Raw genomic sequence first — 42,880 nt, 5'->3', positions numbered from 1 at the left:
CGGCCTCATTTCTCGCTGCCGTCCAGATCAGATGCATCGCTCTCTGGGCTAAAATCTTGTGACGACACTATCTAACATACTCTTCCTCCTGAAATAAACTTACAATTCTAAAACATCATTTCACAACGTTATCTAAACGAGAAAGATAAATATTAAATAGCCAATCACCATTGATTGAAATCAAAAAACAAGAGACTTTAATCTTATAGGATTCTCCCGAACTTAATTATTTCATTATTTTATTTTTTGAGGATATTTCACATTGACCAGAATGCCGAACTCGCGTCGTCTCCATTCTGCGCCACTCACTGAAAGAAAATGGTATCAGCTTTCTATTGAAGAGGTGCTGGCAAAAAAGGATAGCCAGAAGAGTGGGTTAGAACAGGAAGAAGCCAAAAAACGACTCACTCAATATGGTGCTAACAGGCTGCCGGAAAAAGCGGGGAAACCTCTTTGGCTACGCTTCCTGGCACATTTCCATGATGTTCTGATTTATGTCTTAATTGCCGCAGCTGTGCTGACGTCGGTAATGGGGCATTGGGTCGATACCGCGGTTATTCTTGGCGTTGCCGTAATTAATGCCCTGATCGGCCATATTCAGGAAAATAATGCGGAGAAATCGCTGAAGAGTATCCGCAATATGATTGCCAGCGATACTGTTGTTATTCGTAATGGTAAGCACGAAACTATTCCCACGGCTGACCTTGTTCCGGGTGATATTGTTGTCCTGCGCGCAGGTGACCGTATTCCCGCCGATTTACGTGTGCTTGAAGCACATAATTTGCGTGTTGAGGAAGCGATCCTCACCGGCGAATCCACCGTTGTCGATAAAATAACGGATACGCTGGAGGGCGAACTTTCCCTTGGCGACGCAAGAATCTGCTCTTCTCCGGCACGACGATCAGTGCGGGTGCCGGGTTGGGGATTGTCGTCGCGACAGGTGCGGACACGGAGCTTGGCCACATCAACGAAATGATGTCGTCCATCAGCAAGCATCAGACACCGCTGCTGGTCCAAATGGACAAGCTGGGTAAGGCCATTTTTGCCCTCATTATCGCCATGATGGCCAGCCTGTTTGTCTTTAGCCTGTGGCTGCGGGACATGCCCCTCGGCGAGCTGCTGCTGTCCCTGATAAGCCTGGCGGTTGCGGCGGTTCCTGAAGGGTTGCCAGCAATCATCTCCATTATTCTTTCCCTGGGCGTTCAGGCGATGGCGCGCCAGCGTGCCATTATCCGTAAGCTGCCTACGGTAGAAACGCTCGGGGCTATGTCGGTTATCTGCTCGGATAAAACCGGCACCCTGACCATGAACGAAATGACGGTGAAAGCCATTATCACCGCCGACTGCTGCTATCGCGTTGACGGTTCCAGCTACGAACCGGTTGGCGATATTCATCTGGAAGGCAGCGATGTCCCTGTCAGCCCACAACCGGGCAGCGTGCTGACCCGTTACCTGCGCACCATTGATCTTTGTAATGACAGTCAGCTTCTGCGCGACGAACAAGGACACTGGGGCATTACCGGTGGCCCGACCGAAGGGGCGTTAAAAGTTCTGGCAGCAAAAGCCAGCCTGCCCGCTGTCGATACTGAGCTGCACAGTAAAATCCCGTTCGATTCGCAGTACAAATACATGGCAACGCACTTCTCTGTCGCCGGGGAAGAGCAGATTCTGGTAACGGGCGCGCCGGACGTGCTGTTCGCACTTTGCCAGCATCAGCAAGAAACCGCCGGTATCCGTGCCTTTGAGCGCGACTACTGGGAGCGTGAGATGGCGCGTTACGCCCGCGAAGGGTTGCGTATGGTCGCGGCCGCGTGGAAGCCCGCATCAGGCGGAACACTCACCCACGACAGTCTGAATGACGGGCTGATCTTCCTGGGCATTGCGGGGATGATGGATCCCCCGCGCCCGGAAGCGATCGACGCCATTCATACCTGCCAGCGCGCAGGGATCCGCGTGAAGATGATCACCGGCGATCACCCGGAAACCGCAATGAGCATTGGCGGCATGCTGGGGATCCGCAACAGCAGCCACGCCGTCACCGGCTATGAGCTGGAGAAAATGGATGACGCCGCGCTGGCCGAAGCTGCCGTTCAGTACGATATATTCGCCCGTACCAGCCCGGAACATAAGCTGCGCCTGGTGAAAGCCCTGCAGGAGAAAGGGGAAATTGTCGGCATGACGGGCGACGGTGTTAACGACGCCCCGGCGCTTAAGCAGGCGGATGTCGGCATTGCGATGGGGATTAAGGGTACGGAGGTGACCAAAGAAGCGGCCGATATGGTCCTCACCGACGACAACTTTGCCACCATTGCCGGTGCGGTACGTGAAGGTCGCCGCGTCTACGACAACCTGAAAAAGACCATTCTGTTCATCATGCCGACCAACCTGGCGCAGGGGCTGTTGATTATCATTGCCCTGCTGGCGGGCAACGTCATTCCGCTGACGCCGGTGCTGATTCTGTGGATGAACATGGCAACCTCCGCCACGCTGTCGTTCGGCCTGGCGTTTGAAGCGGGTGAGCGCAACATCATGCGTCGTCCACCGCGGCAGACCAGTGAAAACGTGATGGACAGGTTTGCCATCTGGCGCGTGGGTTTTGTCGGTACGCTGATTGCCTGCTGCGCCTTTGCGCTCGAAGCCTGGCTGCAGCCGCGTGGACACAGCGCCGAGTTTATCCGTACCGTGTTGCTGCAGACGCTGGTCACCACACAGTGGGTTTACATGCTGAACTGCCGAGTCTCCGACGGTTTCTCGCTGACCCGTGGTCTGCTGAAAAACAAAGGGATCTGGATGGTCAGCGGTATCCTGCTGGTGCTGCAGTTGGCCATCATCTACCTGCCGTTTATGCAGATGCTGTTTGGCACGGAAGCACTGCCGCTGCACTACTGGGCGTTCACTTTCGCCATCGGCGCAGGCTTGTTCTGTATCGTCGAGCTGGAGAAATTGCTCACGCGACGCTTTCGTCGATAGCCCATAATAAAAAACCCCGCATGGCGGGGTTTTTTTTCGCTACGATTCCCGTAAAGGATCGTACTGAGAAGGCCGATGGCCTGTAATCAGAACGGAATATCGTCGTCGAAGTCCATCGGCGGTTCGTTAGACGGTGCCGGAGCTGCCTGCTGCGGACGAGACTGCGCGCCGCCGCTGAACTGGTTGCCGCCCTGCGGCTGCTGAGGCTGACCCCAACCGCCCTGCTGGCCCTGGCCGCCGCCCATGTTGCCGCCTGCCGGAGCGCCTCCGCCCTGACGGCCACCCAGCATCTGCATGGTGCCGCCAACGTTAACCACGACTTCAGTCGTGTATTTCTCTGAACCGGACTGATCGGTCCATTTGCGGGTACGCAGCTGACCTTCGATATACACCTGAGAACCTTTACGCAGGTATTCACCGGCCACTTCCGCCAGTTTGCCGAACAGCACAACGCGGTGCCATTCAGTCTGCTCTTTCATTTCGCCGGTCGCTTTGTCGCGCCAGGATTCGGAGGTCGCCAGCGTAATGTTGGCAACTGCACCACCACTCGGCATGTAGCGTACTTCCGGGTCCTGCCCCAGATTACCGACGAGAATCACCTTGTTTACGCCTCTGCTGGCCATGATCGAGTCTCCTGAATACGTTTCTAAATAGTGTAAGCACGCTAGTGTACCATTTCCACGTGGTCTTTCGAAAGTTTCGAAGCATCTTCCAGAGTTCTCGCGAACTATACATTGTTGCACAATTTGCCTGGTATCGCATTCCAATACTGTATATTCAAACAGGTTAAATTGTGTCATAATTAGCCGTTTCTGACCGCCGGTTGTCCTTCAAACAGACCAGGCATGTCGAGTTATTACCGGGAAAGGTGAATGGATAAGATCGAAGTACGGGGCGCGCGCACCCATAATCTCAAAAACATCAACCTCGTCATCCCACGCGACAAACTGATTGTCGTGACCGGGCTGTCAGGTTCGGGTAAATCATCACTGGCTTTCGACACCCTGTATGCCGAAGGGCAGCGTCGCTACGTTGAATCACTTTCCGCTTATGCCCGTCAGTTCCTCTCACTGATGGAAAAGCCAGACGTTGACCATATTGAAGGGCTCTCTCCTGCTATTTCTATCGAGCAGAAGTCAACCTCGCATAACCCGCGTTCCACCGTCGGGACGATTACCGAAATTCATGACTACCTGCGTCTGCTGTTTGCCCGCGTAGGTGAGCCGCGCTGTCCGGATCATGACGTTCCACTGGCGGCGCAAACCGTCAGCCAGATGGTCGACAACGTGCTGGCACAGCCGGAAGGCAAACGCCTGATGTTACTGGCACCGGTCATTAAAGAACGTAAAGGCGAACACACTAAAACGCTGGAAAACCTTGCCAGTCAGGGTTATATACGCGCACGTATTGATGGCGAAGTCTGCGACCTTTCCGATCCGCCGAAGCTGGAACTGCAAAAGAAACACACCATTGAAGTCGTGATCGATCGCTTCAAAGTGCGCGATGATCTGGCGCAGCGCCTGGCGGAGTCGTTCGAAACCGCGCTGGAGCTTTCCGGTGGCACGGCGGTGGTCGCCGATATGGATGACCCGAAAGCGGAAGAGCTGCTCTTCTCCGCCAACTTCGCCTGCCCGATTTGCGGCTACAGTATGCGCGAGCTGGAACCACGCCTGTTCTCGTTCAACAACCCGGCGGGTGCCTGCCCAACCTGTGATGGCCTGGGCGTACAGCAGTATTTCGATCCCGATCGTGTGATTCAGAACCCGGAGCTGTCGCTGGCGGGCGGTGCGATTCGCGGCTGGGATCGTCGTAACTTCTACTATTTCCAGATGCTGAAATCCCTGGCGGACCACTACAAATTCGATGTGGAAGCGCCATGGGCCAGCCTCAGCCCGACCGTGCACAAAGTGGTGCTGTACGGTTCCGGCAAAGAAAACATTGAGTTCAAGTACATGAACGACCGTGGCGATACGTCCGTACGTCGCCACCCGTTTGAAGGCGTGCTGCACAATATGGAACGTCGCTATAAAGAGACGGAATCCAGCGCGGTACGTGAAGAGCTGGCGAAATTTATCAGCAACCGTCCGTGCACAACCTGCGACGGTACGCGCCTGCGCCGTGAAGCCCGCCATGTCTTTGTTGAAAATACGCCGCTGCCGACCATCTCTGATATGAGCATCGGCCACGCGATGGACTTCTTTAACAATCTGAAGCTGTCCGGTCAGCGCGCCCAAATCGCCGAAAAAGTGCTGAAAGAGATTGGCGATCGCCTGAAATTCCTCGTTAACGTCGGCCTGAATTACCTGACACTGTCCCGCTCGGCAGAAACCCTCTCCGGCGGCGAGGCGCAGCGTATCCGTCTGGCAAGCCAGATTGGTGCCGGTCTGGTGGGCGTGATGTACGTACTGGATGAGCCGTCCATTGGCCTGCATCAGCGTGATAACGAACGCCTGCTTGGCACGTTGATTCACCTGCGTAACCTCGGTAACACGGTTATTGTGGTCGAACACGATGAAGACGCGATTCGCGCTGCGGATCACGTGATTGATATCGGCCCTGGCGCAGGGGTACACGGTGGCCAGGTGGTAGCGGAAGGCCCGCTCGACGCCATTATGGCGGTACCGGAATCGCTCACCGGACAGTACATGAGCGGCAAACGCAAAATTGCGGTGCCGAAAAATCGCGTTAAAGCCGATCCGGAAAAAGTGCTCAAACTGACCGGAGCGCGCGGCAACAACCTGAAAGACGTGACGCTGACGCTGCCGGTTGGGCTGTTCACCTGTATCACCGGCGTGTCCGGTTCCGGTAAATCGACGCTGATTAACGATACGCTGTTCCCGATTGCCCAGCGCCAGTTGAACGGCGCCACCATCGCCGAACCCGCACCGTATCGCGACGTTCAGGGCCTGGAGCATTTCGATAAAGTTATCGATATCGACCAGAGTCCGATTGGCCGTACGCCACGTTCCAACCCGGCAACCTATACCGGCGTCTTTACGCCAGTTCGTGAACTGTTCGCCGGTGTGCCGGAATCCCGTTCACGCGGCTACACCCCAGGGCGTTTCAGCTTTAACGTTCGCGGCGGGCGCTGTGAAGCCTGTCAGGGCGATGGCGTCATCAAAGTTGAGATGCACTTCCTGCCGGATATCTACGTGCCGTGCGACCAGTGCAAAGGCAAACGCTATAACCGCGAAACGCTGGAAATTAAGTACAAAGGCAAGAGCATCCACGAAGTGCTGGATATGACGATTGAAGAAGCCCGTGAGTTCTTCGATGCCGTCCCGGCGCTGGCGCGTAAGCTGCAAACCCTGATGGATGTCGGCCTGACCTACATTCGCCTGGGCCAGTCTGCGACCACGCTCTCCGGCGGCGAAGCGCAGCGCGTGAAGCTGGCGCGCGAGCTGTCAAAACGCGGCACCGGCCAGACGCTGTACATCCTCGACGAACCCACTACCGGCCTGCACTTCGCCGATATTCAACAACTGCTGGAGGTTCTGCATCAGTTGCGCGACCAGGGCAACACCATCGTGGTGATTGAGCATAATCTGGACGTGATCAAAACCGCGGACTGGATTGTTGATCTCGGTCCGGAAGGCGGCAGCGGCGGCGGGGAGATTCTCGTTTCCGGCACGCCAGAAACCGTCGCCGAGTGTGAAGCCTCACACACGGCGCGGTTCCTGAAACCGATGCTGAAATAGTCTTCCGGGCAGGATTATGCCCGGGAAGATGCGGAGTAAAGCTGTTGCCTGACCGGTTCAGGCAACAGCTCTATCGCCTGTTTGTATGAGGCATCCACGAGGTAGTAAATCTGCGAATCCGGTAGCGAGCCGTCGAGATAGACGGTGCTCCAGTGCGCTTTGTTCAGATGTTGACTTGGACGCACGTCGCTATGCTGCTGACGCAGTAGATCAGCCAGTTCCGGACTGGTTTTCAGAGACGCGGCCGGGCGTCCTTCCACCTCTTTCACCATCGCAAACAGCACGTCAGAAACCTTTATCTGCGTGGCCTTCCAGTCGCTGTGTACGCTCTGCTCGGCCCCCGACTTCGCCATGCAATACTGCAATAACTCCGAAATTGTCATCTTTATTCCCCTTGTAGCGTCGCAATGATTTTTCGCGAACCGCCGTGGATACGATGCTCTCCCAGCCAAATCCCCTGCCACGTCCCAAGCTGAAGACGCCCGCTGGCGACAGGGAGTAATAACGACACACCCAGCATGGACGACTTAATATGCGAAGGCATATCGTCTGCGCCTTCGTAGTCATGCTTGTAGTGGGCGTTATCCGGTACCGCTTGCAGAAAATGCTGCTCCATATCGTGACGGACGGTAGGGTCGCAATTTTCATTCAGGGTGAGAGAAGCGGAAGTATGCTGGAGAAGCAGATGCAACAATCCCGTTCTGATGCGGGACAGATCGCGGATCTGCCCCAACACCTCATCAGTGACCAGATGAAAACCCCGGGATTTTGCCCCGAGGACGAGAGTCTGTTGATACCACATCTGCTGCTTCCTTTTAAAAGACGAATCTTTTTAAGTGTGCAGCAAGTCGGCGAAAGGTAAAACCCGGCAGAACAGATTTGCTTAAAAAAACAGCAACACAATCTTAATACTCGGAATTGACGATCACCTCTTCACCAAACGCACCCGCTTGTGGCAGAGGACGGTAGGTTGAATTCGAGGCGCGCAGAATGCGCACCGGACGGGCTTCACTTGCTTTGGCCGCCGTGATGTCTTCATCCGAATCGCCGTAGAAGATCTTGATTTGCTTGTCGCTCAGCCACTGCGTTTTGCTGTTCTGTCCGTCTTTGACCCCGGCAAAGATCACCAGATTCATATTCGCCGCCGGAATCAAAAAATCTTCCTGCAGGGTTTTTGTGACGCTTTCCGTCGCCGTCTGGCTGCGTCCGGTGATGAAGTAAATACTGTCGCCGCGCTTCACGTGCATCGCGATCAACGCCCGCGCGACCTCCTTGGGAATGCTGAACTCATCCCAGCCGTTGTTCATTTTTTCCCAGAATTCCGGGTTCTTGAGATAGGCTTCGCTGTCCGGGGAGTACATTTTTTTGCCACGCCAGAAACCGGGGCTGGAAAACAGGACCGTATCGTCAATATCAAAGCCGACGGCCATCGGCGGGCGATCCACAAGACTGTTTTCAATCTGCGCAACGGAAACCCAGTGAACGGGGGCCTGTTCTGCCAGTTTGGCAACGTTGGTACCTGTGCTGTCCGGCGTCGGCGTCGAAGCCTGGGTAAAGAACGCGCCGGTGAGCGAAAACGATAAGCAGAGGGCTAATGTGAACTTTCGCATATTTATCCCTAAATTTTCAGTTCGTTATGATTAGATATTGTGCAAATGGTCAAAAAGCTATCTGACCATACCCTCTGAGGCGGGGGAAAGGAAGGCGTTTCTGCGGTTTCATCATAGAAAACAGGAATATCCGCAGCAGAATCGCGGTATTTTCCTCCCTTGCGGGAGGAAAATATGCGGCGATTACATCACTGCGGCGAATGCCTGGGCAACACGGTGCACATTGCGGCTGTTAAGCCCGGCAACGCACATACGCCCACTGGCGATGAGGTAGACACCAAACTCTTCACGCAGACGAGCAACCTGCGCAGCACTCAGGCCGGTGTAGCTGAACATACCGCGTTGTTTAAGCAGATAGTCAAAGTTACGCCCCGGAACGGCCTCTTTCAGCACGTTTACCAGTTCCTGACGCATGGCCAGAATGCGGGTGCGCATCGTCTCAACTTCTGCCAGCCATGAGGCTTTCAGCGCCGTATCGCCCAATACTGTCGCCACAACCTGCGCACCGAAATTCGGTGGGCTGGAGTAGTTACGACGCACCGTCGCTTTCAACTGGCCCAGAACGCGGGAAGCCGTTTCCGCATCGTCACAGATGATAGAAAGTCCACCAACGCGCTCGCCATAGAGGGAGAAAATCTTGGAAAACGAGTTGCTGACCAGCGCCGGTAAACCTGCGTCGGCAATCGCGCGGATCGCATACGCATCTTCCTCCATGCCGCCGCCAAAGCCCTGATAGGCGATGTCGAGGAACGGGATCAGGTTGCGGGCTTTCAGCACTTTTACCACGTCATCCCACTGTGCGTTCGTCAGATCTGAACCGGTCGGGTTGTGGCAGCACGGGTGCAGCAGAACGATGCTCTTCTCTGGCAGCGTCTCGAGTTTTTCCAGCAGCGCGGTGAAGCGCACACCGTTGGTTTCACTGTCGAACCAGGGGTAGGTGCTGACGTTAAAACCCGCACCTTCAAAAATGGCGACATGGTTTTCCCACGTCGGATCGCTGACCCACACGCCGGAATCCGGGAAGTAGCGTTTCAGGAAGTCGGCACCGACTTTGAGCGCGCCGGAGCCGCCCAGCGTCTGGATGGTTGCCACGCGTTTTTGCACTACCACCGGGTGCTCGGCGCCAAACAGCAGCGGCACAATGGTGTTGCGATAGGTATTCAGGCCTTCCATCGGCAGATAGAGAGACGCACCGTGCGGCTGAGCGTTGAGGCGAGCCTCTGCTTCGGCCACCGCCTGTAGCTGAGGAATGATGCCATCCTCGTTGTAATACAAGCCGATGCTGAGGTTAACTTTGTCGCTGCGCGGGTCTTCTTTAAAACGCTCCATCAGGGTAAGGATGGGATCGCCAGCGTAGGCGTCAACTTTTTGAAACACGAGGTGGTTCTCCAGGTTTACAGTAGGAAGGATAAGACACAATAAACCGGAAGAGAGAGAAGGTCGAGCGGGATGTTTGTGCCGAGTCGTCTGATGCCCTCACCCCGGCCCTCTCCCACGGGGAGAGGGAGAAAAACCACTGCCCGAGGCGGGCAAAAATCGTAGCCCGGATAAGGCGTTTACGCCACATCCGGGAAATGCCAACCCAACGTTAATCGACGTATTTCAGGGCAGCACGCGACGTCAGACGGGTAATCAGCTCGTAGGCGCTGACGCCGGTGATTTCCGCGATGCGCTCGACGGGCAAACCCTCCCCCCAGAACACCACCGAATCACCGACAACGTCCTGCGCATCCGGGCCTAAATCGACGCAAATCATGTCCATCGCCACCCGGCCAACGATTGGCACTTCGCGGCCATTGACCAGCACAGGCGTGCCGGACGGCGCCGCACGCGGATAACCATCGCCATAGCCCATCGCTACCACCCCCAGGCGCGTATTACGCTCACTCACCCAGGTTCCACCATAACCGACCGCATCACCCGCTTTGTGCTCGCGCACGGCAATCAGGCTGGAGGTCAGCGTCATCGCGGGCTGGAAGCCAAAATCTTCCCCCCACGGGTGACGGTCAAGCGGCGACACGCCGTACAGAATGATGCCCGGGCGAACCCAGTCAAAATGTGCCTGCGGCCACAGCAGCGTACCGCCAGATGCGGCGATAGAACGCTGGCCAGGCTTGCCGTCGCTAAAGGTGGTGAAAATATCGAGCTGACGTTCTGTCGCACCGCACTCCGGCTCATCGGCACGAGCAAAGTGGCTGACAATGTTCACCGGCTGGCGCACATTTTTGCACTGGGTCAGCCGCTGGTAGAAGGCCTCAGCTTCCTCCGGGTGCACGCCCAGACGGTGCATGCCGGTGTCGAGTTTCATCCACACGGAAACCGGCTCGGCCAGATCGGTCGTTTCCAGCGCCGTGAGCTGTTCCACACTGTGCACCACAGCATCAAGCCGGTGAGCAGAAACCAGCGGTAACTCGTCGGCGGTAAAGACCCCTTCGAGCAGCAGGATAGGATGGGTGATACCGCCATCGCGCAGGCGAAGGGCCTCTTCGAGACGGGCGACGCCGAAAGCGTCGGCATCGGGGAGCGTTCGCGCGGTCTCAAGAAGACCGTGTCCGTAGGCGTTCGCTTTCACAATCGCAACCAGGCGACTGGCAGGGGCCAGTTCGCGCAGACGTTGAAGGTTGTGTCGCAGAGCGCGGCGGTTGACTACAACAGTTGCCGCTTGCATTTGAATTCCTTAATAAAAGAATCTCCTAAATCATTCGTGTTGCAGGAAGGCGACAAGCCTGAGAATCCCCGGGAGCTTAGTAAACTAAGTGACTGGGGTGAACAGGCGTAGTCAACGCATCTGCGGCATGAAGGATGACGGAGATTTACTCGTCGTCGTATTGTGGACCGGCATAGTTGTCGAAGCGCGACCACTGTCCGTTAAAGGTCAGACGCACCGTACCGATTGGGCCGTTACGCTGCTTACCAATAATGATTTCCGCGATCCCTTTCAGGTCACTATTCTCGTGATAAACCTCATCACGATAGATAAACATGATTAAGTCGGCGTCCTGCTCGATGGAGCCGGATTCACGCAGGTCGGAGTTGACCGGACGTTTATCCGCACGTTGTTCCAGGGAGCGGTTAAGCTGCGACAGGGCAACAACCGGCACCTGCAGCTCTTTCGCCAGCGCTTTCAGAGAACGAGAAATCTCTGCGATCTCCAGCGTACGGTTGTCGGACAGCGACGGCACGCGCATCAGTTGCAGGTAGTCGATCATGATAAGCCCGATGCCGCCGTGCTCGCGGGCAATACGGCGCGCACGGGAACGAACCTCTGTCGGCGTCAGGCCGGAAGAGTCATCGATATAGATGTTGCGTTTTTCCAGCAGGATACCCATGGTGCCGGAGATACGCGCCCAGTCCTCGTCATCAAGCTGACCGGTACGGATGCGCGTCTGATCCACACGCGACAGCGAGGCCAGAGAACGCATCATGATCTGCTCGGAGGGCATCTCAAGACTGAAAATCAGAACCGGTTTGTCCTGTAACATCGCCGCATTTTCAACGAGGTTCATCGCAAAGGTGGTTTTACCCATCGACGGACGCGCAGCGACAATGATCAGATCCGACGGCTGCAAGCCCGCGGTTTTCTTGTTGAGGTCATCGTAGCCCGTATTCACCCCGGTGACACCGTCGTGCGGCTGCTGGAACAGCAGCTCAATACGAGCAACGGTCGCCTCAAGCACATCTGCGATGTTTTTCGGGCCTTCGTCTTTATTCGCACGGCTTTCAGCGATTTTGAAAACCCGCGACTCAGCAAGGTCGAGCAGGTCTTCACTGGTGCGCCCCTGAGGGTCGAAACCGGCACTGGCGATTTCATTAGCGACGGAGATCATCTCACGCACGACCGCACGTTCACGCACGATATCCGCATAAGCGCTGATGTTCGCCGCACTTGGCGTGTTTTTGGACAGTTCAGCCAGATAAGCAAAGCCGCCGACGATATCCAGCTGCCCTTGCAGCTCCAGTGATTCCGCCAGCGTAATCAGGTCGATGGGTTTGCCCATCTCCTGCAAACGATGCATCTCCGTAAAGATATGGCGATGCGGGCGGGTGTAAAAATCCTCCGCCACAACGCGCTCGGCAACATCGTCCCAGCGCTCGTTATCCAGCATTAAACCGCCCAACACCGACTGCTCCGCTTCAATGGAATGGGGCGGTACTTTCATCCCCTCGACCTGAAAATCGCGGGGTTCAGTCTGTTTGTTGAAGGGTTTATTTCCTGCCATAGTGAATGGAGTTACCGAGATAAAGGATGGGTCGAAACTTTATCATATAAAGCTAGCCCTAACGATACGTTCTGGAGGAAGCATGGCGACAAGAATTGAATTTCACAAGCATGGTGGCCCTGAGGTATTGCAAGCCGTTGAGTTTAATCCCACCGATCCGGCGGAAAATGACGTCCAGGTCGAAAACAAAGCCATAGGGATTAATTATATCGACACCTACATTCGTAGTGGTCTGTATCCACCCCCGTCAATGCCGAGCGGCTTAGGGACCGAGGCCGCGGGCGTGGTCAGCAAAGTTGGCTCCGGCGTAAAACATATCAAAGTGGGCGACCGTGTGGTGTACGCCCAGTCCGGGCTTGGTGCCTACAGCTCCGTACACAACGTCCCGGCAGACAAGGTCGCTATTCTGCCAAAAGCCATCTCGTTCGAACAGGCTGCCGCCTCTTTCCTTAAAGGGCTCACGGTCTTTTATCTGCTGCGTAAAACCTACGAAATCAAACCTAACGAAGTGTTCCTGTTCCATGCGGCGGCAGGCGGCGTGGGGCTGATTGCCTGCCAGTGGGCGAAGGCGCTGGGAGCAAAACTGATTGGCACCGTGGGTTCCGCGCAGAAAGCCCAACGCGCTCTACAGGCGGGCGCATGGCAGGTGATTAACTACCGCGAAGAGAACATCGTTGAACGGGTGAAAGAGATCACCGGTGGGAAAAAAGTGCGCGTGGTGTACGACTCAGTCGGTAAAGATACCTGGGAAAACTCCCTCGATTGCCTGCAACGCCGCGGCCTGATGGTGAGCTTTGGTAACGCCTCCGGGCCGGTATCCGGCGTCAATCTGGGCATTCTGAACCAGAAAGGCTCGCTGTACGCGACCCGCCCTTCCCTCAATGGCTACGTGACGAACCGTGAAGAACTGGAAGAGGCAAGCAATGAGCTGTTCTCGCTGATTGCCAGCGGTGTGATCAAAGTGGATGTGTCTGATGCGCAGAAATTCGCGCTGAAAGATGCGCAGCGGGCGCATGAGGTTCTGGAAAGCCGTGCAACACAAGGGTCGAATTTGTTGATTCCGTAAACCTGGCCTCCGAAATAATTCATGTTGCAGGCAGGCGGCCAGTGAGTGAATGCCCGGGAGCTAACTCAAGTAAGTGACCGGGATGAATGAGCGCAGCCAACGCACCTGCGGCTTGAAGTATGAAGGAGGTAGAAAGAATTAGGGCTTCCCAAGGGAAGCCCATTCTTTTTTTAGTTCGGCTGTATGTAGGGTACAGCTCGATGAATTCGTTAACGCGGCGATAGTGACAGATTTGATAAGTAAATCCTATTCGGTTCTTAGCAAAGCACCTGGAAAAGTGTTGAGGTTGTGATCAAGAGCTCAATACTTTAGTAACGCCAACGGTTATTGCGCTGATATTGAGGAACTTTTGGTGTTTTAATCGCCCGGATAATCCAGACCACCGCAACCGCCAGCAGTAACCACGGCAACAGTTTGATCATCAAAGCAAAAAGACCGCCCAAAAACATCACTGCGGTTGCCACCAGCAGTGCCGCCATAATGCCCAGCAGTGACACACCGGTGGCGAGTAGCACAACAAAAAAGCCGATAACAAACAGTAATTCCAACATGGCGCGCTCCCAATAAGTCGATAATGACATCAAAACTACTACAAGAAGTGTGCCAGTTTTATTTTATTGATTTATAAAAGAAAAGACTCCACATCATGATGCAGAGCCTGGTGAATTTGACCATTTTTTAGCGAAATTATTCGCGGTTTGCCACGAGACTCAGCGCGTGTTCCAGTACCGCGACATCGGCACCGGCTTTGTGCGCATTCTCGCTCAGATAGCGACGCCACTGACGCGCCCCGGGGATCCCCTGAAACAGGCCCAGCATATGGCGGGTGATATGGCCGAGGTAAGTCCCCTGCTGCAGCTCGCGCTCAATGTAAGGATACATCGCTCGCACGACCGCGACCGGGTCGGCGTCTACGACATCCGCACCGAAAATTTCCCGGTCAACGCGCGCCAGAATGCCTGGATTCTGATATGCCTCGCGGCCGACCATCACGCCATCCATATGTTCCAGATGGGTTTTAGCCGCCTCCAGCGAGGTAATGCCGCCGTTAATCGACATCGTCAGATGCGGGAAATCTCGTTTAAGCTGGTAAACACGCGGATAATCCAGCGGGGGAATTTCACGGTTCTCTTTCGGGCTTAAACCAGAAAGCCAGGCTTTGCGCGCGTGGATAATAAACATCTCGCATTCGCCTTTGCCGGACACGGTATTGATAAAATCGCAGAGAAATTCGTAGCTGTCCTGATCGTCAATGCCGATGCGGGTTTTGACCGTCACCGGAATCGACACCACGTCGCGCATCGCTTTCACGCAATCCGCCACCAGTTGTGCATTGCCCATCAAGCACGCACCGAACATGCCGTTCTGCACGCGATCGGACGGACACCCCACGTTGAGGTTGATCTCATCGTAACCGCGCTGCTCCGCCAGTTTTGCGCAATGCGCGAGCTGCGCCGGGTCGCTGCCACCCAATTGTAGTGCAACCGGGTGCTCTTCATCGCTGTATGCCAGGTAATCGCCCTTACCATGAATAATGGCCCCCGTGGTGACCATCTCGGTATAGAGCAGCGTATGGCGTGAAAGCTGGCGCAGGAAATAGCGGCAATGGCGATCCGTCCAGTCGAGCATCGGCGCGATGGAGAAACGGTGAGCGGGATAAGCAGCAGACTGAATTTCTGACGACATGGCGAATAAATAAGCTTTAGGTAAAAAAGGGGCGCTACTATAGCACAAAGAAAAACCGGAGGCGCGAGGCCTCCGGTTGTCTATCAGAATGTCATGCTCAGCTGTGCGCCAGCACCCCATGTCTGGCTCTCACCCACCAGCCCCATCAAGTCGATATGCACGCGGTTAAACGGCGCAAACCCCACACCGCCGGTGAAGTAGTTGCTTTCATCACCTTTCACATCGGCACGGTAACCGGCACGAACCGCCAGCCAGCTCAGGGGGCGAACCTCTGCACCGACACCGACGAACTGTGAGTTTTTCTCGCTCTTAAAGCCTTTGGTTTCGGTCAGATCACCGTCTGTACTCAGCGTCACCAGATCGTTATGCCAGGCCGCACCTGCGGTCACCAGCGGACTGATTTGGTAGGTGTCTTTGTAGTTTTTAACCTCACCGGTTCGGCCATTGGTGATCAGAATATCTTTGGTATCGATGTCGCGTGAGATCAGGTTTTGCCCGGTCAAGCCGACGGTGAAGTTGCCCGTGAGGTCCGCCGCCAGGCCGACATCGATGTTAAAACCGGTATCATCCTTACGGTATTTGCTCTTCTTCCACTCGTTTTTGTCGTAATCATAAATCGACGTGGTGTAGTTATAGATCCACGACTTTTGCAGTTTTGGCGTCACGCCAACGGAAAGCGGAATGCCGCCAACGTCGAACTGATGCGCCAGGGCGATACCAAAATCAGTGATGATGGCCGCTCGGCCCGATGCCGTAGAGTTCAGATTTTTGGTGATCTCGTCAGAACCATTTGGCGAGGTCAGGGCTTCCACTGCAACACCCGCAGCGACCGTATCGCTATTCTGGATACCACGCAGATAGGTGATATCGTTCGGATCGTTGGTGGAGTTCACACGGGCGTGGGCATAAGCTTTGGTGACAAAAGCAGCAGAAACCACATGATTAGGAATACTGACGGCAATACCGGCCCCGGCGTTCGCACTGGCGGTTTTACCTTTCAGGAAATCAAGCGAGTCCGCAACATCTTTCGCCGCCATCTGGAAATCATCGATAGTGCCAACAGGATCGAGCAGGATATCCCCCAGATCGAGGTTATCTATCGTACTCTTGTAATGGTCAATTTTGTTACTGATATCATTGATTTCATCGCGCAAATTACCCTCATCGGTAACCTGTGCGCTAATGCTTGGGAAAATAACCGTTACATCGTCTTCCGGTTTTGCCTTTGCCAGCAAAGCCGGGTTGATTAATGCACCACTACCGTAATTTGCGGAGGCAACGCCTGTTCCCCCCATTGCATCATTACGCGCTTCTGCCCAGGTATTAGCTGCTCCTGCCTGATTTGCCACAAAAAAGGAGACAGCGATAGCGACCACCGAAAGTTTAAGATTGTTTTTCACAGTATGCGTCTCGTAATCAAATGAGTTTTTTTATGCCCCTGCTAGTTGTGACAAGGACAGGGAGGCTCTATTGCTGCGAATAACACTGAAAAAATAGGCTATTTCTAACGAATGTAATAAAACGTTACAGAAGATGTTGTTATAAGAAGTGACCATCAATATTTATAGAAGACACATTGCGATTGTGAAAGGCGAAGGCACGGTCGCGATCTCGGCGTTTGGTGCAGAACATGATAAAGTGGGGGCACATGTTGCCCATTCATGAGAGAACGCCTATGGATAAGACCACTTCGCAAGAGATGCTCGCGCAGGCCGAAAAACTGTGCGTGCAGCGCAACGTGCGCCTGACTCCGCAGCGCCTCGAAGTGTTACGCCTGATGAGTCTGCAACAGGGAGCCATCAGCGCTTACGATCTGCTCGACCTTCTGCGTGAGACCGAGCCACAGGCCAAACCGCCAACGGTTTATCGTGCGCTGGATTTTTTGCTGGAACAAGGGTTTGTGCATAAGGTGGAGTCCGCAAACAGCTATGTGCTGTGCCATCTCTTCGACCAGCCAACGCACACTTCTGCGATGTTTATCTGCGATCGCTGTGGCGTGGTGAAAGAGGAGCAGGCGGAGGGCGTGGAAGACATCATGCACGCGCTGGCAGCAAAACGCGGTTTTGCGCTGCGTCATAACGTCATTGAAGCACACGGACTTTGCGCCGACTGCGCGGAGGTTGAGGCCTGCCGACATCCCGGCGAATGCCATCACGATCACACCATTCAGTTGAAGAAAAAATCGCGCTAGTCGCGATTTTTTTTATCTCTCAAGCCGGAAAATTGAGGGTGGTACATCCATGTACCGTTCGGGCAGGGTAGCCACAGAGGGTTTACACATTGAGGGGTTGTGTAGGACTACCAGTGGTACTCGTTGCGGTTTTCCCAATCAACGACTTCTTTTTCCGCTTTCTCTTTGGCGTAGCCATAACGTTCCTGAATCTTACCGACCAACTGGTTGCGTTTACCTTCGATGATGGTCATATCATCGTCAGTTAATTTACTCCACTGTTCTTTCGCTTTACCTTTGAACTGTTTCCAGTTACCGCGGACTTCGTCTTTATTCATCGTCATATCCTCATCATTGGTTACGAACAGCGTTTCTTTCTGTCGTTACGCTCTGAATGTCCTGAACGTGATAATAATTGTAGTTAAGGATATCGACCGCGAAGCTTTATTCGGAATTTTTAACCATTAAAGAAAAAAATATAAGTATGGTTATGCTGAAAAAACGGAATGCGATCAGGAGGATAAAGCGCAGGTTAAAGCTTTGTCAGGAAGGGAAAGCAACCGTGACAGCGGGCGTGCCGCCACGGTTCAGAAGCCGGATTACAACCACTCACCATTGCGGATAACGCCCACCGCCAGACCTTCAATAGTGAAGTTCTGCTCGCGCAGGTTGACCACAATGGGGGAAAACTCGCTGTTTTCCGGCAGCAACTGCACGGTATTACCCTGTTTTTTCAGTCGCTTAACGGTCACTTCATCGTCAATACGAGCAACAACGACCTGACCATTACGCACATCCTGAGTTTTATGCACAGCCAGCAGGTCGCCGTCCATAATGCCGATATCTCTCATCGACATACCGCTTACACGCAGCAGGAAGTCCGCGTTGGGTTTGAAGAGAGAAGGATCAACCTGATAGTGGCCTTCGATATGCTGCTGTGCCAGCAGAGGCTCACCAGCAGCGACGCGCCCGATAAGCGGCAGCCCGATGTCTTCTTCTTCAAGCAACAGACGAATACCGCGTGACGCGCCGGACACGATCTCAATAACGCCCTTACGCGCAAGCGCTTTCAGGTGTTCTTCTGCTGCGTTTGGGGAACGGAACCCCAACTGCTGCGCGATCTCCGCACGCGTCGGCGGCATACCCGTCTGGTTGATTCGATCGCGAATGAGATCGAACACCTCTTGCTGCCTGGCCGTTAAAGCTTTCATTCCGCCCCCTGGGTGTATATACAGTTATGCTGTGAGTATATACAGCTAAAGGTGATTTTGAAACCAAAATTACGCAAAAAACCAGCAGGTAACGTAAATCTGGAAGCCTTATCGAAAATGGCCCCACAACAGAGAGAGCCAGGTAAACAGCGCCACAAGAATCGTCATTAATACCGCAGCAGACCCCATATCTTTCGCACGCCCGGACAGCTCGTGAAACTCGGACCCAATACGGTCAACTACCGCTTCAATTGCGCTATTGAGGATTTCCACAATCATGACCAGCGCCACCGAGCCAATCAGTAATACGCGGGTGATGGCGTCGACATCAAGGAAACAAGCGATAATAATTGCCAGGATGACCGCAACGGACTCCTGGCGAAAGGCAGCTTCGTTTATCCATGCAGCACGGACGCCCTTCCAGGAATAGCCGGCAGCTTTAATAATACGGGTCATGCCAGTGGTGTTATTGGCCATGAAAAGAACCTTTTTATGTTATGAGCATCAATCTCTATGTAAGGTTATAGAGGTACAAAAGAATTTGTGCGCGCTTTCTGATATTCTTGCGGCGCATTGGCATTAATAACCAGAGGCTTTACATCCTTTATGTCCGGCTGGCCACGAATTTACTACAAATTACTTAATTTACCATTAAGCGTGCTGGTAAAAAGCAAGTCTATCCCGGCGGAACCCGCCCAGGAATTAGGGCTCGATACGTCACGCCCTATTATGTACGTTTTGCCTTATAACTCTAAGGCAGACTTGCTGACCTTGCGCGCTCAATGTCTGGCACATGACTTGCCCGACCCTCTCGAACCGCTTGAAATCGACGGCGTTGAACTGCCGCGCTATATCTTCATTCACGGCGGACCGCGTGTCTTTACCTGGTACACGCCAAAAGAAGAGTCGATCAAGCTGTTCCACGATTATCTCGATCTGCACCGCAGCCACCCCGACCTGGATGTCCAGATGGTACCGGTGTCGATGATGTTTGGCCGCTCTCCGGGTCGCGAGAAAGGTGAGATGAATCCACCGCTGCGTATGCTCAATGGCATCCAGAAATTCTTTGCGATCTCCTGGCTGGGGCGCGACAGCTTCGTGCGTTTCTCTCCACCGGTTTCGCTGCGCCGCATGGCAACTGAGCACGGCACGGATAAGATTATCGCGCAAAAACTGGCACGCGTGGCACGTATGCACTTCGCGCGCCAGCGTCTGGCTGCGGTTGGTCCGCGTCTGCCCGCCCGTCAGGACCTGTTTAATAAGCTGCTGTCCTCGAAAGCTATCGCCCGTGCCGTAGAAGACGAAGCGCGCAGCAAGAAAATCTCCCACGATAAAGCGCAGCAAAACGCGATTGCGCTGATGGAAGAGATTGCGGCCAACTTCTCCTACGAGATGATCCGCCTGTCAGACCGTATCCTCAGCTTTACCTGGAACCGCTTGTATCAGGGCATTAACGTGCATAACGCGGAACGCGTTCGCCAGCTCGCCCACGACGGCCATGAAATTGTCTATGTGCCCTGCCATCGCAGCCACATGGACTATTTGCTGCTCTCTTACGTGCTCTATCATCAGGGGCTGGTGCCACCGCATATTGCTGCCGGTATCAACCTGAACTTCTGGCCAGCGGGTCCGATTTTCCGCCGCCTGGGGGCGTTCTTCATTCGTCGCTCTTTCAAAGGCAACAAACTCTATTCCACCGTCTTCCGCGAATATCTTGGCGAGCTGTTCCAGCGCGGCTATTCTGTTGAGTACTTTGTCGAGGGTGGTCGTTCACGTACAGGCCGTCTGCTGGATCCGAAGACCGGTACCCTGTCGATGACCATTCAGGCGATGCTGCGCGGTGGCTCGCGCCCGATCACGCTGGTGCCTATCTACATTGGTTACGAGCACGTGATGGAAGTCGGTACCTACGCCAAAGAGCTGCGTGGGGCGACGAAAGAGAAAGAAGGTTTTATGCAGATGGTGCGCGGCTTAAGCAAGCTGCGTAATCTCGGTCAGGGCTATGTGAACTTCGGCGAACCTATCCCGCTGATGAACTACCTGAATCATCGCGTGCCTGAATGGCGCGAGTCTATCGATCCTATCGAGGCGGTACGTCCCGCCTGGCTGACACCTACGGTGAACGCCATCGCCACCGATTTGATGGTGCGCATTAACAATGCCGGTGCGGCAAACGCCATGAACCTGTGCTGCACTGCGCTTCTGGCCTCTCGCCAGCGTTCGCTGACCCGCGAACAGCTTACCGAGCAGTTGGATTGCTACCTCAGCCTGATGCGCAATGTGCCGTACGCCGCCGATTCCACGGTACCGACCGTAACGGCGAGCGCGCTTATCGATCATGCGCTGCAGATGAACAAGTTCGAGGTAGAAAAAGACACCATTGGTGACATCATCATTCTGCCGCGCGAGCAGGCCGTCCTGATGACGTACTACCGCAACAACATTGCGCATATGCTGATGTTGCCGTCGCTGATGGCGGCCATCATCACCCAGCATCGTCATATCTCTCAGAACGAAATGCTGCACCATGTTGAACTGCTCTACCCGATGCTGAAAGCCGAGCTGTTCCTGCGTTGGGAAAAAGAGGAGCTGGCTGGCGTGCTGGAAAACCTTGCGCAGGAAATGCTGCGCCAGGGGCTGATCACCATGAAAGATGACCAGCTTTATATCAACCCGGCCCATTCCCGTACTCTGCAACTGCTGGCGGCTGGTGCCCGTGAAACGCTGCAACGCTATGCCATCACCTTCTGGCTGCTGAGCGCGAATCCGTCCATGAACCGCAGTACGCTGGAGAAAGAGAGCCGCACGCTGGCACAGCGCTTGTCCGTTCTGCACGGTATCAACGCGCCAGAGTTCTTCGATAAGGCGGTATTCAGTACGCTGGTGCTGACCCTGCGTGACGAGAAGTATATTAGCGATACCGGCGATGCCGAACCGGCGCAGACGCTGGCGGTGTATCAACTGTTGGCTGAGCTGATGACCTCTGATGTGCGTTTGACGATTGAGAGCGCAACGCAGAGCGAATAAAGGTTGTGCTGCCTGATGCCCTCACCCACCGGGAGAGGGTGCAAACACTAAAAAAGGCAACTGACGTTGCCTTTTTGCTTTTATATCCAGAACCTGTAAACCCGGAAAGCGCTAGCGCACCGGGCTTTTTTTTACGCCAGATAACTCGCCGCAAAGCCCAAAAACAGCACCATCCCGACATAGTTATTGTTCAAAAATGCCTTAAAGCAGGCGTCACGATCGCGCCCGGCAATCAGCTTTTGCTGATACACAAAGAGCGCGCCCGCGACAATGAGCGACCAGTAAAATTGCCAGCCTAAGCCGTTGAGCTCGCCAATCGCCACCATCAGCGCCAGCACGGCGACCTGCAAAATGCCGATAATCAATTTGTCCTGACGACCAAACAGAATCGCCGTCGACTTGATGCCGATTTTCAGGTCATCGTCGCGGTCAACCATGGCGTACTGCGTATCGTAGGCCACTGCCCACAGGATATTGGCGAGGAACATAATCCAGCAGCTCAGCGGCACCGATTCACTCACGGCGGCAAATGCCATCGGGATTGACCAGCCAAATGCCGCCCCCAGTACAACCTGCGGCAGATGGGTGTAGCGTTTCATAAACGGATACACCCAGGCCAGCGCCAGGGCAGCAACAGAGAGCAAAATGGTCATGGTGTTGAGCGTCAGCACCAGCGCAAACGCCAGTAGTACCAGTACAACAAACAGCACCCGCGCTTCGTTTTCCGTTACCGAGCCACTCGGCATCGGACGGTGTGCAGTGCGTTTTACATGACCATCAAATTTACGGTCCGCATAATCATTCACCACGCAGCCCGCGGCACGCATCAGCCAGACTCCGGCAACAAACACCAGCAGGATCCACAGCGGAGGGACGCCCAGCGTCGCCACCCACAGCGCCCATAAGGTTGGCCAGAGCAGCAGGAATGAACCAATGGGTTTATCCGTGCGCATGAGTCGGTGAAAGGCCAGCAGCTTATTCTGCGAGAGACTCCACTCCATTCTTTTTTCCTCTTAGTACAGCGGTGACGCAGGTAAAAACAGTTCGGTCAGCAGGAGAGGTTTTCCCCCCAGGCGCAGGCGGGAGCGTCGTCCCCACAGCGCGTCATAGCGACCCACTTCAATAAAATCGCGTGTCAGTATCGATGATGTAAAGAGATAACGTCCCAGCGGCGTGGTGCCAAGCTTCTGCAGAGCCAGCTCGGGGCCACTCAGGGTCGCTTCCGGCACCACCGTGCGCCCCGCAAGCCAGGGTTCGCCATCGGCACACAGCAGAATTTCCCGCAGCCAGTAGCGCGAATCATCAGGCAGCAGATGGCGCTCGCCATCAAGCATATCGGACGTCACGAATCCTTCCTGGATTAACGTCACGGTCACCTGTTTACCCTGTTGCTCAAAACGTTTCGTCATGGAATCTTCCAGCAACAGCCAGTCCAGTTGCTGTGGGTCAAGCGCGGGAAGTGCGTCAAAATAGCGCAGCGCACGCAATTGCGTAAGCGCGGGGTGTGACATGCCTTACTCTCCAATACATAACGTCACATTATTGTATCGCAGAACAGGCCGTCTCGTGCGGGGAAAGTTCATTCAGTTTTCATAAGCGCAACAGATATGCAACAGCGTCGTTGCGCCAGAAAAAAGGGTGCGTCAGGCGACGCACCAGTTGTTGCAAACATCAGCATTGCGGGGAGACGATCACCCCTTGCCTTTTACACTGCTGATAAAGGTTTTTCGGGCGGATGTGGACCCGAGACGCTCAGCTTCGTTCAGTAATTTCAGAGCCTTATCGATATCGCCTTTTGCAGCGGCCTGCTTAATGGCCTGATTGAAATAGCTTTCAGTGTCATTCAGCATCGGTTCGCTTTTCGCCGCCGGGGCGGCTGGCGTAGCGGCAGGTGCAGGTGCTGCGGCCACAACGGCAGGAGCGGCGGCCGGTGCGCTGTAGGCGGTGGCAGGTGCCGCGGTGTTACCCACCGTTACCGGCCCCGGACCGGATGAACCAAACAGCGGGCCAACCAGCACGCTGGAGCCGCTGCTGGTTTTCACTTTCAGTTTCACAACGCCGTCAGTGGCGTGGCGGGCAATCGGATCGGGGATATCCGGCACCGCGTTACCCGTTCCTTTGGCGTAGGATTTGGCCGGGTCCATCAGTTTTGTGGTCTGGCGAAGATCGTTGTCGGTTGTGAAGACCAGCAGATAAATCTTTTGCTGGCCCAGCGCAGGCGTCAGACGCATCACCCCTTCCAGACGGTCGGCACTCATCACCCCTGGTTCCTGGTAGGTAAAGAAGCTGCTCGGGAAGTACGCGGCAGGCGACATGTTCTGGTCGAGGACCAGCACGTTGGGGGCAAAGACACTGGTCTGTTTATTCACTTCACTGCTGAGGGTAAGCGTCAGTTCACCGATGTTTGCAGGGACGCTCCAGGCGGCCACCGGGCCGCTAATACCCGCCACATTCAGGCGCTGGCCCGCGGTGGCAAGTTCGGTTGTTTGGGTTTTGCTTTGATCGACGGGTGTCCAGCTCAGTTGCTGGAGCACAGACGCCGGAATGGCCGGTGCAGCCGTGGTATTTTGCGGGACGATGTTAACATCTGCGAAGCTAACCCCAGGTGCTGCGGCGAGTAATCCCGCGGTCAGGCACAGGGCGACGAGACTTTTTTTCATTTTCATTGTTATCACCTTCTTTACGAGAGACAGCTAACGCCAGGCAATAGCGCGCCGTCTCGAAGAATTGAGGGGCTTGCGCCCCTCTTGTTCGGTACGTCAGGTTGTGAGGATTACCACCAGATTTCCATCTGGGCGCCGAAGCTCCACTCGTCGTTATCACCACGACTGAAGGTCTTAGCGCTGGTGTCAGCGTAGGCAGTACCTGAGGTGTAAGCTGCGCCAGAATCGCTATTGGCATAACCCCATTTCTCATCCCACTTGGCGTAGGTTGCGAAGACGCGGATAGCCGGGCGGGACCAGATGCTGTCGCCAGCCTGCCATTGTTGGGCGAGGGTGATTTTGTACTGGTTGTTAGTGTCGTTGGTGCGCTGGGATTTGACGTTGTCATAGCCCACTTCCAACAGGGTGCTCATGATCGGCGTCCATTTGTACATAGGACGTACGCCCACGGTCCACCACTTGGTGCCGTTGTTGTCGTCACGGTTGATGTCCTGGTACATGCCGACATACATCAGGTCCCAGTTATCAGCCAGGGTGATTGCCCCGTGATCCAACACGCGCCACAGTGAGCCGTTGTTGTTGATGCTGCCGCCCTGCGGAATACCTTTGCCGTTAGAGGTCATGGAGTCTGTTGCGTACTGCAGAACAAACTTGTTGTAGCCCTTCATCATGCTCTGGGTGTGTTCAGCGGTGAACATCCAGCCATCTTTCGAAGCACCCGGTGCCAGATCATATTTGTCCGGCAGGTTGGTATGACCGTAGTCAACACCGAACTCCAGCGTACCACCAGGGTTAATGGCCATCTGGCCTAAACGTACGTCGAAGACGTCGTTTGGTACGATGTTGTCATAAATACGGCTGCCATCAGCGTTACGGTCAGCAAAGGTACCGGAACCGCCCGCTTCGGAGGAACGGGTCGCGGCTAAAGAGAGTTTACCGAAGCCCAGGTCGACGTTTTCAAGACCCGCACCAGGACCAGAGATATCCCAGTAGTAGAAGTCGATCATGTGAACGTCATGACGTTGATAGAAGCGTTTACCTGCCCAGATGGTGGCACCCGGCAACGCATCGATCAGGTTTTTACCCTGCACGTTGGCTTCACGGAACGCCGGGCTGGTGGCTTCCCAGTCATTCTGCTGAGAAACGGAGTAGGCTACGTTGGTATCGAAATAGAAGCTCTTGTCGCCTTCTTTCCATACTTCCTGACCCAGTTTCAGTTCGGCGTAGGTTTCGCATTCGTTACCAAGACGATACTTACTTTGAGCACCGGTGGCCTGGAAGCATTGTTGCTCACCGCCGCTGCCGGTCCAGCCAATACCCGAACGGGCATAGCCTTTAAAATCAACGGCGCCCGCCTGTGCAGACAAAATGCCCGCAGCGATGGCGATTGCCAGTGGAACTTTGCGCAGAGTAGTCATCATTCTATCTCCTGAGATCATTGCTTTTCTTTGAACGCTTCACCCCTCGGGCTGCCTCTTCGTTGGCTGCAACCGCGAAGGCGTTTGGCGTTTTCTTTTTAATGGGAAGCCTTAAACGCCCGGCTCTTTATGTAACCGACGACAGGCCGTACCATCCTCGCGGAACAGATGGCAGCGCTCTGGCGGCAAGCCGATAGCGAATGTGGCCCCCTCTTCTACCAACACCACGTCATTCTGGCGGTAGACCAGGTTTTGACGGATGGCGGGGATCTGGATGTGAATTTGCGTTTCGTGGCCTAGCTGTTCGACGACCTGAACCTCACCTTCCAGGGTGACATCGGCGATGTCGCTGGGCAGCAGGTGTTCAGGGCGAATACCGAGTGACATATTGCTGCCGACCTGCACGTTGGCGCTGTCGACAGGCAGCCAGACCCGTTGGCGGTTAGGCAGCTCGACCTGGACTTGTTCAATGGCGGTGGCGGTTACCTTCACCGGCAGAAAATTCATTTTTGGTGAGCCGATAAACCCGGCGACAAAGCGGTCTGATGGGTAGTGGTAAAGCTCAAGCGGTTTACCCACCTGCGCCACACGTCCGGCGTCCAGCACCACGATTTTGTCGGCCAGCGTCATCGCTTCCACCTGGTCATGGGTGACGTAAATCATCGTGCGACCCAAGCGCTTATGCAGGCGCGAAATCTCAATGCGCATCTGCACACGCAGTGCGGCGTCCAGGTTGGACAGCGGTTCATCCAACAGGAAGACGCGCGGTTCCGCCACCAGCGTACGGCCAATCGCCACACGCTGACGCTGCCCACCGGACAACGCTTTCGGCTTACGGTCCAGCAAATGTGCCAGTTGCAGGACTTCAGAAACCTGCGTCACCTTCTGCTGAATCACCTCTTTTTTGGCACCGGCCAGCTTGAAGCCAAACGACATGTTTTCCGACACGGAAAGGTGTGGATAGAGCGCGTAGGACTGAAAGACCATTCCCACACCGCGTTCGGCAGGAGGCACGTCATTCATCCGTACGTCACCAATAAAGAGATCGCCGCTGGTGATGGTTTCCAGACCCGCGATCATGCGCAGCAGCGTTGACTTACCGCAGCCAGAAGGACCGACAAACACCACAAACTCGCCTTCGTGGATATCGAGATTGATGTCTTTTGATACGACAACGTCGCCCCAGGCTTTCGTTACATTACGCAGCTGTACGTTCGCCATGCCCTCTCCCTTCGTTACAACTTGTCACTTACGGATACATTCAAGATTGGGCTGACTATGGGCCATTGAAAACGCTGGCGAATCCTCCACCCCCCTTGTTTTTTATGGGGGAGGAGACGGGAGGATGAGAGGGACGAGTCTGACCACGCCCACCGGGGGCTGGGGCGATTTTCGTGACACAGGTTGCAAAAAACGGTCGGTTTTTATGTGCGCTGACACACATAAAGAAACTTTATGTAACAGAGATCACACAAATCCCCCCTGGGGCGTAGGTTTAAGGAGGATGAGAAGCGCTTGCCAACAAAGGAGACTACACCCCGTTAGACCACCCAAAATATCCACGAGCACATCACCTAAAGGACGGGATATATGAAATTCAAAACAGGCGCACGCATCCTCGCATTGTCCGCACTGACGACGATGATGTTCTCCGCTTCTGCCCTCGCAAAGATTGAAGAAGGTAAGCTGGTTATCTGGATCAACGGCGACAAAGGCTATAACGGCCTGGCCGAAGTGGGTAAAAAATTCGAGAAAGATACCGGTATTAAGGTCACCGTTGAGCACCCGGACAAGCTGGAAGAGAAATACCCACAGGTCGCGGCGACTGGCGATGGCCCGGACATTATTTTCTGGGCACATGACCGTTTCGGCGGCTATGCACAGTCTGGCCTGCTGGCGGAAGTGACCACGGATAAAACCTTCCAGGACAAGTTGTTCCCGTTCACCTGGGATGCAGTGCGTTATAACGGCAAGCTGATCGCCTACCCGATCGCCGTGGAATCCCTGTCGCTGATTTACAACAAAGACCTCGTACCGAACCCGCCAAAAACCTGGGAAGAGATCCCGGCTCTGGATAAAGAGCTGAAAGCGAAAGGTAAGAGCGCGCTGATGTTCAACCTGCAAGAACCGTACTTCACCTGGCCGCTGATTGCCGCTGACGGTGGTTACGCGTTCAAATACGCCGACGGCAAGTACGACGTGAAAGATGTGGGCGTGGACTGCGCGGGCGCAAAAGCAGGCCTGGGCTTCCTGGTTAAGCTTATCAAAGACAAACACATGAATGCGGACACGGATTACTCCATCGCCGAAGCCGCGTTTAACAAAGGTGAAACCGCGCTGACCATCAACGGTCCGTGGGCGTGGGCCAACATTGATAAGAGCAAAATCAACTACGGCGTCACCTCTTTGCCCACCTTTAAAGGCAAGGCGTCCAAACCGTTCGTGGGTGTGCTGAGTGCCGGTATTAACGCCGCCAGCCCGAACAAAGAACTGGCGAAAGAGTTCCTCGAAAACTACCTGCTGACCGATCAGGGTCTGGATGAAGTGAATAAAGACAAACCGCTGGGCGCAGTGGCACTGAAATCCTTCCAGGAGACGTTAGCGAAAGACCCACGTATTGCGGCCACCATGGCGAACGCCCAGACAGGCGAAATCATGCCGAACATCCCGCAGATGTCCGCGTTCTGGTATGCCGTACGTACTGCGGTAATCAACGCAGCGAGCGGTCGTCAGACTGTGGATGCCGCACTGAAAGATGCACAAGGTCGTATCACCAAGTAAGGCTGTAGCACATGTGCCGGATGGCAGCATAAATGCCTTATCCGGCCTACAAAATATTGAATACGTTGTTACACGAAATCATTCGCGCTACATCGAGGCGGCAAGGAGGCAAATCCCCAGGAGCTTACATAAGTAAGTGACTGGGGTGCGCTTCCGCAGCCAACAAAGAGGTAGCGCGAAGGATAAAGTGTAAAGAGGAAATTTCCCATGGATGTCATTAAAAAGAAGCACTGGTGGCAAAGCGACGCGCTGAAATGGTCAGTGACAGGTCTGCTGGGCTTACTGGTGGGATACCTTGTTGTTTTAATGTATGCACAAGGGGAATACCTTTTCGCCACCACGACACTGATTTTAAGCTCCGCTGGCCTGTACATTTTCGCCAACCGTAAAGCCTACGCCTGGCGCTATGTTTATCCTGGCCTTGCCGGGATGGGATTGTTCGTTCTGTTCCCGCTGATTTGTACTATCGCCATCGCCTTCACCAACTACAGCAGCGTCCACCAGCTCACGCAAGAACGCGCGCAGCAGGTGCTGATGGACCGTTCCTATCAGGCAGGTAAAGTCTATAACTTCTCGTTATTCCCGGCAGGTGAGGAATGGCGTCTGGCGCTGACCGATGGTGAAAGCGGCAAAAACTACCTCTCGAACGCCTTCAAACTGGGCGGCGAGCAAAAGATTCCGGTAAAAGACGCCGCTGCGTTGCCTGAGGGCGAACGCGGCAACCTGCGCGTCATCACGCAAAATCGCACAGCGCTCAACCAGCTTACCGCCGTGTTGCCAGACGGCAGCAACGTCGTGATGAGCTCGCTGCGTCAGTTCTCCGGCACCACGCCGCTGTATGCACTGGTGGAGGACGGCACGCTCACCAACAAGCAGAGCGGCGTGAAATATCGTCCCAATAACACCGCCGGTTTCTACCAGCAGATCAATGCGGATGGCAGTTGGGGCGATGACAAACTCAGCCCGGGTTACACCGTGACCATCGGCTGGGATAACTTCATGCGCGTCTTTACCGATGAAGGTATCCAGAAGCCGTTTATCGAGATTTTCGTCTGGACCGTGGTCTTCTCACTGCTGACCGTGGTGTTGACCGTCGCCGTCGGCATGGTGCTGGCCTGCGTGGTGCAGTGGGAGTCGCTGAAAGGCAAAGCTATCTACCGCGTGCTGCTGATTCTGCCGTACGCCGTGCCGTCGTTTATCTCGATTCTGATCTTCAAAGGGCTGTTTAACCAGAGCTTCGGTGAGATCAACATGATGCTGAGCGCGTTGTTTGGCATCAAACCGGCCTGGTTTAGCGACCCGACCACCGCCCGTTCGATGATCATTATCGTCAACACCTGGCTCGGTTATCCGTACATGATGATTTTGTGCATGGGGCTGCTGAAAGCCATTCCGGACGATTTGTATGAAGCCTCGGCAATGGATGGCGCCGGGCCGTTCCAGAACTTTTTCCGTATCACCTTCCCGCTGCTGATCAAGCCGCTTACGCCGCTGATGATCGCCAGTTTCGCCTTTAACTTTAATAACTTCGTGTTGATTCAGCTGTTGACCAACGGTGGCCCGGACCGTATCGGCACCACCACGCCTGCCGGCTACACTGACCTGCTGGTCAGCTACACCTACCGCATCGCCTTTGAAGGCGGCGGTGGACAAGATTTTGGCCTCGCCGCCGCTATCGCCACGCTGATTTTCCTGCTGGTGGGCGTACTTGCCATCATCAACCTGAAAGCTACACGCATGAAATTTGACTAAGGAGGGCGATGATTATGGCTATGGTCCAGGCAAAATCGCAAAAGCTCAGATTATTCGTTACCCACTTGTTATTGCTGGTGTTTATCGCCGCAATTATGTTCCCACTGCTGATGGTAATAACCATCTCCCTGCGTGAAGGTAACTTCGCCACCGGGAGCCTGATCCCGGAAAGCATTTCATGGGAGCACTGGAAACTGGCGCTCGGCTTTAGCGTCGAGCACGCCGATGGCCGCGTGACGCCGCCGCCCTTCCCGGTGCTGCTGTGGCTGTGGAACTCCATTAAGATCGCGGCGGTCACTGCCATTGGCGTGGTGGCGCTCTCAACCACCTGCGCATATGCCTTTGCCCGTATGCGTTTTCCCGGCAAGGCCACGCTGCTGAAAGGGATGCTGATTTTCCAGATGTTCCCGGCGGTGCTGTCGCTGGTTGCGCTGTACGCCCTGTTTGACCGACTGGGCCAGTACATTCCGTTTATCGGCCTGAATACCCATGGCGGGGTGATCTTCGCCTACATGGGCGGCATTGCGCTGCATGTCTGGACGATTAAAGGCTATTTCGAAACGATCGATAACTCGCTGGAAGAAGCGGCGGCGCTGGATGGCGCAACGCCATGGCAGGCATTCCGTCTGGTGCTCTTGCCGCTATCAGTACCGATTCTGGCAGTGGTGTTTATTCTGTCGTTTATCGCCGCCATCACCGAAGTGCCAGTGGCCTCGTTGCTGCTGCGCGATGTGAATAGCTACACCCTGGCCGTAGGTATGCAGCAATACCTCAACCCACAAAATTACCTGTGGGGCGATTTTGCCGCGGCGGCGGTTCTGTCAGCGATTCCAATTACGGTTGTCTTCCTGCTTGCGCAGCGTTGGCTGGTTAACGGCCTTACCGCAGGCGGTGTAAAAGGTTAATTTTCATCGTTATACCCTAAATAATTCTCGTTGCAGGCAGGCGGCAAATGAGAGAGTCCCCGGGAGCTTACTGGAGTAAGTGACTGGGGTGAACGAGTGCAGCCAACGCATCTGCAACGTGAAGTATGACGAGTATATATGCCACTGTAGTCCTCATTGGAACATTGACCCGAAACTCTAAATAATTCGGGTTGCAGGAAGGCGGTAAGAGAGAGCATCCCCGGGAGCTTACTGGAGTAAGTGACTGGGGTAAACGAGCGCCGCCAACGCACCTGCAACACGAAGTATGACGAGTTAACTTGTGACTGTTATTAGGCGGCCTTCGGGCCGCCATTTTTTTACTCACGTTTCAGACGATTAGAGTTACACAGCCACAGGGTGATCACTAAAAGCAGGATCGCGCCGGAATAGATCAGCACGTCCATAGGTGCTTTATGATCCACGATGATCAGCCGCACAATCGCGGTGATCCCAATGTAGATAAAGTAGCGTAGCGGGAAGTGAAAACCTGACTGAAAGTACTTCACAATCAGCGCGATAAACTCAAAGTAGAGAAAATAGACCACCAGTCCTTCCACCAGCGCATATTTGCTGGTTTGTTCAGGCGCGAAAAGAACATCCGCCAGATGCAGCGTCTCCTTGCCCAGAAAGACAACCAGAATCAGGCCAAGACTCAGCAAACCCAAATTCAACACGGTCTGGAGAACGGTGGAGATAAACTCAACGCGTGGACGAACAGTTAGCGATGGCATGGTCATACCGGCACCTCATTCTCAGTGGCGAGCTTTCTGTATAGCGCAAAAGTGTGATCCAGATCTAGATTCTTTGCTTATATTTTGTGCCATCTCGTGATGACATATCTCCCTGCAAGCACAGTAACAGGGAGTGAAAAACGTAATGCTTACAATCTATAAGGCGCAGGTCAGTGATGCCGCGCTGCTCCACGATATGGCGAATGCCAGCTACACCCATCATTTCGCCCATTTGTGGCAGGAAAAAGAAGAGCTGGCGAATTTTCTCGCACAGGAATATTCCCTGCCCGTTTTGCATAAGAGTTTGCAGGACGAGACTTGCTGCTGGCTGATTGCCGCCACCGATAATACCCCCGTCGGCTTTGCTAAATTCAGCTGGCACGTCGCTTCCTCCCTACAAGGGCCGGCAGGCACGCTACTGCATAAACTCTATTTTCTGCCGCAGGCGACCGGCAAAGGTTATGGGGAAACGGTGATTCAGGACGTCATCCGCCGCGCGCGGGAGCACGGTGAACGTTTTCTCTGGCTGGAGGTGCTGGAGGCCAACGTGCAGGCCCGGCGTTTCTAAGAACGCCAGGGGCTTACACACTTGCACGACACCGTATTCAGTACCGCTTCGCAGCAAAGCACGTTGCATATTCTGGGCAAAGCCATTTAAGGAGCGACAATGGGCGCAAACATTCGACAGGCGGCAATCCGCAATGTCACCTGCGGTGAAAACGTGGTGATCGTTGATCCGGTGAATCTGTATGACTGCGAACTGGCGGAGGGCCTTTTCATCGGGCCTTTTGTGGAAATTCAGGGGAATACGCACATCGGTAAAGGCAGCAAAATTCAATCGCACACTTTTATTTGTGAGTACGTGACCATTGGCGAGCGCTGTTTTATCGGCCACGGGGTGATGTTCGCCAACGACATGTTCCGCGAAGGCAAACCCAACCCGGATCGGGAAAGCTGGGGGCGAATTATTGTGGGTAACGATGTGTCGATTGGCAGCGGTGCCACCATCCTGGCGGTGACGATTGCCGATGGCGTGGTGATTGGTGCGGGCAGCGTGGTCACCAAATCGATTACCGAGAAAGGGGTATATGCGGGAAATCCGGCGAAGCTGTTGCGGCGGTTGTAGACCCCCGGTGGCGCTGCGCTTACCAGGGCTACACGCCCAGTCGTAGCCCGGATAAAGCGTTTACGCCGCCATCCGGGAACATCCCCAATGGCGCTGCGCTTACCAGGGCTACACACCCAGTCGTAGCCCGGATAAGGCGTTTACGCCGTCATCCGGGAACATCCCCGATGGCGCTGCGCTTACCAGGGCTACACTCCCAGTCGTAGCCCGGATAAGGCGTTTACGCCGCCATCCGGGAACATCCCCGATGGCGCTGCGCTTACCAGGGCTACACACCCAGTCGTAGCCCGGATAAGGCGTTTACGCCGTCATCCGGGAATTAACGGAAATTCACACTCTTATCGCTGGTCATACTGTAGAGATCAAACTTACGGCCTAGCATCTGGCCACCGTCACGCGTCAGCGGCGTCCAGCCGATGGCCGCACGGCTGCGGGTTGGGCCGGAGGTGAAGAGATCCAACGGAATCGACACATAGACCCCTTTGGTGAAGTCCCCTTCCCCGTACTCCTGCGGCGACACGTTGGTGATGGTGGCGTACGCCCCGACAACCACCCCGCTGTCGAAATGCTTCGCCACTTCCAGCGTACCGCCTTTATCGCCCGCCAGATATTGCCCGACGCTCGCTTTAATCAGCACATCCTGCGCGAACGGCGGTGTCCAGTAGGCCGATAAGTGCCCGGTTTTCACGCTGTAATCGGTAAACTTCATCAGGTCCTGCGCGCTGCGCCAGTCACGCTGTTTCACGTAGTTGGCATCAACGCCAAATGCCCAGTTGCTGTCGACAGGACGCCAGAGCACTTCCGCCCCCGCGCCGCCGTACATGGTTTCCAGATAACCGGCATACACCTGCCCATAGAAATTATTGCCAAGGTACTGGAAGTAGTTGGCCTGCAGGTTGTTCACATAGACGTCATTTTGCACATACTCACGCACACGGGTACGCACGCGTGGCAGTTGCGAATCGTTCGGTGGGTTGGTGTAGTTGAATTTACCGTAGTTGTTCGAAATGTTGGCGAACAGGCTGCCGGTGGTCAGCAGGTGATCGGTCAACCACCAGTCGGCGGTCGCCATCACCCCAAGCTGGTACATGTAGAAACTTTCCGGGCCGCCGACGGACTGGTTTAGCACCGGGTCGAGATGGAAATCAAAGCTCGATTTCTCGATATACCAGCCCTGTTCCGGCGCATCCGGAACAATCGGCTCAACGCGTTGCTGTACCAGCTCCGTTTCCTGTCCCAGTGGTTCGCCTTCGAGATGGCGCTGCAGGCTGGCGACATCGGTTTCCGTGGTTACCTGCGGCATATTCAGGCGGTTTTCCGTCACGCGGATCGTGCGGATGCCTTCCGGCAAATCATTCATGATGATGCGGTTTGCGCGGATGACGCCTTCGCGGGAGTCACGGTATTTCACCTGCTCCCCGGTCACATACAGCGTGTCACCTTTCACCTGAATTTGCGGATCGGCCAGCCCCGCGTTGTATTTCAACAAGGTCAGCTGATTCGCCACCACGGAGTGCTGAATAATCGCATCCTGCGGCTGCGGCTGATACTTCGGACGCGGGTTATCGTTGTAGTGCGGACGCAGATCATTGAAGTTGTTGCGCAGGGTAAAGCCGAACATCCAGGTATTCCCACGCTCATAGCTCAGGTTAACGTCTGCCCAGTCTGCCACCCGGTAAATCGCGCCGACGTTAAACTTGCTCCTTTGCGGCAGCTTGCCGGCAAAGTCTTGCTGATAGTTATTGCCTTCATATTCCAGTTTCAGACGCAGCGGCTGCCACGGCGTCTGGTATTCCACCCCGCCAAAGAGCGCCGTCGGGCCACGGAACATCTGCCCGGCATCCACCGAGCCCGCCTGGTTATAGCTGTTATCGCGATAGCAGAATTTTTGATCGTAGGTACACAGCGGGTTTTTGATATTGCCGGAAGTCCCCAGATATCCCCAGCCAAGGCCGAGGGAGAAATCAAACGGTCCCCAGGCTTTGTTCGCCACAATGTACTCGCCGTCAAACAGGCCGGTACCGCCGATATCGCGCGCGCCCACCGCTACCTTCGGCAGCCAGTACCCCTCTTCCCATAAACGCACTTTCAGGTCGAAGGCTTTATCTTTGTACGACTGATCGCCGGAGAAAGCTTCCACGCTGCTGTACTTACGCGTTCGCACATCGGTGTAACGCAGCGTGGTTTCCAGCCACGGGAAAAGCTGTATGGAGCCTGAATAGTAGCGGTACTGGTCGTTATCGCGATAGTTGAGGCTGATTTCCCCTTCCGGGGCCATACGAGCCGTGGGGGTTTGCAGCAAACCAACGCCACCGAAATCGGACTGCGAAGGCCCAATAGGTGCCGGATACGTTTCGGCCTGGCAGGCGGCACTCACACCCAGCGTCAGGACACTGATGACAAACGATTTTTTCATTATTATTCCGGTATCCGATGCGTCAGTGAGTGAAGAATGTCAGCGTTCAGCACTTCGTAGCGATCGCCCCATAACCCTGGCGCAAAGCCGACAAAAATCACGCTGCCCGGCATAGGTTCAACATGGCGTCGGTTCCAGTACGCCACCGGCACTTTCTCGGTACGCCCGTTGGGATAAATTAACCAGGCGTCGCTTTTTTCCGCCCCGCTTAGCAGGCCCATCTCATCGAGATAACTCACCACGTCGCGCCCAGGGGTAAAGGGTTTTTTCCCCGGCTGGCTGACCAGGCCCACCACGGTGACGGATGTGGGTGGCGGCCCGACCCACAGAGTGTATTCCCCCTGCAACGGCGGGTTGGCGCGCGTTTTAATGCGCACATAATCCGGGTCGAGATTCACCAGCTGTCGGCCCGTCACGCGCAGTGCCTGGAGCTGGCGGCGCACGCTGTTTATCGCCGCCGCATCATCGCCATCTTCTTCCGCCGCCAGTGCGCTCAGGCGGCCCAGCAACGCCTGCTGGCGCTGCTCTTCGACGGCCGTGGACTGTCGCTCGCTGATGACGGCACCCGGCCACCAGCTTTGCGCCAGACGAGGCTGCCCAACGACGTCAATCAAATGCGCCGCGTTGGTGAGTGTTTTAGGCTTGCTGTCGCCAGCGATGTAGACATTGACGTTGCCAGCGGCCTGCGCCAGCGAAGAGGCAATGCAGAGTAAAAGCGCGGTAGCGGATAAGATCCTCATGATTTTGCCGCCTTAACCAGCGTGGTTTTAACCGGGAACCAGTTCGCCCCCAGATACTGTTCCGACTGACGAATCAATCCGTCTTCATCCACCCAGTAACGGTTACGCCAGCTGGTCTGATCCGTCGTTATCTCTTCATCCAGGATCCGGACGTGTGTGGATTCACTGCCCAGCGTGACCGAGTCAGAACCATTCCAGTGGAAGACCGAGCGTGCCGTCGCGTAACGTACCTGTTTGTGTTCCGTCCAGCCCATCGTGCGGGTCCAGCTCGCGCCATCGATAATTTGATTCGGGTTGGCCAGCGGGTCCGCCGCCAGGTTATTCACCTCCAGCAGGTTGTCGCCGTTGGTCAGAGTTTTCACGATGCGATAGTGCTGTGTGACGAAGATGGCCTGATCCTGCGTCGCCCATTTCTGCTGCCCGTCCTCGGAGAAGGCGAGCACGACGAAGAGCTGCGGTCCGCCATTGAGCTGCACATACTGGCTGGCATAGGGCATGTCCTGGATCTCATCATCCGTTAACTGGACGCCCGGTGTGCCGAACACGCTGTTCCAGAGCGAATGGCCCAGCCCTTTGGTGGTGGATGAACAGGCCTGAATCAGCAGGCAAATCAGGATGATTGCGGGTCGCTTCACGACTCTTCTCCAGAGGGGGACGAAATAACCACACCGAAGTGTGGTTATGATTAAAGTACTCGCGGTTATCGAGTACTGGTGGTCGTGGTGGTCGTGGTTCCGGTATTGGAGCCATCACCGCCACCGGTTGCCGCAAGGGCAACACCCACCGCGGAACTCACGGTGCTAACGCTTGTTGCTGAGGAGCTACCCGCAGAAACAGTCGTCGCTGCCGACCCTGCCGCTTCACCCACTTCAATGGGTGCCGCAAAAGCAGAAGTCGCCGCAAGCGCGGTAATGGCAAAAATGCCATACAGTGCTTTTTTCATATCAATTTCCCTTCATTGAATGAATGGAGATCTGCCTGAAATAAACAGGCGAGAACGAGTATACACAACTAAAGCAGGCTATTTACGGAATGGGAAACGCGGCGGGAAGTTTTAAGAAAATTGGATAAAGACGCTAATTCGCTAATATTTATTTAATTTAAAATTATTATATTTCATTAAGTTACAATTAAATCAATAACCGAGAAGTATACGTAACATCTGAAAATAACACTGCGGAATTAGCCGGGTATTCGGCTTTTTCAGATTAACCTCATAATGAAGAATTATGGCTAGACGGGGACAATAAGAATTATCCGATAAAAAGCCGATAATAATATCGGCTTAATAAACCTGTAATCTGCAAATGCATTCAAATTGCAGCAAGGCGGCAAGATTGTTAATCCCCGAGAGCATAGAAAACTATGTGACCGGGGTTAACAAACGCAGCCTACGCAGCTGCGGTTTGAAGGAAGACGCAGATTAACGCCATTTTTTATAGCGGTTAATCAAACCATTCGTCGAACTGTCATGAGATGCAATATCTTTGTCATCTTTCAGCTCTGGCAGAATACGGTTAGCCAGCTGTTTGCCGAGCTCAACGCCCCACTGGTCGAAGGTGAAGATGTTAAGGATCGCGCCCTGAGTAAAGATTTTGTGCTCATACAGCGCAATCAACGCACCGAGGCTGTACGGGGTAATTTCACGCAACAGGATAGAGTTGGTCGGACGGTTGCCTTCAAACACTTTGAACGGCACCACGTGTTCCAGCGTCTTCGGATCTTTACCCTGGTCAGCATATTCCTGCTCAACCACGTCGCGGGATTTACCGAACGCCAGGGCTTCGGTCTGCGCGAAGAAGTTAGACAGCAGCTTCGGATGGTGGTCGGACAGCGGGTTGTGAGTGATCGCTGGGGCGATGAAATCACACGGTACGATTTTGGTGCCCTGGTGAATCAGCTGGTAGAACGCGTGCTGGCCGTTAGTACCCGACTCGCCCCAGATGATTGGGCCAGTCTGGTGGTCAACTTTGTTGCCGTTACGGTCAACGTACTTACCGTTGGATTCCATGTTGCCCTGCTGGAAGTACGCAGCAAAGCGGTGCATGTACTGGTCGTACGGCAGAATCGCTTCTGTTTCAGTGCCGTAGAAGTTGTTGTACCAGATACCGATCAGCGCCAGCAGCACCGGCAGGTTTTTCTCCGGCGTGGTGCTGGAGAAGTGTTTGTCCATCGCATGCGCACCGGACAGCAGCTCAACAAAGTTGTCGAAACCAACGGACAGGATGATGGACAGACCGATAGCGGACCACAGAGAGTAACGGCCACCAACCCAGTCCCAGAACTCAAACATGTTCGCCGTATCGATACCAAACTCACCCACCGCTTTGCCGTTGGTGGAAAGCGCCGCGAAGTGTTTCGCCACGTGTTTGTTATCGCCAGCGGTCGCCAGGAACCAGTCGCGCGCGCTGTGGGCGTTGGTCATGGTTTCCTGAGTGGTGAAGGTTTTGGACGCGACCAGGAACAGCGTGGTTTCCGGGTTCACATTTTTCAGCACTTCGGCGATGTGGGTACCATCGACGTTAGAGACAAAATGCATATTCAGATGGTTTTTGTACGGACGCAGCGCTTCGGTCACCATGAACGGGCCGAGGTCGGAGCCGCCGATACCGATGTTAACGACATCGGTAATCGCTTTGCCGGTGTAGCCTTTCCAGCTACCTGAAATGATGGCTTCGGAGAATGCCTTCATTTTTTCCAGTACGGCATTTACTTCCGGCATCACATCTTTGCCGTCAACGATAATCGGGGTATTGCTACGGTTACGCAGCGCCACATGCAGCACGGCGCGGTCTTCGGTGCGGTTGATTTTCTCACCGGAGAACATGGACTTGATGGCATCAGCCAGCGCGGTCTCTTTGGCCAGATCCTGCAGTTTGCTCAGGGTCTCTTCGGTGATGCGGTTTTTGGAAAAATCCACCAGCATTAAATCATCGAACGTCGCGGAAAACTTGGCAAAACGGTCGCTATCTTTCGCGAAAAGCTCAGCGATAGTGACGTCTTTCATGTCTGCGTAATGTTTCTGTAATGCCTGCCAGGCAGCGGTCTGCGTTGGGTTGATATTTTTCATAGCAATACTCTTCTGATTTGAGAATTGTGACTGCGGTCGATTGTAGCGCCTGCGAATGAAAATTGTGATGGTTTTTGTGTCACTGTCCAGAAGCGCCTTTGAAACAGCCGTTTTCACGCGATAAATACGTCCAACATAAGTCGTTTTTCTAATTGATTCGTCTGCATGAAAAATCCGCATAATCGTAACATTGACAGCAATGCCGCTAGCCTTTATTTATTAATGCGCTACCTGCGTGCGCGCAGGCCAGAAGAGGCGCGTTGTCCAGGTAAGGTATCCGAGAAGCCGGTTCGATAACGGTACCTGAGGGGGAACAACGCCGAGAAGGTGAAATGCACGGCAGCATTCATCTTCGGCTACAGGGGCTGAATCCCCTGGGTTGTCACCAGAAACGTTCGCAGTCGGGCGTTTCACAAGTGGTGGAGCACTTCTGGGTGTAATCGTAGTTGTCTATTGCTCTGCGCCTACCCCTTTCGCTCTTCCCTTGTGCCATGGCTGAATAATTTTGTCTGACGTGATACGCCAGACTCCCTGACACGAGGTTATAACAATGAGTCACTCCGTTTCCCCGCTCGTGGTCGCCAAATTCGGCGGAACCAGCGTGGCAAATTTTGATGCAATGAACCACAGTGCGGACGTGGTGCTTTCCGATGCGAGCGTACGTCTGGTCGTGCTTTCCGCCTCTGCGGGCGTCACCAACCTGCTGGTTGCTCTTGCCGAAGGGCTTGAGGCCAGCGAGCGTTTCGTTAAGCTCGATGCCATTCGCAAAATTCAGTTCGATATTCTGGAACGCCTGGCGAATCCAAACGTCATTCGCGAAGAGATCGAACGGCTGCTGGAAAATATCACCACCCTGGCAGAGGCGGCCTCACTGGCGACCTCCAATGCGTTGACCGACGAACTGGTCAGCCACGGCGAATTGATGTCCACCCTGCTGTTTGTTGAAATCCTGCGTGAACGTAATGTGTCAGCGCAGTGGTTTGACGTGCGTAAAGTAATGCGTACCAGCGATCGCTTTGGCCGTGCCGAACCTGACGTGGCCGCGCTCGCAGAACTGGCGACTCAGCAGCTTGCCCCGCGCCTGGCCGACAGCATGGTCATCACCCAGGGCTTTATCGGTAGCGAAGCGAAAGGTCGCACCACCACGCTGGGCCGTGGCGGCAGCGACTACACCGCCGCCCTGCTCGGCGAAGCGCTGCACGCGACCCGCGTCGATATCTGGACCGACGTGCCCGGCATCTACACCACCGACCCACGCGTGGTGCCTGCCGCGAAACGCATTGACGAGATTGCCTTTGAAGAAGCCGCCGAAATGGCGACGTTCGGTGCGAAAGTGCTACACCCGGCAACCCTGCTGCCTGCGGTACGTAGTGACATTCCGGTGTTTGTTGGTTCCAGTAAAGATCCGAAAGCCGGCGGTACGCTGGTGTGCAACAAAACCAGCAATCCGCCGCTGTTCCGCGCGCTGGCATTACGTCGCAAGCAAACGCTGCTGACGCTGCACAGCCTGAACATGCTGCACTCCCGTGGCTTCCTGGCCGAAGTGTTTGGCATTCTGGCGCGCCACAGTATTTCCGTAGACCTGATCACCACCTCTGAGGTGAGCGTGGCGCTGACGCTGGATACCACCGGTTCCACGTCGACGGGCGATACGCTGCTGACGCAGGGTCTGCTGACCGAGCTCTCTTCACTTTGCCGTGTAGAAGTGGAAGAGAACCTCGCACTGGTCGCGATTATTGGTAACGACCTGTCGAAAGCCTGCGGCGTGGGCAAAGAGGTGTTTGGCGTGCTGGACCCGTTCAACATCCGCATGATTTGCTACGGCGCGTCCAGCCACAACCTGTGCTTCCTGGTGCCTGGCAGCGAAGCCGAGCAGGTTGTACAGAAGCTGCATCATAATTTGTTTGAGTGATCGCAGACGTTGTTTCCCCGGTGGCGCGTCTGCTTACCGGGGAAACAGCGAGTGCACTTGTAGCCCGGATAAGGCGCTTGCGCCGCCATCCGGGGCCTACCCGATAACCGTCCGGTACAACAACGCATCCAGCGCTCTGACATCACCTTCGCGGCTATCCGGCAGCACGGGCGGGATACTTCCCCTTTCGATTTCGGCACGAATAAAGGCATGCAGTTGAGGAAGACGCGGACCGTATTCCGCTTCTCCCGCCCTCTGCTTACGTGCCAGCAATTCATCGATTTCCAGGCGCAGTTCCGCATCCAGCTCGCTTCCCGCCAGCAGTTCAGCAAAACGCATGGGCGGCACGCCTTTCCCTGCCTCCACCCAACGCACGGCCAGCAACGGGCGCAGCACGTAGAAATACTTCTTTAACCGCACCTCATCGCCCTGCAAATAGCTGCGAAAGTTTCTGCGTGCCATAGAGTAGTAATGCCAGCGCGCCCGTACGGCGGAAAACCATTTCGATACTTCCGCCTTAAGTACGCAGACGGTGGCCTCGTCCTGTTGATACACCACCGGGGAATCCAGCCACTCAATCAGCGTTGGGTTGGCTCCTTTCAACAGGCCTAGTGCCTTTCGCCACTCCCAACCGCACACGTCCAGCTCATCATCGATAGTCAGTTCGATAACATCACGCGGCGCCTCTACCCGCAAATACCACTCCGGCGGATGTACATACAAAAATCGCACATCGTAGTCGCTATCCGGTGAGGCAAAGCCCCAGCCACGACTGCCGGACTCACAGGCATAGAGCACCCGAACGTCATAGTCCTGCTCAACCTTTTTTAAATGCTGCCGCACACGCTCACACATCGCGGCATCCACGCCGTTCTCCGTCATTTTTTTATCCTTTTACACAGACCACCTGACGTAAGGTGTGAACAATTTCAACCAGCGACGCCTGCGCCGCCATCACCGCGTCGATGTCTTTATAGGCCATCGGGATTTCATCGATAACCTCGCTGTCTTTACGGCACTCGACATGGGCGGTCGCACGAATCTGGTCATCAACGGTGAAGCGCTTTTTCGCCGCAGTACGGCTCATTGCACGCCCGGCGCCGTGGCTACAGGAGCAAAAACTCTCTTCGTTCCCCAGACCGCGCACAATAACGCTTTTCGCCCCCATCGAACCGGGAATAATCCCCATCTGACCTTTTTGTGCGGACACCGCGCCTTTACGCGTCACTAACACCTCTTCGCCAAAATGGGTCTCTTTCTGCACGTAGTTATGGTGGCAATTCACCGCTTCCTGCTGCGTGATAAACGGCTTCGTCACGATACGTGACAGCGCGGCCAGTACGCGCGACATCATCACTTCCCGGTTATGACGGGCAAAGTCCTGCGCCCACGACACGGCTTTCATGTAGTCGTCATAGTGCTGGCTCCCCTCTTTGAAATAGGCCAGGTTTTTGTCCGGCAGGTTCGCGATGTGCTGCTGCATATCCCGTTGCGCCAGCGAGATAAACAGCGTCCCGATGGCGTTACCCACGCCGCGTGATCCGCTATGCAACATCACCCACACGCGCTGCTGCTCATCCAGGCAAACTTCAATAAAGTGGTTACCCGTCCCTAGATAGTGTCGTCACAAGATTTTAGCCCAGAGAGCGATGCATCTGATCTGGACGGCAGCGAGAAATGAGGCCGT

34 protein-coding genes, 3 pseudogenes and 1 riboswitch are annotated in these 42,880 nt (G+C 54.8%); of the genes and pseudogenes, 11 read left to right on the top strand and 26 right to left on the bottom strand.

The window, feature by feature from the left end; genetic code table 11:
• Positions 1-271: 271 nt before the first annotated feature.
• Positions 272-2,970: pseudogene (locus ACSZPU_RS03805) on the top strand (cation-transporting P-type ATPase).
• An 86-nt stretch (positions 2,971-3,056) separates the two neighbouring features.
• Here ACSZPU_RS03805 and ssb1 read toward each other — a convergent pair.
• Positions 3,057-3,593, bottom strand: coding sequence for a single-stranded DNA-binding protein SSB1 (gene ssb1, locus ACSZPU_RS03800; RefSeq protein WP_498995627.1), 537 nt, complete (start codon positions 3,591-3,593; stop codon positions 3,057-3,059).
• Between the two features lie 249 nt (positions 3,594-3,842).
• On the opposite strand from ssb1, the gene uvrA reads away from it, so the two are divergent.
• Positions 3,843-6,668 (top strand): excinuclease ABC subunit UvrA, encoded by a 2,826-nt coding sequence (gene uvrA, locus ACSZPU_RS03795; RefSeq protein ID WP_498995625.1) that lies wholly within the window; start codon positions 3,843-3,845, stop codon positions 6,666-6,668.
• Positions 6,669-6,682: 14 nt separating this feature from the next.
• On the opposite strand, the gene ACSZPU_RS03790 is transcribed toward uvrA, so the two are convergent.
• From ACSZPU_RS03790 to dnaB, 6 genes are all read right to left on the bottom strand, one after another.
• Entirely contained in the window at positions 6,683-7,051 is a 369-nt protein-coding gene (locus tag ACSZPU_RS03790; protein WP_498995623.1) for an MmcQ/YjbR family DNA-binding protein, read from the bottom strand.
• A gap of 2 nt (positions 7,052-7,053) precedes the next feature.
• Positions 7,054-7,470 carry a secondary thiamine-phosphate synthase enzyme YjbQ gene (locus tag ACSZPU_RS03785; RefSeq protein WP_498995621.1) on the bottom strand — a complete coding sequence of 139 codons (417 nt, stop codon included), beginning with the start codon at positions 7,468-7,470 and terminating at the stop codon, positions 7,054-7,056.
• A gap of 103 nt (positions 7,471-7,573) precedes the next feature.
• Complete coding sequence (gene aphA, locus ACSZPU_RS03780; protein WP_498995620.1) at positions 7,574-8,278, bottom strand: acid phosphatase AphA; 705 nt, start codon at positions 8,276-8,278, stop codon at positions 7,574-7,576.
• A gap of 183 nt (positions 8,279-8,461) precedes the next feature.
• On the bottom strand, positions 8,462-9,655 hold the full coding sequence (tyrB, locus tag ACSZPU_RS03775) for an aromatic amino acid transaminase (RefSeq protein ID WP_498995619.1): 1,194 nt from the start codon (positions 9,653-9,655) through the stop codon (positions 8,462-8,464).
• Between the two features lie 211 nt (positions 9,656-9,866).
• The gene (alr, locus tag ACSZPU_RS03770; RefSeq protein WP_498995616.1) at positions 9,867-10,946 is read right to left on the bottom strand and encodes an alanine racemase; all 1,080 of its coding nucleotides are present in this window, start codon (positions 10,944-10,946) and stop codon (positions 9,867-9,869) included.
• Between the two features lie 145 nt (positions 10,947-11,091).
• Positions 11,092-12,498, bottom strand: a complete 1,407-nt coding sequence (gene dnaB / locus ACSZPU_RS03765; RefSeq protein ID WP_498995615.1) for a replicative DNA helicase — start codon at positions 12,496-12,498, stop codon at positions 11,092-11,094.
• An 82-nt stretch (positions 12,499-12,580) separates the two neighbouring features.
• Here dnaB and ACSZPU_RS03760 point away from each other — a divergent pair, with 82 nt between their 5' ends.
• The gene (locus tag ACSZPU_RS03760; RefSeq protein WP_498995613.1) at positions 12,581-13,564 is read left to right on the top strand and encodes a quinone oxidoreductase; all 984 of its coding nucleotides are present in this window, start codon (positions 12,581-12,583) and stop codon (positions 13,562-13,564) included.
• A gap of 308 nt (positions 13,565-13,872) precedes the next feature.
• Here the strand turns inward: ACSZPU_RS03760 and pspG are convergent, their stop codons facing one another.
• The 3 genes from pspG to ACSZPU_RS03745 form a co-directional block, all read right to left on the bottom strand.
• Positions 13,873-14,115 (bottom strand): envelope stress response protein PspG, encoded by a 243-nt coding sequence (pspG, locus tag ACSZPU_RS03755; protein WP_498995611.1) that lies wholly within the window; start codon positions 14,113-14,115, stop codon positions 13,873-13,875.
• Positions 14,116-14,251: 136 nt separating this feature from the next.
• The gene (gene dusA / locus ACSZPU_RS03750; protein ID WP_498995610.1) at positions 14,252-15,250 is read right to left on the bottom strand and encodes a tRNA dihydrouridine(20/20a) synthase DusA; all 999 of its coding nucleotides are present in this window, start codon (positions 15,248-15,250) and stop codon (positions 14,252-14,254) included.
• Between the two features lie 83 nt (positions 15,251-15,333).
• Positions 15,334-16,650: a conjugal transfer protein TraF gene (locus ACSZPU_RS03745; protein ID WP_498995608.1), complete on the bottom strand. Its 1,317-nt coding sequence runs from the start codon at positions 16,648-16,650 to the stop codon at positions 15,334-15,336.
• 275 nt (positions 16,651-16,925) lie between these two features.
• Here ACSZPU_RS03745 and zur point away from each other — a divergent pair, with 275 nt between their 5' ends.
• Complete coding sequence (zur, locus tag ACSZPU_RS03740; RefSeq protein ID WP_498995605.1) at positions 16,926-17,441, top strand: zinc uptake transcriptional repressor Zur; 516 nt, start codon at positions 16,926-16,928, stop codon at positions 17,439-17,441.
• A 107-nt stretch (positions 17,442-17,548) separates the two neighbouring features.
• On the opposite strand, the gene ACSZPU_RS03735 is transcribed toward zur, so the two are convergent.
• The 3 genes from ACSZPU_RS03735 to ACSZPU_RS03725 form a co-directional block, all read right to left on the bottom strand.
• A complete protein-coding gene (locus ACSZPU_RS03735) occupies positions 17,549-17,758 on the bottom strand; it encodes a CsbD family protein (RefSeq protein ID WP_498995603.1) in 210 nt (69 codons plus the stop codon).
• A gap of 261 nt (positions 17,759-18,019) precedes the next feature.
• Positions 18,020-18,631 carry a transcriptional repressor LexA gene (gene lexA / locus ACSZPU_RS03730; RefSeq protein ID WP_498995601.1) on the bottom strand — a complete coding sequence of 204 codons (612 nt, stop codon included), beginning with the start codon at positions 18,629-18,631 and terminating at the stop codon, positions 18,020-18,022.
• Between the two features lie 108 nt (positions 18,632-18,739).
• On the bottom strand, positions 18,740-19,108 hold the full coding sequence (locus tag ACSZPU_RS03725; protein ID WP_498995599.1) for a diacylglycerol kinase: 369 nt from the start codon (positions 19,106-19,108) through the stop codon (positions 18,740-18,742).
• A gap of 129 nt (positions 19,109-19,237) precedes the next feature.
• Between ACSZPU_RS03725 and plsB the strand changes: the two genes are divergently transcribed.
• Positions 19,238-21,658, top strand: coding sequence for a glycerol-3-phosphate 1-O-acyltransferase PlsB (plsB, locus tag ACSZPU_RS03720; protein ID WP_498995598.1), 2,421 nt, complete (start codon positions 19,238-19,240; stop codon positions 21,656-21,658).
• 131 nt (positions 21,659-21,789) lie between these two features.
• Here the strand turns inward: plsB and ubiA are convergent, their stop codons facing one another.
• The 5 genes from ubiA to malK form a co-directional block, all read right to left on the bottom strand.
• Complete coding sequence (gene ubiA, locus ACSZPU_RS03715) at positions 21,790-22,659, bottom strand: 4-hydroxybenzoate octaprenyltransferase (protein WP_498995596.1); 870 nt, start codon at positions 22,657-22,659, stop codon at positions 21,790-21,792.
• A gap of 12 nt (positions 22,660-22,671) precedes the next feature.
• Positions 22,672-23,169 carry a chorismate lyase gene (gene ubiC, locus ACSZPU_RS03710; protein ID WP_498995594.1) on the bottom strand — a complete coding sequence of 166 codons (498 nt, stop codon included), beginning with the start codon at positions 23,167-23,169 and terminating at the stop codon, positions 22,672-22,674.
• 180 nt (positions 23,170-23,349) lie between these two features.
• Positions 23,350-24,324, bottom strand: coding sequence for a maltose operon protein MalM (gene malM / locus ACSZPU_RS03705; protein ID WP_498995593.1), 975 nt, complete (start codon positions 24,322-24,324; stop codon positions 23,350-23,352).
• A 107-nt stretch (positions 24,325-24,431) separates the two neighbouring features.
• Positions 24,432-25,742, bottom strand: a complete 1,311-nt coding sequence (locus tag ACSZPU_RS03700; RefSeq protein WP_498995591.1) for a maltoporin — start codon at positions 25,740-25,742, stop codon at positions 24,432-24,434.
• A 108-nt stretch (positions 25,743-25,850) separates the two neighbouring features.
• Positions 25,851-26,960 carry a maltose/maltodextrin ABC transporter ATP-binding protein MalK gene (malK, locus tag ACSZPU_RS03695; RefSeq protein ID WP_498995589.1) on the bottom strand — a complete coding sequence of 370 codons (1,110 nt, stop codon included), beginning with the start codon at positions 26,958-26,960 and terminating at the stop codon, positions 25,851-25,853.
• A 369-nt stretch (positions 26,961-27,329) separates the two neighbouring features.
• Here malK and malE point away from each other — a divergent pair, with 369 nt between their 5' ends.
• From malE to malG, 3 genes are all read left to right on the top strand, one after another.
• Positions 27,330-28,520 carry a maltose/maltodextrin ABC transporter substrate-binding protein MalE gene (gene malE, locus ACSZPU_RS03690; protein WP_498995588.1) on the top strand — a complete coding sequence of 397 codons (1,191 nt, stop codon included), beginning with the start codon at positions 27,330-27,332 and terminating at the stop codon, positions 28,518-28,520.
• Positions 28,521-28,727: 207 nt separating this feature from the next.
• Complete coding sequence (gene malF, locus ACSZPU_RS03685; RefSeq protein WP_498995586.1) at positions 28,728-30,272, top strand: maltose ABC transporter permease MalF; 1,545 nt, start codon at positions 28,728-28,730, stop codon at positions 30,270-30,272.
• A gap of 14 nt (positions 30,273-30,286) precedes the next feature.
• Entirely contained in the window at positions 30,287-31,177 is an 891-nt protein-coding gene (malG, locus tag ACSZPU_RS03680) for a maltose ABC transporter permease MalG (protein WP_498995584.1), read from the top strand.
• Positions 31,178-31,515: 338 nt separating this feature from the next.
• Here malG and psiE read toward each other — a convergent pair whose 3' ends face one another.
• Positions 31,516-31,929: a phosphate-starvation-inducible protein PsiE gene (psiE, locus tag ACSZPU_RS03675; protein ID WP_498995629.1), complete on the bottom strand. Its 414-nt coding sequence runs from the start codon at positions 31,927-31,929 to the stop codon at positions 31,516-31,518.
• Between the two features lie 145 nt (positions 31,930-32,074).
• Between psiE and ACSZPU_RS03670 the strand changes: the two are divergent.
• Together ACSZPU_RS03670 and ACSZPU_RS03665 are read left to right on the top strand one after the other, a co-directional pair.
• Positions 32,075-32,587: pseudogene (locus ACSZPU_RS03670) on the top strand (GNAT family N-acetyltransferase).
• A 9-nt stretch (positions 32,588-32,596) separates the two neighbouring features.
• Complete coding sequence (locus ACSZPU_RS03665) at positions 32,597-33,055, top strand: acyltransferase (protein WP_498995582.1); 459 nt, start codon at positions 32,597-32,599, stop codon at positions 33,053-33,055.
• A gap of 319 nt (positions 33,056-33,374) precedes the next feature.
• Here ACSZPU_RS03665 and ACSZPU_RS03660 read toward each other — a convergent pair whose 3' ends face one another.
• The 5 genes from ACSZPU_RS03660 to pgi form a co-directional block, all read right to left on the bottom strand.
• Positions 33,375-35,471: a YjbH domain-containing protein gene (locus ACSZPU_RS03660; RefSeq protein ID WP_498995580.1), complete on the bottom strand. Its 2,097-nt coding sequence runs from the start codon at positions 35,469-35,471 to the stop codon at positions 33,375-33,377.
• Between the two features lie 2 nt (positions 35,472-35,473).
• Positions 35,474-36,211 (bottom strand): capsule biosynthesis GfcC D2 domain-containing protein, encoded by a 738-nt coding sequence (locus tag ACSZPU_RS03655; RefSeq protein ID WP_498995578.1) that lies wholly within the window; start codon positions 36,209-36,211, stop codon positions 35,474-35,476.
• Positions 36,208-36,846 carry a YjbF family lipoprotein gene (locus tag ACSZPU_RS03650; RefSeq protein WP_498995576.1) on the bottom strand — a complete coding sequence of 213 codons (639 nt, stop codon included), beginning with the start codon at positions 36,844-36,846 and terminating at the stop codon, positions 36,208-36,210. The genes ACSZPU_RS03655 and ACSZPU_RS03650 overlap by 4 nt, the downstream gene beginning before the upstream one ends.
• 65 nt (positions 36,847-36,911) lie before the next feature.
• Positions 36,912-37,154: an exopolysaccharide production protein YjbE gene (gene yjbE, locus ACSZPU_RS03645; protein WP_498995574.1), complete on the bottom strand. Its 243-nt coding sequence runs from the start codon at positions 37,152-37,154 to the stop codon at positions 36,912-36,914.
• A 480-nt stretch (positions 37,155-37,634) separates the two neighbouring features.
• On the bottom strand, positions 37,635-39,281 hold the full coding sequence (pgi, locus tag ACSZPU_RS03640) for a glucose-6-phosphate isomerase (RefSeq protein WP_498995571.1): 1,647 nt from the start codon (positions 39,279-39,281) through the stop codon (positions 37,635-37,637).
• A gap of 242 nt (positions 39,282-39,523) precedes the next feature.
• A riboswitch (Lysine riboswitch) is annotated at positions 39,524-39,719 on the top strand.
• Positions 39,720-39,831: 112 nt separating this feature from the next.
• Here pgi and lysC point away from each other — a divergent pair.
• A complete protein-coding gene (lysC, locus tag ACSZPU_RS03635; RefSeq protein WP_498995569.1) occupies positions 39,832-41,193 on the top strand; it encodes a lysine-sensitive aspartokinase 3 in 1,362 nt (453 codons plus the stop codon).
• 96 nt (positions 41,194-41,289) lie between these two features.
• On the opposite strand, the gene ACSZPU_RS03630 is transcribed toward lysC, so the two are convergent.
• Together ACSZPU_RS03630 and ACSZPU_RS03625 are read right to left on the bottom strand one after the other, a co-directional pair.
• Positions 41,290-42,075 (bottom strand): nucleotidyltransferase domain-containing protein, encoded by a 786-nt coding sequence (locus ACSZPU_RS03630; protein WP_498995567.1) that lies wholly within the window; start codon positions 42,073-42,075, stop codon positions 41,290-41,292.
• A 4-nt stretch (positions 42,076-42,079) separates the two neighbouring features.
• Positions 42,080-42,808, bottom strand: a pseudogene (locus ACSZPU_RS03625) (RtcB family protein); the annotation flags it as partial.
• Positions 42,809-42,880: the final 72 nt, after the last annotated feature.

Origin of the sequence: Phytobacter sp. V69, from assembly GCF_965644215.1 — a bacterium.
In the GTDB taxonomy this organism is placed as follows: Bacteria; Pseudomonadota; Gammaproteobacteria; order Enterobacterales; family Enterobacteriaceae; genus Phytobacter.
This window is presented reverse-complemented; position numbering and strand designations above follow the sequence as displayed.

Excerpts from the sequence above, each read along its gene's own strand:
- ACSZPU_RS03725 (WP_498995599.1), bottom strand. The coding sequence starts at position 19,108 with ATGGCCAATAACACCACTGGCATGACCCGTATTATTAAAGCTGCCGGC.
- ACSZPU_RS03760 (WP_498995613.1), top strand. The coding sequence starts at position 12,581 with ATGGCGACAAGAATTGAATTTCACAAGCATGGTGGCCCTGAGGTATTG.
- zur (WP_498995605.1), top strand. The coding sequence starts at position 16,926 with ATGGATAAGACCACTTCGCAAGAGATGCTCGCGCAGGCCGAAAAACTG.
- aphA (WP_498995620.1), bottom strand. The coding sequence starts at position 8,278 with ATGCGAAAGTTCACATTAGCCCTCTGCTTATCGTTTTCGCTCACCGGC.
- malG (WP_498995584.1), top strand. The coding sequence starts at position 30,287 with ATGGCTATGGTCCAGGCAAAATCGCAAAAGCTCAGATTATTCGTTACC.
- ACSZPU_RS03630 (WP_498995567.1), bottom strand. The coding sequence starts at position 42,075 with ATGACGGAGAACGGCGTGGATGCCGCGATGTGTGAGCGTGTGCGGCAG.
- malK (WP_498995589.1), bottom strand. The coding sequence starts at position 26,960 with ATGGCGAACGTACAGCTGCGTAATGTAACGAAAGCCTGGGGCGACGTT.
- lysC (WP_498995569.1), top strand. The coding sequence starts at position 39,832 with ATGAGTCACTCCGTTTCCCCGCTCGTGGTCGCCAAATTCGGCGGAACC.
- ACSZPU_RS03700 (WP_498995591.1), bottom strand. The coding sequence starts at position 25,742 with ATGATGACTACTCTGCGCAAAGTTCCACTGGCAATCGCCATCGCTGCG.
- ACSZPU_RS03665 (WP_498995582.1), top strand. The coding sequence starts at position 32,597 with ATGGGCGCAAACATTCGACAGGCGGCAATCCGCAATGTCACCTGCGGT.
- uvrA (WP_498995625.1), top strand. The coding sequence starts at position 3,843 with ATGGATAAGATCGAAGTACGGGGCGCGCGCACCCATAATCTCAAAAAC.
- dusA (WP_498995610.1), bottom strand. The coding sequence starts at position 15,250 with ATGTCGTCAGAAATTCAGTCTGCTGCTTATCCCGCTCACCGTTTCTCC.
- ubiC (WP_498995594.1), bottom strand. The coding sequence starts at position 23,169 with ATGTCACACCCCGCGCTTACGCAATTGCGTGCGCTGCGCTATTTTGAC.
- malF (WP_498995586.1), top strand. The coding sequence starts at position 28,728 with ATGGATGTCATTAAAAAGAAGCACTGGTGGCAAAGCGACGCGCTGAAA.
- alr (WP_498995616.1), bottom strand. The coding sequence starts at position 10,946 with ATGCAAGCGGCAACTGTTGTAGTCAACCGCCGCGCTCTGCGACACAAC.
- malE (WP_498995588.1), top strand. The coding sequence starts at position 27,330 with ATGAAATTCAAAACAGGCGCACGCATCCTCGCATTGTCCGCACTGACG.
- ubiA (WP_498995596.1), bottom strand. The coding sequence starts at position 22,659 with ATGGAGTGGAGTCTCTCGCAGAATAAGCTGCTGGCCTTTCACCGACTC.
- pgi (WP_498995571.1), bottom strand. The coding sequence starts at position 39,281 with ATGAAAAATATCAACCCAACGCAGACCGCTGCCTGGCAGGCATTACAG.
- malM (WP_498995593.1), bottom strand. The coding sequence starts at position 24,324 with ATGAAAATGAAAAAAAGTCTCGTCGCCCTGTGCCTGACCGCGGGATTA.
- ACSZPU_RS03790 (WP_498995623.1), bottom strand. The coding sequence starts at position 7,051 with ATGACAATTTCGGAGTTATTGCAGTATTGCATGGCGAAGTCGGGGGCC.
- ACSZPU_RS03735 (WP_498995603.1), bottom strand. The coding sequence starts at position 17,758 with ATGAATAAAGACGAAGTCCGCGGTAACTGGAAACAGTTCAAAGGTAAA.
- pspG (WP_498995611.1), bottom strand. The coding sequence starts at position 14,115 with ATGTTGGAATTACTGTTTGTTATCGGCTTTTTTGTTGTGCTACTCGCC.
- ssb1 (WP_498995627.1), bottom strand. The coding sequence starts at position 3,593 with ATGGCCAGCAGAGGCGTAAACAAGGTGATTCTCGTCGGTAATCTGGGG.
- plsB (WP_498995598.1), top strand. The coding sequence starts at position 19,238 with ATGTCCGGCTGGCCACGAATTTACTACAAATTACTTAATTTACCATTA.
- ACSZPU_RS03660 (WP_498995580.1), bottom strand. The coding sequence starts at position 35,471 with ATGAAAAAATCGTTTGTCATCAGTGTCCTGACGCTGGGTGTGAGTGCC.
- ACSZPU_RS03785 (WP_498995621.1), bottom strand. The coding sequence starts at position 7,470 with ATGTGGTATCAACAGACTCTCGTCCTCGGGGCAAAATCCCGGGGTTTT.
- lexA (WP_498995601.1), bottom strand. The coding sequence starts at position 18,631 with ATGAAAGCTTTAACGGCCAGGCAGCAAGAGGTGTTCGATCTCATTCGC.
- yjbE (WP_498995574.1), bottom strand. The coding sequence starts at position 37,154 with ATGAAAAAAGCACTGTATGGCATTTTTGCCATTACCGCGCTTGCGGCG.
- ACSZPU_RS03655 (WP_498995578.1), bottom strand. The coding sequence starts at position 36,211 with ATGAGGATCTTATCCGCTACCGCGCTTTTACTCTGCATTGCCTCTTCG.
- dnaB (WP_498995615.1), bottom strand. The coding sequence starts at position 12,498 with ATGGCAGGAAATAAACCCTTCAACAAACAGACTGAACCCCGCGATTTT.
- psiE (WP_498995629.1), bottom strand. The coding sequence starts at position 31,929 with ATGCCATCGCTAACTGTTCGTCCACGCGTTGAGTTTATCTCCACCGTT.